This is a genomic window from Ewingella sp. AOP9-I1-14, assembly GCF_052375995.1.
In the GTDB taxonomy this organism is placed as follows: domain Bacteria; phylum Pseudomonadota; class Gammaproteobacteria; order Enterobacterales; family Enterobacteriaceae; genus Ewingella; species Ewingella allii.
This window is the reverse complement of record NZ_JBQSVA010000003.1, coordinates 518,736-576,406: the sequence shown is the minus strand read 5'-3', so window position 1 is coordinate 576,406 and position 57,671 is coordinate 518,736. Positions and strand designations below refer to the sequence as shown.

At 54.6% G+C, this 57,671-nt stretch carries 53 protein-coding genes and 3 tRNA genes (2 of these 56 cut by a window edge); 35 read left to right on the top strand and 21 right to left on the bottom strand.

Features of this window, described 5'->3' with window-relative positions:
• Positions 1–726 carry the 5' portion of an EF-P beta-lysylation protein EpmB gene (gene epmB / locus ACT3RT_RS12565; RefSeq protein ID WP_353500627.1) on the bottom strand. Its footprint begins 303 nt before the window's first position, so 726 of the gene's 1,029 nt are visible here — the first part of the coding sequence; its start codon is at positions 724–726; the stop codon falls past the left edge of the window.
• A gap of 38 nt (positions 727–764) precedes the next feature.
• On the opposite strand from epmB, the gene efp reads away from it, so the two are divergent.
• The 3 genes from efp (at position 765) to ACT3RT_RS12550 (ending at position 1,825) form a co-directional block, all read left to right on the top strand.
• Entirely contained in the window at positions 765–1,331 is a 567-nt protein-coding gene (efp, locus tag ACT3RT_RS12560; RefSeq protein WP_034795106.1) for an elongation factor P, read from the top strand.
• A 92-nt stretch (positions 1,332–1,423) separates the two neighbouring features.
• Positions 1,424–1,552, top strand: coding sequence for an entericidin A/B family lipoprotein (locus ACT3RT_RS12555; protein WP_034795109.1), 129 nt, complete (start codon positions 1,424–1,426; stop codon positions 1,550–1,552).
• 138 nt (positions 1,553–1,690) lie between these two features.
• Positions 1,691–1,825, top strand: a complete 135-nt coding sequence (locus ACT3RT_RS12550) for an entericidin A/B family lipoprotein (RefSeq protein WP_353500628.1) — start codon at positions 1,691–1,693, stop codon at positions 1,823–1,825.
• Between the two features lie 69 nt (positions 1,826–1,894).
• Here the strand turns inward: ACT3RT_RS12550 and blc are convergent, their stop codons facing one another.
• The 5 genes from blc to frdA form a co-directional block, all read right to left on the bottom strand.
• Entirely contained in the window at positions 1,895–2,419 is a 525-nt protein-coding gene (blc, locus tag ACT3RT_RS12545) for an outer membrane lipoprotein Blc (protein ID WP_353500629.1), read from the bottom strand.
• Between the two features lie 117 nt (positions 2,420–2,536).
• Positions 2,537–2,896, bottom strand: a complete 360-nt coding sequence (gene frdD, locus ACT3RT_RS12540; protein ID WP_396132800.1) for a fumarate reductase subunit FrdD — start codon at positions 2,894–2,896, stop codon at positions 2,537–2,539.
• Between the two features lie 12 nt (positions 2,897–2,908).
• Positions 2,909–3,313 carry a fumarate reductase subunit FrdC gene (frdC, locus tag ACT3RT_RS12535; RefSeq protein WP_353500631.1) on the bottom strand — a complete coding sequence of 135 codons (405 nt, stop codon included), beginning with the start codon at positions 3,311–3,313 and terminating at the stop codon, positions 2,909–2,911.
• A gap of 11 nt (positions 3,314–3,324) precedes the next feature.
• Positions 3,325–4,059, bottom strand: a complete 735-nt coding sequence (locus tag ACT3RT_RS12530) for a succinate dehydrogenase/fumarate reductase iron-sulfur subunit (RefSeq protein ID WP_496203045.1) — start codon at positions 4,057–4,059, stop codon at positions 3,325–3,327.
• Positions 4,052–5,851 (bottom strand): fumarate reductase (quinol) flavoprotein subunit, encoded by a 1,800-nt coding sequence (frdA, locus tag ACT3RT_RS12525; RefSeq protein ID WP_486034158.1) that lies wholly within the window; start codon positions 5,849–5,851, stop codon positions 4,052–4,054. Before frdA ends, ACT3RT_RS12530 begins: the two co-directional genes overlap by 8 nt.
• A gap of 292 nt (positions 5,852–6,143) precedes the next feature.
• Here frdA and epmA point away from each other — a divergent pair, with 292 nt between their 5' ends.
• Positions 6,144–7,121 (top strand): elongation factor P--(R)-beta-lysine ligase, encoded by a 978-nt coding sequence (gene epmA / locus ACT3RT_RS12520; RefSeq protein ID WP_353500634.1) that lies wholly within the window; start codon positions 6,144–6,146, stop codon positions 7,119–7,121.
• 79 nt (positions 7,122–7,200) lie between these two features.
• Here epmA and mscM read toward each other — a convergent pair whose 3' ends face one another.
• From mscM to rsgA, 3 genes are all read right to left on the bottom strand, one after another.
• Positions 7,201–10,563, bottom strand: a complete 3,363-nt coding sequence (gene mscM, locus ACT3RT_RS12515) for a miniconductance mechanosensitive channel MscM (protein WP_496203044.1) — start codon at positions 10,561–10,563, stop codon at positions 7,201–7,203.
• A 36-nt stretch (positions 10,564–10,599) separates the two neighbouring features.
• A complete protein-coding gene (gene asd / locus ACT3RT_RS12510) occupies positions 10,600–11,628 on the bottom strand; it encodes an archaetidylserine decarboxylase (RefSeq protein ID WP_485904147.1) in 1,029 nt (342 codons plus the stop codon).
• A gap of 264 nt (positions 11,629–11,892) precedes the next feature.
• Positions 11,893–12,930, bottom strand: coding sequence for a small ribosomal subunit biogenesis GTPase RsgA (gene rsgA / locus ACT3RT_RS12505; protein WP_485904143.1), 1,038 nt, complete (start codon positions 12,928–12,930; stop codon positions 11,893–11,895).
• A gap of 169 nt (positions 12,931–13,099) precedes the next feature.
• Between rsgA and orn the strand changes: the two genes are divergently transcribed.
• The 4 genes from orn to ACT3RT_RS12485 all read left to right on the top strand — a co-directional run bounded on the left by orn (position 13,100) and on the right by ACT3RT_RS12485 (position 14,223).
• The gene (gene orn / locus ACT3RT_RS12500) at positions 13,100–13,645 is read left to right on the top strand and encodes an oligoribonuclease (RefSeq protein WP_034795138.1); all 546 of its coding nucleotides are present in this window, start codon (positions 13,100–13,102) and stop codon (positions 13,643–13,645) included.
• A 227-nt stretch (positions 13,646–13,872) separates the two neighbouring features.
• Positions 13,873–13,948 (top strand) — tRNA-Gly (locus ACT3RT_RS12495).
• 45 nt (positions 13,949–13,993) lie between these two features.
• Positions 13,994–14,069 (top strand) — tRNA-Gly (locus ACT3RT_RS12490).
• Positions 14,070–14,147: 78 nt separating this feature from the next.
• Positions 14,148–14,223, top strand: a tRNA-Gly gene (locus tag ACT3RT_RS12485).
• Positions 14,224–14,524: 301 nt separating this feature from the next.
• On the opposite strand, the gene queG is transcribed toward ACT3RT_RS12485, so the two are convergent.
• Positions 14,525–15,712, bottom strand: coding sequence for a tRNA epoxyqueuosine(34) reductase QueG (gene queG, locus ACT3RT_RS12480; protein WP_485901957.1), 1,188 nt, complete (start codon positions 15,710–15,712; stop codon positions 14,525–14,527).
• On the opposite strand from queG, the gene nnr reads away from it, so the two are divergent.
• The 15 genes from nnr to ACT3RT_RS12405 all read left to right on the top strand — a co-directional run bounded on the left by nnr (position 15,711) and on the right by ACT3RT_RS12405 (position 34,111).
• Positions 15,711–17,225, top strand: coding sequence for a bifunctional ADP-dependent NAD(P)H-hydrate dehydratase/NAD(P)H-hydrate epimerase (gene nnr / locus ACT3RT_RS12475; protein ID WP_496203043.1), 1,515 nt, complete (start codon positions 15,711–15,713; stop codon positions 17,223–17,225). The two genes, queG and nnr, sit on opposite strands and share 2 nt — an antisense overlap.
• Before the next feature lie 10 nt (positions 17,226–17,235).
• Positions 17,236–17,703, top strand: coding sequence for a tRNA (adenosine(37)-N6)-threonylcarbamoyltransferase complex ATPase subunit type 1 TsaE (tsaE, locus tag ACT3RT_RS12470; protein WP_353500639.1), 468 nt, complete (start codon positions 17,236–17,238; stop codon positions 17,701–17,703).
• A 7-nt stretch (positions 17,704–17,710) separates the two neighbouring features.
• Positions 17,711–19,477 (top strand): N-acetylmuramoyl-L-alanine amidase AmiB, encoded by a 1,767-nt coding sequence (gene amiB, locus ACT3RT_RS12465; RefSeq protein ID WP_496203042.1) that lies wholly within the window; start codon positions 17,711–17,713, stop codon positions 19,475–19,477.
• Between the two features lie 45 nt (positions 19,478–19,522).
• Positions 19,523–21,436: a DNA mismatch repair endonuclease MutL gene (gene mutL, locus ACT3RT_RS12460; RefSeq protein ID WP_485901964.1), complete on the top strand. Its 1,914-nt coding sequence runs from the start codon at positions 19,523–19,525 to the stop codon at positions 21,434–21,436.
• Positions 21,429–22,370 carry a tRNA (adenosine(37)-N6)-dimethylallyltransferase MiaA gene (gene miaA / locus ACT3RT_RS12455; RefSeq protein WP_034795155.1) on the top strand — a complete coding sequence of 314 codons (942 nt, stop codon included), beginning with the start codon at positions 21,429–21,431 and terminating at the stop codon, positions 22,368–22,370. Before mutL ends, miaA begins: the two co-directional genes overlap by 8 nt.
• A 114-nt stretch (positions 22,371–22,484) precedes the next feature.
• The gene (hfq, locus tag ACT3RT_RS12450; protein ID WP_034795158.1) at positions 22,485–22,796 is read left to right on the top strand and encodes an RNA chaperone Hfq; all 312 of its coding nucleotides are present in this window, start codon (positions 22,485–22,487) and stop codon (positions 22,794–22,796) included.
• Between the two features lie 98 nt (positions 22,797–22,894).
• A complete protein-coding gene (gene hflX, locus ACT3RT_RS12445) occupies positions 22,895–24,199 on the top strand; it encodes a ribosome rescue GTPase HflX (protein ID WP_034795161.1) in 1,305 nt (434 codons plus the stop codon).
• A gap of 33 nt (positions 24,200–24,232) precedes the next feature.
• Entirely contained in the window at positions 24,233–25,513 is a 1,281-nt protein-coding gene (gene hflK / locus ACT3RT_RS12440) for an FtsH protease activity modulator HflK (RefSeq protein WP_353500642.1), read from the top strand.
• A 2-nt stretch (positions 25,514–25,515) separates the two neighbouring features.
• Positions 25,516–26,511, top strand: coding sequence for a protease modulator HflC (gene hflC / locus ACT3RT_RS12435; RefSeq protein WP_353500643.1), 996 nt, complete (start codon positions 25,516–25,518; stop codon positions 26,509–26,511).
• Between the two features lie 84 nt (positions 26,512–26,595).
• Complete coding sequence (locus ACT3RT_RS12430) at positions 26,596–26,796, top strand: DUF2065 domain-containing protein (protein WP_353500644.1); 201 nt, start codon at positions 26,596–26,598, stop codon at positions 26,794–26,796.
• Positions 26,797–26,939: 143 nt separating this feature from the next.
• On the top strand, positions 26,940–28,238 hold the full coding sequence (locus ACT3RT_RS12425) for an adenylosuccinate synthase (RefSeq protein ID WP_353500645.1): 1,299 nt from the start codon (positions 26,940–26,942) through the stop codon (positions 28,236–28,238).
• Between the two features lie 250 nt (positions 28,239–28,488).
• A complete protein-coding gene (gene nsrR, locus ACT3RT_RS12420; RefSeq protein WP_034795174.1) occupies positions 28,489–28,914 on the top strand; it encodes a nitric oxide-sensing transcriptional repressor NsrR in 426 nt (141 codons plus the stop codon).
• 41 nt (positions 28,915–28,955) lie between these two features.
• Positions 28,956–31,499 (top strand): ribonuclease R, encoded by a 2,544-nt coding sequence (gene rnr / locus ACT3RT_RS12415; protein ID WP_353500646.1) that lies wholly within the window; start codon positions 28,956–28,958, stop codon positions 31,497–31,499.
• 87 nt (positions 31,500–31,586) lie between these two features.
• The gene (rlmB, locus tag ACT3RT_RS12410; protein ID WP_034795179.1) at positions 31,587–32,327 is read left to right on the top strand and encodes a 23S rRNA (guanosine(2251)-2'-O)-methyltransferase RlmB; all 741 of its coding nucleotides are present in this window, start codon (positions 31,587–31,589) and stop codon (positions 32,325–32,327) included.
• 152 nt (positions 32,328–32,479) lie between these two features.
• Positions 32,480–34,111, top strand: coding sequence for an isovaleryl-CoA dehydrogenase (locus tag ACT3RT_RS12405; protein ID WP_496203041.1), 1,632 nt, complete (start codon positions 32,480–32,482; stop codon positions 34,109–34,111).
• 3 nt (positions 34,112–34,114) lie between these two features.
• Here ACT3RT_RS12405 and bsmA read toward each other — a convergent pair whose 3' ends face one another.
• On the bottom strand, positions 34,115–34,423 hold the full coding sequence (gene bsmA, locus ACT3RT_RS12400; RefSeq protein WP_485901973.1) for a biofilm peroxide resistance protein BsmA: 309 nt from the start codon (positions 34,421–34,423) through the stop codon (positions 34,115–34,117).
• Positions 34,424–34,519: 96 nt separating this feature from the next.
• Positions 34,520–36,466: a methyl-accepting chemotaxis protein gene (locus ACT3RT_RS12395; RefSeq protein ID WP_496203040.1), complete on the bottom strand. Its 1,947-nt coding sequence runs from the start codon at positions 36,464–36,466 to the stop codon at positions 34,520–34,522.
• Positions 36,467–36,717: 251 nt separating this feature from the next.
• Here ACT3RT_RS12395 and yjfP point away from each other — a divergent pair, with 251 nt between their 5' ends.
• From yjfP to rplI, 5 genes are all read left to right on the top strand, one after another.
• On the top strand, positions 36,718–37,467 hold the full coding sequence (gene yjfP / locus ACT3RT_RS12390) for an esterase (protein ID WP_496203039.1): 750 nt from the start codon (positions 36,718–36,720) through the stop codon (positions 37,465–37,467).
• 171 nt (positions 37,468–37,638) lie between these two features.
• A complete protein-coding gene (rpsF, locus tag ACT3RT_RS12385) occupies positions 37,639–38,031 on the top strand; it encodes a 30S ribosomal protein S6 (RefSeq protein ID WP_017492198.1) in 393 nt (130 codons plus the stop codon).
• A 5-nt stretch (positions 38,032–38,036) separates the two neighbouring features.
• Complete coding sequence (priB, locus tag ACT3RT_RS12380; RefSeq protein WP_353500651.1) at positions 38,037–38,354, top strand: primosomal replication protein N; 318 nt, start codon at positions 38,037–38,039, stop codon at positions 38,352–38,354.
• 4 nt (positions 38,355–38,358) lie between these two features.
• On the top strand, positions 38,359–38,586 hold the full coding sequence (gene rpsR / locus ACT3RT_RS12375) for a 30S ribosomal protein S18 (RefSeq protein ID WP_002210155.1): 228 nt from the start codon (positions 38,359–38,361) through the stop codon (positions 38,584–38,586).
• A 39-nt stretch (positions 38,587–38,625) separates the two neighbouring features.
• A complete protein-coding gene (gene rplI / locus ACT3RT_RS12370; RefSeq protein ID WP_100938242.1) occupies positions 38,626–39,078 on the top strand; it encodes a 50S ribosomal protein L9 in 453 nt (150 codons plus the stop codon).
• 81 nt (positions 39,079–39,159) lie between these two features.
• On the opposite strand, the gene ACT3RT_RS12365 is transcribed toward rplI, so the two are convergent.
• Entirely contained in the window at positions 39,160–39,891 is a 732-nt protein-coding gene (locus ACT3RT_RS12365) for an OapA family protein (RefSeq protein ID WP_396132281.1), read from the bottom strand.
• A gap of 298 nt (positions 39,892–40,189) precedes the next feature.
• On the opposite strand from ACT3RT_RS12365, the gene fklB reads away from it, so the two are divergent.
• Positions 40,190–40,810: a BamJ family beta-barrel-assembly machinery protein gene (fklB, locus tag ACT3RT_RS12360; protein ID WP_353500653.1), complete on the top strand. Its 621-nt coding sequence runs from the start codon at positions 40,190–40,192 to the stop codon at positions 40,808–40,810.
• Between the two features lie 68 nt (positions 40,811–40,878).
• Here the strand turns inward: fklB and ACT3RT_RS12355 are convergent, their stop codons facing one another.
• A complete protein-coding gene (locus ACT3RT_RS12355; protein ID WP_496203038.1) occupies positions 40,879–42,840 on the bottom strand; it encodes a bifunctional 2',3'-cyclic-nucleotide 2'-phosphodiesterase/3'-nucleotidase in 1,962 nt (653 codons plus the stop codon).
• A 220-nt stretch (positions 42,841–43,060) separates the two neighbouring features.
• Between ACT3RT_RS12355 and cysQ the strand changes: the two genes are divergently transcribed.
• On the top strand, positions 43,061–43,807 hold the full coding sequence (cysQ, locus tag ACT3RT_RS12350) for a 3'(2'),5'-bisphosphate nucleotidase CysQ (protein ID WP_496203037.1): 747 nt from the start codon (positions 43,061–43,063) through the stop codon (positions 43,805–43,807).
• Positions 43,808–43,878: 71 nt separating this feature from the next.
• Here cysQ and ACT3RT_RS12345 read toward each other — a convergent pair whose 3' ends face one another.
• On the bottom strand, positions 43,879–44,436 hold the full coding sequence (locus tag ACT3RT_RS12345) for a YtfJ family protein (RefSeq protein ID WP_496203036.1): 558 nt from the start codon (positions 44,434–44,436) through the stop codon (positions 43,879–43,881).
• Between the two features lie 318 nt (positions 44,437–44,754).
• On the opposite strand from ACT3RT_RS12345, the gene ACT3RT_RS12340 reads away from it, so the two are divergent.
• Complete coding sequence (locus ACT3RT_RS12340) at positions 44,755–44,961, top strand: DUF1107 domain-containing protein (protein ID WP_353500657.1); 207 nt, start codon at positions 44,755–44,757, stop codon at positions 44,959–44,961.
• 81 nt (positions 44,962–45,042) lie between these two features.
• Here ACT3RT_RS12340 and ACT3RT_RS12335 read toward each other — a convergent pair whose 3' ends face one another.
• From ACT3RT_RS12335 to msrA, 4 genes are all read right to left on the bottom strand, one after another.
• A complete protein-coding gene (locus ACT3RT_RS12335; protein ID WP_496203035.1) occupies positions 45,043–45,684 on the bottom strand; it encodes a DNA-3-methyladenine glycosylase I in 642 nt (213 codons plus the stop codon).
• A gap of 141 nt (positions 45,685–45,825) precedes the next feature.
• Positions 45,826–47,199, bottom strand: a complete 1,374-nt coding sequence (locus ACT3RT_RS12330; protein WP_353500659.1) for a polyamine export protein PaeA — start codon at positions 47,197–47,199, stop codon at positions 45,826–45,828.
• 11 nt (positions 47,200–47,210) lie between these two features.
• Positions 47,211–47,468, bottom strand: coding sequence for a hypothetical protein (locus tag ACT3RT_RS12325; protein ID WP_353500660.1), 258 nt, complete (start codon positions 47,466–47,468; stop codon positions 47,211–47,213).
• A complete protein-coding gene (gene msrA / locus ACT3RT_RS12320) occupies positions 47,447–48,103 on the bottom strand; it encodes a peptide-methionine (S)-S-oxide reductase MsrA (RefSeq protein ID WP_496200827.1) in 657 nt (218 codons plus the stop codon). Before msrA ends, ACT3RT_RS12325 begins: the two co-directional genes overlap by 22 nt.
• 299 nt (positions 48,104–48,402) lie before the next feature.
• Here msrA and tamA point away from each other — a divergent pair, with 299 nt between their 5' ends.
• From tamA to ACT3RT_RS12305, 3 genes are read left to right on the top strand one after another with little or no spacing between them, the layout of a single operon-like run.
• Positions 48,403–50,082 (top strand): autotransporter assembly complex protein TamA, encoded by a 1,680-nt coding sequence (tamA, locus tag ACT3RT_RS12315; protein ID WP_437342017.1) that lies wholly within the window; start codon positions 48,403–48,405, stop codon positions 50,080–50,082.
• Complete coding sequence (gene tamB, locus ACT3RT_RS12310; protein WP_496203034.1) at positions 50,079–53,897, top strand: autotransporter assembly complex protein TamB; 3,819 nt, start codon at positions 50,079–50,081, stop codon at positions 53,895–53,897. The genes tamA and tamB overlap by 4 nt, the downstream gene beginning before the upstream one ends.
• A 31-nt stretch (positions 53,898–53,928) precedes the next feature.
• Positions 53,929–54,279, top strand: coding sequence for a gamma-glutamylcyclotransferase family protein (locus ACT3RT_RS12305; RefSeq protein WP_034795217.1), 351 nt, complete (start codon positions 53,929–53,931; stop codon positions 54,277–54,279).
• Between the two features lie 145 nt (positions 54,280–54,424).
• On the opposite strand, the gene ppa is transcribed toward ACT3RT_RS12305, so the two are convergent.
• Entirely contained in the window at positions 54,425–54,955 is a 531-nt protein-coding gene (gene ppa / locus ACT3RT_RS12300) for an inorganic diphosphatase (protein WP_034795220.1), read from the bottom strand.
• A 303-nt stretch (positions 54,956–55,258) separates the two neighbouring features.
• Here ppa and ACT3RT_RS12295 point away from each other — a divergent pair, with 303 nt between their 5' ends.
• Positions 55,259–56,830 carry a methyl-accepting chemotaxis protein gene (locus ACT3RT_RS12295; RefSeq protein ID WP_496200825.1) on the top strand — a complete coding sequence of 524 codons (1,572 nt, stop codon included), beginning with the start codon at positions 55,259–55,261 and terminating at the stop codon, positions 56,828–56,830.
• A gap of 91 nt (positions 56,831–56,921) precedes the next feature.
• On the opposite strand, the gene fbp is transcribed toward ACT3RT_RS12295, so the two are convergent.
• Positions 56,922–57,671, bottom strand: the 3' portion of a protein-coding gene (fbp, locus tag ACT3RT_RS12290) for a class 1 fructose-bisphosphatase (protein WP_353500665.1). 267 nt of this gene lie beyond the right edge of the window; 750 of the gene's 1,017 nt are visible here — the last part of the coding sequence; the start codon falls outside the window, past its right edge; the stop codon is at positions 56,922–56,924.

The window sequence follows — 57,671 nt, the reverse complement described above, 5'->3', positions numbered from 1 at the left end:
CTCGGCAATGCCAGCGCGGAACTCGTCATCAATCTCATTAGCGTGATTGATGTGCGTCACCATCAGCACTTGCAGGCGCGATTCGCTCAGGCGCTGGCACAATCTTGGCGTGATGCGCGCAGGGATAACCACCGGCAAACGAGTGTGAATTCGCAGGCGTTTAATGTGGCCAATGGCTTCCAGTTCTGTGATCAACCAGTCAAGTTCGTGATCTTTTGCCATCAAAGGATCACCACCCGAGAAAATAATTTCATCGAGTTCAGGGTGTGAGCGGATATAATCCAGCGCCTGAACCCAGTTGGCTTTATTTCCCTGGTTTTCCTGATAAGGAAAATGGCGGCGGAAGCAGTAGCGGCAATTCACCGCGCAACCGCCTTTCACCAGCAATAGCGCGCGGTTACTGTACTTGTGCAATAGCCCTGGGACGACACTACGTTGTTCATCCAGAGGGTCCGTGGTGAAGCCCGGCGCGGCGATAAACTCTTCGCGCGCGGTCAGTACCTGCAGCAGTAAAGGATCGTGCGGATCGCCCGGTTGCATGCGTGCAACAAAGGCGCGCGGAACGCGTAGCGGGAACAAACGACGGGCTTCATGCCCTGTTTGCAGTTCAGCATTATTGTTAAGTGCCAGAAGAGTAAGCAGTTCATCCGGGTCTGTAATAACATCGCCGAGTTGATGCAACCAATCTTCTCTAAATGGCGCGTTTAGGGTTACAATGTTTGCCATTTTTTTGGCTAATACCAGTTTAAAATTAGAGGGCCATTATGGCGACTTATTCTAGCAACGATTTCCGTCCGGGTCTTAAAATCATGTTCGAAAGCGAACCATACGCGATCGAATCCAGTGAATTCGTAAAACCAGGCAAAGGCCAGGCTTTCGCACGCGTTAAAATGCGTCGCCTGCTGACCGGTTCTCGTGTTGAGAAAACCTTCAAATCTACCGACTCTTGCGAAGGTGCAGACGTTGTAGATACCAACATGACTTACCTGTACAACGACGGTGAGTTCTTCCACTTCATGCACCCTGAGACTTTCGAGCAGCACGGTGTTGAAGAGAAAACCGTTGCTGACGCGGCAAAATGGCTGCAAGACAACGCGGAATGTATCGTGACTCTGTGGGACGGTCGTCCTATCGCCGTTCAGCCACCGAACTTCATCGAAGCTGAAATCACTGATACTGACCCAGGTCTGAAAGGTGATACTGCGGGTACCGGCGGTAAGCCTGCGACCCTGAGCACTGGCGCCGTAGTTAAGGTTCCACTCTTCGTACAGATTGGCGAAGTTGTCCGCGTTGACACCCGCTCTGGCGAATACGTCTCCCGCGTTAAGTAAGCGATAGCGACATAACGTTGGCGAAAGCTGCGGCAGGCTAACCCCTGCCGTGACTTTCTTTGCATCAATTGCCTCATTGGATTACGGCTGCAATGTTGAAAAGAATATTGTTTATCGTGGTTTCGGTCATGGCGCTTGGCCTGTTGGCGGGCTGTAATACCGTGCATGGTTTTGGTGAAGATATTCAACATCTGGGTGGCGCTATCTCCCGACACACCTAAAGCTTGCGCGCAGGCTTGTGGCTTTTTAGCCTTAAGTTTCAATCTTTCCGAAAATTTCCCCGCATAATCCCGCATTGTTATTTTTTAACTACACTTAAGTGGTCGTACTTTACATTCTCTTATAGGAAGGAAATTTATATGCTGAAGAAAAGTATTCTCACCCTTTTGTCTGTTTTGGTTCTCTCCAGTGCTCTGACGGCCTGTAACACCACTCGTGGGGTAGGCGAAGATATCTCTGCTGGCGGCCAGGCTATCCAAAAAAGCACGCAGTAACCTCGCGTAGCGCTTCCTAATGCAGTTTGCAGATACTGCCTGCATCTCATGAGCAGGCAGTATTCTCTCTTAAGGCTGATTCACCCAAACAAGCTGGTGCGTGTCAAAGCCATATTCCTGCGCGGTATTGAGCAGTTTCTCCCTGACGCCATCACTCAGTTGCGGCGTGCGTGACAAGATCCACAGATAGCTCTTATTCGGGCCGCAGACCAGCGCGTACTGGTAATCTTTATCCAGCTCAATCACGTTGTAACCGCCATAGAACGGGCCGAAGAAGGAGACTTTAAGCGCCGCGCGTGAGGTTGGCCCGGTGAAATAGCCTTTGCCTTCACTCTGCTGCCACTTCTGCTTTTTAATGTTATAGCCGCGATTAATTACCTTCACGCCGCCATCGTCACGCAGGCTGTAATTCGCCGTGACCTGCTCCAAACCACTTTCAAAACTGTGGTCCAACCGGGCAATTTCGTACCAGGTCCCCAAATAACGCGTTAACTCGAAATTGTTGACCACTTTGACGTCGGCGGGCGGCGTCACGCTACAGGCAACCGACATGACTGCCGTTGCTAACACGCTCAATTTTGACCAGATTTTCATAAACCTACTTTCCTTAGATGCCTGTGCTAAGTGTAGGTAGAAATGCGAGAAAGGGATAATGCTTCGAGAGGATAAACGGCCCGAAAGGCGGGCCGTGAAGAGGAAAACCTAATAAGATCAGAGTCGAATCAGCACGATCAGCGTCACAATGCTCAGAATGGTCGCCAGACCGTAAAAAATCCATTTCCCGGCAGGGATGTGAATTTTTAGATCATGCATCGCGTGGTGGATCCGGTGCAAGCCGCACCACAGCGGCAGAACGATCATCAGCAGCAGGAACAGACGGCCGATCCAGCTTTGCGCGAAGGCGAGGACGCGCGGATAGCTCAGCGCGTCGCCGGGGAAAAAGCCTAAAGGCAGCAGGAAGCACACCAATAGGATCATCACCGGCGCAAAAATCGCGCTCCACATACCGCCCGCGCCGAACAGCCCCCAAAAGACCGGCTCGTCAGAACGTTTTGGCAGAGTTTTATTCATCATCTCCTCCCATTAATAAAGTAGCGCGAGGGTCAAAATCACCACTGTCGCGATGCCGGTGATAGCCCAAAAAGCCCCAATAATCGGCTCTGGTCCCATCTTCTGGTTTTTGACGATAATTATTGACGCCTTGGGCGCTAATTCGAACCAGGTTTTGGTGTGCAAAAGCGCCGCGAGCAGGGCAATCAGATTAATCAGCAGTACCACCGGATGTTGCAGGAAAGCCACATAGGTCGCCCAGCTCTCTGCGCCGTGCTTCAATGAGAAAACCCCCGCCAGCAGCAGCAGGCTAAACCAAACGGCAGGCACCGCCGTCCCTTCGCGCAGCATATAGAAACGGTAAAACCCTGACTTTTGCCACCAGTTGGCTTTCATCTCTGGCGTGTAAGGCTTTCTTTTACTTGGCGTATTCAGCATATTTTGTTCCCTCATTGCGGTCTGAGCCTCGCAATCATGAAGTCTTTCGAGCTTTCCACTTTGCCCTGTTGGATAGCCGCGGCGGGGTCGACATGTTTCGGGCAGACTTCCGAGCAATAGCCGACAAATGTACAGCTCCAGACGCCGTTTTGGCCGTTGAGCTGCAGCATTCGCTGCGCCTTGCCTTGGTCGCGATTGTCCAGATTGTAGCGATGCGCCAGCGTGATCGCCGCCGGGCCGATGAACTCAGGGTTGAGGCCAAACTGCGGGCAGGCGGCATAGCACAGGCCACAGTTGATGCAGCCGGAGAACTGGTGATATTTCTCCATCTGGGCCGGCGTTTGGTTGCCCGGACCTTGGCTGGCATCGCGCGAGTTGCCGATGATATAGGGCTTGATGGCTTCCAGACTTTCGATGAAATGGGTCATGTCGACCACCAAATCGCGCTCGATCGGGAAGTTGCCCAAGGCGGCAATTTGCATGCCTTCCGGGTATTCGCGCAGGAAGGTTTTACAGGCCAGCTTGGGCACCCGATTGACCATCATGCCGCACGAGCCGCAGATAGCCATGCGGCACGACCAGCGATAGGAGAGGTCGGCTGCAAGGTGATCTTTAATGTAGCCGAGGGCATCCAGCAGCGAGGTGGTTTCATCGAAAGGCACGTCATAAATCACCGGATGCGGCGCGCTGTCGGTTTCCGGGTTATAACGCATGATCTCAACCTTGCGGCTTTTCATTTCAGCCATGGGATTGCTCCTTATCTTTTTTATCCTGAGCGTCTGACTCACCGCCGTAAACGCGCTTGGCCGGTGGCAGCGTAGTGATTTTCACATCGCCGTACTCGAGACGCGGCGCGGCGTCCGGCTGATAAAAGGCCAGCGTGTGTTTGAGGAAGTTCTCGTCATCACGCTGCGTGCAGCCTTCGTCAAGGCGCTGGTGCGCCCCGCGCGACTCTTTGCGGTGGAAAGCCGAGTGCGCCATGCATTCCGCCACGTCCAAGCCGTAGCCCAGCTCCAGCGTGTAGAGCAGGTCAGTGTTGAACACGCTTGAGGTGTCTTTGATTTTTATCCGTTTGTAGCGCTGCTTTAACTCGGCCAGCTTATCGATGGTTTTCTGCATTAATTCCGGCGTGCGGTAGATGCCGCAGCCTTCTTCCATCGACATGCCCATTTCGTCGCGGATTGTCGCCCAGCTTTCATCGCCTTCCTGCGCCATCAGCGCCTGTAGGCGGTTTTCGATGTCAGCCACCTGTGCATCCAGCGCGGCGCTGTTGGCGATAGAAACGGACTCCGTGGCGCGCAGCGCGGCTTGTTCTCCCGCCATGCGGCCAAATACCACCAGTTCCGCCAGAGAGTTAGAGCCGAGGCGATTGGCGCCGTGCAGGCCGACCGACGAGCATTCGCCGACGGCAAACAGCCCTTTGATGCGGGTTTCGCACTGGGCGTTGGTTTCAATGCCGCCCATGGTGTAGTGCGCGGTCGGGCGAACCGGGATGGGTTCGTTGATCGGGTCGACGCCGACATAGGCTTTGGCTAATTCACAGATAAACGGCAGGCGTTCGCGCAGTTTTTTCTCACCCAGATGGCGCAGGTCGAGATAAACCACGTCACCGCGCGGCGTGGACTCAGTTCTTCCTGCTCGCCATTCATGCCAAAAGGCCTGAGACACCTTGTCGCGCGGGCCGAGTTCCATATATTTGTTCTTCGGCTCGCCGAGTGGCGTTTCCGGCCCCATGCCGTAGTCCTGCAAGTAGCGGTAGCCCTCTTTGTTGATAAGAATGCCGCCTTCGCCGCGACAGCCTTCGGTCATCAAAATGCCGGAGCCGGGCAGGCCGGTCGGGTGATACTGCACAAACTCCATGTCGCGCAGCGGGATGCCGTGGCGCAGCGCCATGCCCATGCCGTCGCCGGTCACAATGCCGCCGTTGGTGTTATAGCGGTATACGCGGCCCGCGCCGCCGGTGGCCATTACCACCGCGTTGGCGCGAATTTGCACCTTTTGGCCTTCCATCATATTGATAGCGACCACGCCGTGTACCCGGCCATCGTCGACCAAGATGTCGAGGACGAAATGTTCGTCGAAGCGTTTGATTTGTGGATATTTTAGGGAGGTTTGGAACAGAGTGTGGAGGATATGGAAACCGGTTTTATCAGCAGCGAACCAGGTGCGTTCTATTTTCATTCCGCCGAAGCGCCGCACGTTGATGGAGCCATCGTCTTTGCGACTCCACGGGCAGCCCCAAATTTCGAGCTGGGCCATCTCCTCTGGGCATTGGTGGACGAAATGGTCAACGACGTCTTGCTCACACAGCCAGTCACCCCCGGAAACGGTATCCTGAAAGTGATAGGCAAAGCTGTCATGATCCTGAGTTACGGCGGCGGAGCCCCCTTCGGCAGCCACTGTGTGGCTTCGCATTGGATAAACTTTCGATATCAGCGCAATGTTGAGGCTGGGATTGGCTTCTGCTGCAGCTATGGCTGCGCGTAAACCCGCGCCACCTGCACCTACTATTACAATGTCGGCGTTAAAGGTTTGCACTGCATTCCTCCACTATCATCATGTGTCAGGCGTCTTAGCCTGTTGAAAAGCCAACATTTATGATGGCCTTGTTGACTCTGATGGCATGCAGGCTCTGGCTCAGAGCTATATATTCTTATTATTTGTGTGGGTTTAATTATACCTAAAGAGGAGTAGCTGAAATTTGATGTGAACGCTGATTTTTGGCTTTCTATAACTTCTGTTGCTGTTTTATGACACAGAATGAGATATTTGTTTGCCTCTGTGTATACGGGTAGACTGCACCCCCTTTTGAACTTCGGAGTTAAGCACCATGAGCGAAACAGCAAGCTGGCAACCCAGTGCTCCTATCGCCAATTTGTTGAAGCGCGCGGCAATCATTGCCGAGATTCGACGTTTTTTCGCTGATCGTGGCGTATTAGAAGTAGAAACCCCGGCGATGAGCCAGGCGACGGTCACGGATATTCATCTGGTGCCTTTCGAGACGCGCTTTGTTGGCCCTGGCGCGGCCGATGGCATGACGCTCTATCTGATGACCAGCCCGGAATATCATATGAAGCGCCTGCTGGCGGCGGGCAGTGGCCCTATCTATCAGATGGGCAAGAGCTTCCGCAACGAGGAAGCCGGGCGTCATCATAACCCCGAGTTCACCATGCTGGAGTGGTATCGCCCGCGCTATGACATGTATCGCCTGATGAACGAGGTTGATGACCTGTTGCAGCAGGTGCTGGACTGCGAGTCGGCTGAGACACTCTCCTATCAGCAGGCTTTCACCCGCCATTTGGACGTCGACCCGCTGTCGGCCGACAAGGCCCAACTGCGTGAAGCGGCGGCGAAACTGGATTTATCCAACATTGCCGATACCGAAGAAGACCGCGACACCTTGCTACAGCTGCTGTTCACCATGGGCGTGGAGCCGCACATTGGCCGCGACAAGCCGACCTTTGTCTATCACTTCCCGGCGACGCAGGCCTCTCTGGCTGAGATCAGCACTGAAGATCACCGCGTAGCCGAGCGTTTTGAGGTCTATTACAAAGGCGTGGAGCTGGCGAACGGTTTCCGCGAGTTGACTGACGGACGCGAGCAGCAGCAGCGATTCGAGCAGGATAATCGCAAACGCGCGGCCCGTGGCCTGCCGGTGCAGCCTATCGACCATAATCTGTTGGGCGCGTTGCAGCACGGCATGCCTGAGTGCTCTGGCGTGGCCCTGGGCGTTGACCGTTTGATCATGATTGCACTTGGCGCGGATAGCCTGAGTGAAATTTTGGCCTTCCCGGTGATGAGAGCCTAAAACGTCGATCCTTCCCGATAGGCAATAAAAAAGGCCAGCAATGCAGATTGCTGGCCTTTTTCGTGGCATCAAGGCGGGCTTACAAATCGCCCGGCGAGCGTGAACTGTTGCTGGTCATCGAGTTGCCGCTCGAGGTGGTGAAAGTGGCATTACTGCCATTTTGCGCCCGACGCAGCGTCTCCATCCGCACTTGGAAAGGTGGGAATGGCAGAATGATGCCGTGCTCGTGGAAGCCAGCGAGAATCAGCTGGTGGATCTCATGGCGCAGCGGCATACGGTGGGCCATTTCAGCGGCGTGCATACGCAGCTCGAAAATTTGAATCCCCTGTTGCAAATCAACCAGATAGACTTCTGGCGCTGGGTTATCCAGTACCAGCTGGCAGCGATGCGCGGCGTTGAGCAAGATCTCAGTGACTTCCGCACTGTTGGCTTCCGCCGGTGCCGGAACGGTCAGCACCACGCGGGTAACGGAGTCAGACAGCGACCAGTTGATGAACTGCTCGGTGATAAAGGCTTTGTTAGGCACGATAATCTCTTTGCGGTCCCAGTCCGCGATGGTGGTCGCACGAGTGTTGATCTTGGTGACGCTGCCCGTCAGGTTGCGAATGGTGACGGTGTCGCCGATACGGATCGGCTTCTCAAACAAGATGATCAGGCCAGAGATGAAGTTGGCGAAGATCTCTTGTAGACCAAAGCCCAAACCCACACCCAGCGCGGCGATCAACCACTGGAGCTTGGCCCACTCGATCCCGAGTAGGGAGAAGGCGCTGACGCCACCGATGATCAGCAGCACGTACTTGGTGATGGTCAGGATGGCGTAGCCAGTGCCCGGCGTGAGATCCAAGTGTTGCAGCAGCGCCAACTCGAGCAGGGCCGGTAAGTTACGCACCAACTGGGTGGTAATGATCAGCACCAGAATGGCGATCAGCACTGCGCCGAGGGTGATCGGCTGCATGCTCTCAACCCCTTGCACCACCGAGGAGACTTGCCACAGGTGGATGTTTTCCAGGAAGGAGAACGCCGAGTGGATTTCCGACCAGAGGAAGATCACCAGCACAAAGGCAATCATGGTCAGGATCGAACGCACCAGACGCAGCGACTGGGCGCTGATCGCATCCAGATCCACCACCGGCTCCTCGATCTCAATTGCCCCTTCATTGCTCGACTGCTGCGACTCTTCTTCCCCACGGGCGCGCTGGCTTAGCATCTCAGCGCGGCGCTGCTTGGCGCGTTCAAAGGCGATGCGTCGGCGCTGGATAAGCATCCAGCGGCGGATAATATGGTAAATCACCAGCAGCACGAACCAGATAGCCACCGAGGTTTCAAGCCTTGCCAGCAGCGCCTGCGCCGTCGTCAGATAGCCCAGCAGCGAGAACAGGGCGGCAAGCAGCGGCGCGCCCAGCAGCATCCACCACAGGGCATTGTTCACGGCGTTTTCGCCATTGCCTTTCTTGTCCAGATAGAGCGGGATCCCGGCGCGTTTCAGGCTATGGGTCACCAGATAGAGGGCCAGACAGAGCAGGACGAAGCACAACCGCCCAAGGGTGTTGGAAAACTCGCGGTCGTTAAGATTGGTGAAGGTTATCTGCGCCATGATCAGCGGCACGATGAGCCAGATGGACATCATGTAATAACGCATGGCCCGCGAAACAGCGCGCTGAGACCAGCCAAAGTGAGTAATGAACAAGCCCTGCGGGTGTGCCAAGGCGGCACTGATCATAAAGGCCCACAGGATTGGCAGGGTGGCAGTGACGCCGTCGCCAATCGCCACCGCGATGGGGTAGGGCCAGGCGCTTTGCAGGCCAAAACCCAGCGCCGCCCACAGCACCGGCAGCGGCAGGGCGACCAGAATCGACCAGAAAACGGTGCGCAGCGTCAGCGAGAAGTGGTCTTGGGTCACCTTGCCCACGCGGCTGCTGGCGCGCTCAAGGAACGCGTAGTAGTGGCGGCGCGAGCTAATACTGACGATAACCAGAATCAGCGCGGCAAACAGGGGGATCAGCGTCTCGCGGCTGGTCACCATCATCATAAAGGCGCTGCTCAGCTGGGAGAGGGTATCCAGCGACAGCAGGCGGGTCAGGTCGTGCGCCAGTTGCAGCGGGTAAGCAAAGGTAATGGGGCTGACATCGGCGACCCAAAACAGATAGCGGTGCGCGGCTTCGTGGATATCATTCAGCGCTTCAACCAGCTGGCCGTTTGCCACTTTCAGCTTGGTCAGCTCAAGAATTTGTGAATCACAGCCTGACAGCAGGGAGTTGAGCAGGTCGCGCTGGGTGCGCAGCTGGGCATCCAGAATCTTCTGTTGAGCCGAGGTTAGCTTCGAACCGTCATCCTGTAGCGCCTGACTGAAGCTGGACTGCTTGTCTAACAGGTCTTCGTAGTGCAGACGCTGAACGCGCAGCTCGGCCATATCGCGGTCAAGTTGCTGAGGTTTTGGCATTTCAGGCAGCTTGGCGACCTGCGCCCGCAGCGTTTCCCCCAGCAAATTGGATTGCCCAAGCCACTGGGCCTGTTCGCGGATGGTGCTGAGTGCCTGACGCACCTGTAGCGTCTGCGTCGCCGCCTGACGCTGCTGGGATGAAATGAGGTCCATACGCTGAGCTTGCTGGTTGAGCGCCAGCGACAGCTCGCGGTTGGCCTGCAATTGCTTAGTGACGGAGGAAGGCAGCTCGCCGCTCTGCTCGGCCAGCTGTTCGGTTTTCTCCAGCGCCTGCTCGGCTTCGCGCTGGCGCTGGCTGTTGAGATTGTTGCGCAGGGTTTGCAGCTGCTGGTCGAGGCGGTCATGGCGCTTTTTGTATAAATCGGCGCGCATTCTCGACAGCTCTTGGCGGTTATTGGCCGAGAGCTGGGCCAGTTCTAACTCGTCCACTTTGGCTTTGCGCGCCGCTGATTCGGCTTGCAGGGCGCTAAGCTGTGCCTGAGCCAGCGACGAAGAGTTGCCGTCGCTGGTCGTGGATTGCAGACGCTGTTCAATGTCGGCCAGCGCATTGCGGGCTTCAGATTGCTGCTGGGGAATTTGGCTTAATGAGTCGCTGATGTCCCGCGAGCGATCCTGCTCCTGCCTTAGCTGGCGCGCTTCTTCCAAAAGCTGGCTGCTGACCTGCAAAATCTGCTGGTCGAGCTGTGCCGCCGTCATATCGCTGTCGACGGGCAGGGGAGAATCACCCTGAGCCTGCAAATCCTGGCGCAGGCTCTGAGTTAATTTAGGGAAATCATCGATCACTTTCTGGTATTGGTTGGCGCGACCCGTGGAGGCCCGCGCTTCGCTCAGCCAGTTAAGGGCATTCTGTAAGGCTTCAACAACCTGCGCCTGATTGGCCATTTCCTTATTGGATTCGGCCTGCTTCAGATCTTGTTTGAGCTGATCTTCCGTCGGCGCTGCGCTAGACATTAACGGCAGGGCCAGCAATAAACTCATCAGTAACGCAGGTATCAGGCGCACTCGATATTTCCTTTTAAAATGGGGCTGAGAACGGTGTTAGATCTCTTCCGGCGGCGTGGCTGGCTTGGTGACACCGGCCTGAGCCATACCCGCTGGTTGAGGTTCTTCACTTTCTGCAACCACTTCTTGGGTCACTTCTTTTTCGACTACGGCTTCAACCATCACGTCGGCGACCGGCTCTGGCTGAGCGGCCGCTGTCAGACGCACGCCTTCGGCAAATGCGCCGCCCATGCGGGTCACGGTGCCATTGCTGAGCTGTGGCACGAAGGTGATCTTGCCCGGCGCAAACAGGTTGATCACGGTTGAACCCAGCTTGAAACGGCCCATTTCTTGGCCTTTTTCCAGCGTGATCGCCCCTTCTTCGCCCGCCGCTGGGTAAGTCCAGCGCTTGATGATGCCTTCGCGCGGAGGCGTCACGCAGCCAGCCCACACGGTTTCAATGCTGCCGACAATGGTGGCGCCGACCAGAATCTGCACCATTGGGCCGAATTCAGTATCAAACAGGCAAATCACACGTTCGTTACGTGCAAACAAGTTTGGCACATTGGCGGCGGTGAGGGGGTTTACGGAGAACAAGTCGCCCGGCACGTAAATCATTTCACGCAGGGTACCGTCGCACGGCATATGCACGCGGTGATAGTCGCGCGGGGCCAGATAGATGGTGGCGAAGTGGCCATCTTTGAACTGCTCGGCCAACTGGTAATTGCCTGCTAGCAGAGCTTCCAGAGAGTAGAAATGGCCTTTGGCTTGGAACAGTTTGCCGTCGGTAATGGCGCCCAACTGGCTAACTGCGCCGTCGGCTGGCAGTGCCAGCATATCCAAACCACTGACGACCGGGCGCGCGCCGTCACGCAGCGGGCGAACAAAGAATTCGTTGAAAGTGGCATAGGATTTAAGGTCTGGGTTCTGGGCTTCTTTCATGTCTACTTTGTAGAAACGTGCGAAGCCCTTGATAACCCAATGAGTCAGGGTTGCAGCGCGTTTTTCTGCGCCCCAGCCAGCAAGACGGGTCAGCCCTTGTTTCGGAAGTAAGTATTGAAGTTTGATTTTGATACTGTCCAGCACGGGGAACCTCTTGGGTAATGTCATCGCGCCGATTCATTCGGCACGCAAAAAAATAGGCAGGTTGCTCAAGGTGAGCGGAGTCCGCCAGAGAGCCATAAGCCGCTAATCACGACGATGCGGCAAAGTGCCGCATCAGGTCATGGCGATAACATGTTGATGATGCGACATGTTGATGGCGCGGATTGTAACTAGGGTAAATCATGTCTTCAACACGGCAAGAAGCCGCCAGACACTCAATAGGTTGTTAATTCAACCCGTTACCCATCACAAGGCATCGAAGTTTTTACGCGTTTTTACGTCAGCCATACTTTCCAGAATACGGTGGTAGTTGTCGAAACGCTCTTCGGCAATTTCACCCTTGTCTACGGCGTCGCGAATCGCACAGCCCGGATCGCTGCCGTGTTTGCAGTCGCGGAACTTGCAGTGGCCGATATAAGGGCGGAATTCCACAAAGCCTTGGGTGATCTGCTCTGGGGCCAGATGCCACAGACCAAATTCACGCACGCCCGGGGAGTCGATAACGTCTCCGCCTTTCTGGAAGTGGTACAGGCGCGCCGCGGTAGTGGTGTGCTGACCAAGGCCTGAGTTATCAGACACTTCGTTAACCAGAATCTGTTTTTCTTCTGGCGGAAGCAGCGCGTTGAGCAGGCTGGATTTACCTACGCCCGACTGACCGGCAAAGATGCTGATTCGGTCGGTCAGCGCCGTTTCGAAGGCTGGCATGCCTTCACCCGTTTGGCTGGACACTTCAAGCACGCGGTAGTTAATCCGACGATAGATATCCATCATGCTCTGAACAAATTTACGACCTTCATCATCAAGCAGGTCAATTTTATTCAGCACAATCAATGGTTCAACTTCCACCGTTTCACAGGCGACCAGATAACGGTCGATAATGTTTAACGACAGCTCCGGCAGAATGGCGGAGACGATCACAATCTGATCGATGTTGGCAGCAATAGGTTTTACGCCGTCGTAGAAATCAGGACGGGTTAGCACCGAGGTGCGTTCATGCACGGCTTCGACGATGCCTTTAACACTGGTATTCTCGCCAGCGCGCCATACGACGCGGTCGCCAGTTACCAGAGAACGAATGGTACGGCGGATATTGCAGCGATGTTGGCTGCCGTCGGCCGCTTCAACGTCCGCATGCATCCCGAAACGGCTGATCACCACGCCGTCTTGCGGTTCGCCATGCAGGGAGTCGTCCAGCTCTTTCCGTTTGTCGGTCTGATTCAGACGACGCTGGTGGTTAGTCTGTACGCGACGTTGTTGCCCTTTAGACAGTTTTGACTTAGTCACTGCGCCTCACTTGACTGGCTTTAATCGCTCGTTGCGACCAAAACGTCTATGATACCAGCTATTTTGTATTTATTAACCGTTGCTGGCCGGCGGTTACTCGAGGCGTCTCTCATAAACTTCTGATTGTTGGTGTAACAGCACCCGCGTCAGGCAGGTAACAGGAAATAACATGGCAGGAAATGACAGCAACTTAATCTGGATCGATCTGGAAATGACCGGACTTGACCCTGAACGCGATCGCATCATTGAGATAGCAACGCTGGTCACTGACGCGAACCTGAACATTTTGGCCGAAGGTCCCGTCATGGCGGTTCACCAGTCAGATGCCCAACTGGCGCTGATGGACGAGTGGAATGTGCGCACCCACACCGGCAGTGGCCTAGTTGAACGCGTGAAAGCCAGTACCTTTGATGACAACGCCGCGCAGTTGAAGACCATTGAATTCTTGCGCCAGTGGGTGCCAGAGGGTAAATCGCCAATTTGCGGCAACAGCGTGGCGCAGGACAGACGCTTCCTGTTCAAGTACATGCCTGAGCTGGAGTCCTACTTCCACTATCGCTATCTGGATGTCAGCACGCTGAAAGAGCTGGCTCGTCGCTGGAAGCCGGAGATTCTGAGCGGATTTAAAAAGCAAAATACCCATCAGGCGCTGGATGACATCCGTGAGTCGGTGGCTGAGTTAGCCTATTACCGCGAGCACTTCATCCAGAATTAAGATTGTCTGGCTCAGCGGCGCAAATTATTTTTACTTTCGGATTAACAGAGCATTGCGAGAGTATGGAGAGAATATTGCGCCGTTTTGCCGATTAAATCGCCGGTTTGTTGTTTTAATCGGCACTTAAACAAAAAACGCGATTTTTTGCTTTCAGGGGCTTGCGAGGGAAAGGATTTCTCGTATAATGCGCACCCCGTACCGATGAAGAATTTCGTTGAGTGCGCAGAGCGGGAATAGCTCAGTTGGTAGAGCACGACCTTGCCAAGGTCGGGGTCGCGAGTTCGAGTCTCGTTTCCCGCTCCAAATTTTAAGTTTCAGATTTACTTAGTAAAAGCATCACCATGCGACGCGGGAATAGCTCAGTTGGTAGAGCACGACCTTGCCAAGGTCGGGGTCGCGAGTTCGAGTCTCGTTTCCCGCTCCAAAAAGTTTCATCTCTCAGAAGTAACGCTGTGGTTTTCCAACAAACCAGTTAACAGCGCGATACGTCAAGTATCTCAATGCGGGAATAGCTCAGTTGGTAGAGCACGACCTTGCCAAGGTCGGGGTCGCGAGTTCGAGTCTCGTTTCCCGCTCCAAATTATCCACTTCATATCTAAGCCAGACACCACGCCACTTACAGGCGCGTTACGTCATCACTTTACATCCTTTGTAGTAACTTCTTTAACAGACTTATCCACAGATTTCGTTTGGTTTTCACACAGTGCGTTTTTGCACCGCTATTTCTTGTTAAAAAATAACTCTCTGATTTACAACAGAATAAATATATGAAGAAACGTTATGACGATCACTTGCTCTTTTTTTTGCACTTGATTGGCAAAGCATTTTTATTTTTATGCACAGCTAAAAACTTCACAATATTACAATTCAAATCCCGCCTTATGCGTCGCGCGGTAAGCCTTTTTCCACCGCCCGAATCAGACGTTTCTTCTGCGAAGATTGCACCTCGACTTGGTTTTCACTCCGTTTTTGCAGCTGCTGCGCGATAGCCCACTCAATGTGCTCATCAAGCAGGCTATTTTCCCCTTGGCGAGATTGCAGGGCCAAAAGCACATTTTCTGCATAAGGCGCATTGCCCAGTGCCACTGAAATGTTGCGTAGCCAACGCAGATGGCCAATGCGCCGGATCGGCGAACCTTCGGTGATGCGCAGAAACTTCTCTTCATTCCAGCCGAACAGGGCGATCAGCTCCGGCGCGTGCAGCGCGGCGCGCGGGCTAAAGTCATCTTCATCAGTCAGTTGCGAGTAGCGATTCCATGGGCAAATCAGCTGGCAGTCATCACAGCCGTAGATGCGATTACCCATCAGGGGGCGAAATTCCTCCGGAATGGCACCTTCTAGCTCGATGGTGAGGTAGGAAATGCAGCGGCGGGCGTCCACGGTGTAGGGCGCGACAATCGCCTGCGTCGGGCAAATCGTCATGCAGGCCACGCAGCGCCCACACTGCTCCTCCTGCGGCTTATCCACCGGCAGCGGCAAATCAATCAGCAGTTCGCCCAAGAAGAACCACGACCCGGCTTCACGATTCAATATCAGTGAGTGCTTACCAACCCAACCAAGCCCGGCTTTCTCCGCCAGCGGACGCTCCATGATGGGAGCAGAATCCACAAAAGGCCGAAACGAAATTTGTGTGCCATGCTGATCCGAGCCATCAACTGCCGCTGAATCAGCATGTTCCGTGCAATAGTCTTGGATTTTTTCGCCTAACTTCTTCAGACGTTGGCGCAAAACCTTGTGATAGTCGCGGCCAAGGGCATAGCGGCTGACATAGCCCAGCTCGGGGTTATTTAAGGTTTTGGCGAAGGCGGCTTTGGCGGGCAAATAGTTCATGCGCACGCTGATCACCCTCAAGGTGCCGGGCAAAAGCTCGTGCGGGCGGGCGCGCAGCATGCCGTGGCGAGCCATCCAATCCATTTCACCGTGGTATTGTTTATCCAGCCACGCTTGTAATTTCGGTTCTTCAGCCGATAAATCGGTATCGCAAATACCGACCTGCTGGAAGCCTAGAGATTGGCCCCACTGCTTGATAAGTTGGGACAGCTGAATGAGATCGAGAGGGAGTGTCATGACTAACCAAAGTGAAAAACGTAACGCGGCGAGTTTACCACATTCTGTCTTTTCCGCAGACTGGCTGCGGCAGGCCGAGTCTCAGGCTGCGCGGGAAACCGGTATCTCTTTGTTTACACTGATGCAACGCGCGGCGTCGGCGGCTTTTTCTCTGGCTCGCGCTGAGTTTCCTGCTGCCAGACACTGGCTGGTGCTGTGTGGGCATGGCAACAACGGCGGGGATGGCTATGAGATGGCCCGGCTTGCCAAGGCGGCGGGTTTACAGGTGACGCTGCTGGCGGTGGACGGCAAAAAGCCGCTGCCTGAAGAAGCTCAGATGGCGCAACAAGGTTGGCAGAAGGCGGGCGGGGACACGCTGAGTGCTGAAGCCAGTTGGCCGGAAGATATTGATTTGATTATTGATGGCCTGCTCGGGACCGGGCTGTCGTCTGCCCCGCGCGCGCCCTATGACGGATTAATCGCCGCTATTAATCAGCACCCTGCGCCTGTGCTGGCGCTGGATATTCCCTCTGGCCTGAACGCCGCCACCGGCGCGGCAGAAGGGGAGACGGTGAATGCCGAGGTGACGATTAGCTTTATCGCCCTGAAGCCGGGCTTATTGACTGGCAAGGCGCGGGACCACGTTGGCAAGCTGCACTGTGACGCCCTCGGGCTGGAAAGCTGGCTGGGCGGCCATCCGCCGGTATTGCAGCGGCTCGACGCAAGCCAGCTTGCTGACTGGTTGCACCCTCGACGCCCTTGTTCGCACAAAGGCGATCACGGCCATTTGCTGGTGGTCGGCGGCGATATTGGCTTTGCCGGGGCCATAAGAATGGCTGCCGAAGCCGCGCTGCGCGCAGGCGCTGGCATGGTGCGAGTACTCACTCACAAACAGCATCTTGGCCCCTTGCTTACCGCCCGACCAGAGCTGATGGTGCAGGAGCTGAATGAAAAATCGCTGGCCGAAGGTCTGGAGTGGGCCGACGTGGTGGTGCTCGGGCCGGGGTTGGGGCAGAACAGCTGGGGCAAAAATGCCTTCAAACAAGTGACGGAAAGCCAAAAAACCGCCTTGTTCGATGCTGATGCGCTTAACTTACTGGCAATCACACCGCAGAAACGGCAAAATCGCGTGTTGACGCCTCATCCCGGCGAAGCCAGCCGTTTGCTCGGATGTTCAGTGAAAGAGATTGAAAGTGACCGCTTACTTGCTGCGCGTAAATTGTCAGAACGCTATGGCGGCGTTGTGGTCTTAAAAGGCGCGGGCAGTTTGATTTCCCAAGACGGCGGGCCATTGGCCTTGGCCGATGTCGGTAACGCGGGTATGGCGACCGGCGGGATGGGTGACGTGCTCTCCGGCATCATTGGCGGCCTGCTGGCACAAAAACTTTCTCTGTATACGGCAACCTGCGCGGGCACGGTGGTTCACGGTGCCGCCGCCGACAGACTGGCCCTTTCGCAAGGAACGCGCGGTATGCTGGCGACAGATCTTTTAACGGTAATTGCCCCGTTAGTTAATCCTGACTTAAAAAAATAGATATTACCTAATGAATCAATTATTTATCTCTCTGCCGGACGAAGCGGCGACGCTGAAATTAGGTGCTACCCTTGCCAATGCGTGCAAGGGTTCCACGGTTATTCACCTGTTTGGTGATTTAGGTGCCGGGAAAACCACCTTTAGCCGGGGGTTCCTGCAAGCCCTTGGTCATCATGGAAATGTTAAAAGCCCAACCTATACTTTGGTGGAGCCTTATCAGCTTGAGCCGATTGCGGTCTACCATTTTGACTTGTATCGTCTGGCTGACCCGGAAGAACTCGAGTTTATGGGGATCCGCGATTACTTCGCGCAAGACGCAATTTGTTTGGTCGAGTGGCCGCAGCAGGGCGCTGGCGTTTTACCTGCCCCAGACATTGAATTAACCCTTGAATATCAGGGTGATCAGCGCAAAGCAACGATTAACGCAGTATCTGATTTAGGTCTGAGTTTATTGCATCTGGTACAACAGCAAGGATGAGCACGCGATGACTCAGAGCCTCAAAACATGCTTCCTCAGGACAACGCTTTTTTTAGCGTCGTTAGCGCTTTTTGCTACCGTTTCCCTTTCGCCAGCCTTGGCCGCTGGCATGAAAAACATCAATGTGTCCAATGGGTCAACCCAATCGACCATTACCATCACCTTTGACGGTAAGCCTGATTACGCTTTTTTCCCACTACATAATCCAGAACGCGTGGTGATAGACGTTAAGCAAAGCGGCGTCATGAGAGGTCTGCCGCTGAATTTTAATGGGCAGAATCTGGTGAAGCGCGTGCGTTCGAGCAATGCACAGGACGCCCAGAGCCAGCGTTTAGTGTTTGAATTAACGCAAAAAGTTCGCACTAACGCCGTTACCCAGCAGAATCAGGTGGTGTTCACCATGACGGCGGCGGGAACGCCAACCAAGCGCGCGGCGCCTATTGATACTGTGACCTCGACGCCTTCGCCAAACAGAGCGCCAGCTCCGGCTCCGGCGAACAATAATGGCTCTAATCCGTTCGACGGCAACAAGCTGACGGCAGTCACCAGCGGCCCGGCTTCTGATAACGCGCCGACCCCGCGTACGCGCGGCACCACCAGTGATAATCAGGTGATTGTGGCGATTGACGCCGGACACGGCGGCCAAGATCCCGGCGCCATCGGCAGCAATGGCCTGAAAGAAAAAAACGTCACTATTGCCATTGCGCGCAAGCTTGAAGCCAAGCTCAATGCCGACCCGATGTTCAAACCGGCAATGACCCGCGATGGCGACTACTTCATTTCTGTCATGGGCCGTTCGGACGTGGCGCGTAAAAAAGGCGCTAACGTGCTGGTTTCTATTCACGCGGACGCCGCGCCGAACCGCAGCGCGACAGGGGCATCCGTCTGGGTGCTGTCTAACCGCCGCGCAAATAGCGAAATGGGTAACTGGCTGGAACAGCATGAGAAGCAGTCCGAGCTGTTAGGCGGCGCGGGTGACATGCTGGCAAATACGGCGGCTGACCCTTACTTAAGCCAAGCAGTGCTGGATTTACAGTTCGGCCATTCGCAACGCGTGGGTTATGACGTCGCCTCTAAAGTCTTGCTTCAGCTGCGCCACGTCGGCAAGTTGCACAAAGCCAAGCCAGAGCACGCCAGCCTTGGCGTATTGCGCTCGCCGGATATTCCTTCCCTGCTGGTAGAAACCGGCTTTATCAGTAATGCGAATGAGGAGCGGCTGCTTGGAAGCAGCGCGTATCAGGATAAAATTGCTCAGGCCATCTATTCCGGCCTGCGTAATTACTTCCTGTCGCATCCGTTGCAATCCGGCCCAAAGGTCGAAAACCGACCGTTGCTGGCCTCAGCAACGGCGGTTGATTCAGGCAACAGGGCTGCTAACAGCTCGATGAGCCAGCCTGGCCCGGTTGAAGCCACGGCGGCATCGGCCGGGGCAACGCAGATTCACCAGGTTAAGCGCGGCGAAACCTTAACGGGCATCGCCAATCGCTACGGCACCACGCCGAAAGCCTTGAGTGATATGAACAAATTGAAGAAAGACGGTGTTTGGGTCGGGCAGCGGCTGAAAGTGCCTGCCGGCACCAGGGCGGTTTCGCCAAACAGTACCAAAACCGCTGCCGTTAAGAAAAAAGCGGCAAAGCATAAAGTGACTCGCGGCGATACGCTATCCGCTATAGCATCCAAGTACGGTGTCAGCATGAATGACATCAAAACGGCGAATCACATGAAGTCCGGCGAAGTTCAGCTTGGCCAAACATTAACTATTCCGCAGTCATAACCCGGCCATGCGTCACGGGTTGTAACGTCGCTTACAGGAGCTGCCATGCCGATTCAGGTTCTGCCGCCGCAGTTAGCTAACCAGATTGCGGCTGGTGAGGTTGTCGAAAGACCGGCTTCGGTAGTGAAAGAGCTTGTCGAGAACAGTCTGGACGCGGGCGCTACCCGCATCGATATTGATATCGATCGCGGCGGTGCCAAGCTCATCCGCATTCGCGACAACGGCTGCGGCATTGGTAAAGATGAGTTGGCGCTGGCGTTGGCGCGCCACGCCACCAGTAAAATTAGCTGTCTGGATGACCTCGAAGCCATCATTAGTTTAGGTTTTCGCGGCGAAGCATTGGCCAGTATTAGCTCGGTATCGCGCCTGATGCTCACCTCGCGTACGGCGGCGCAGCCAGAAGCCTGGCAGGCCTATGCCGAAGGGCGCGATATGGCGGTGACGGTAAAACCTGCCGCGCACCCTCAAGGCTCGACGGTCGAAGTGCTCGACCTGTTTTACAACACGCCCGCCCGACGCAAGTTCATGCGCACCGAAAAAACCGAATTCACCCATATTGATGAAGTGGTGCGCCGCATCGCGCTGGCGCGTTTCGACGTCGCCATAAACCTGAGCCACAACGGCAAGCTGATTCGTCAATATCGCGCCGTGACAGACCCGGCGCAATCTTCACGCCGTCTGGCAAGCATCTGCTCGCAGACCTTTGTCCAACACGCGCTGGAAGTGAAATGGGAACACGGCGATTTAGGCATTCGCGGCTGGGTTGCCGATCCGGCGGGCTCTCGCAGCCTGACTGACATGCAATATTGTTATGTGAATAACCGCATGATGAAGGATCGCCTGATAAATCACGCGATCCGTCAGGCGTATCAGGATCAGTTGAAAGACGATCAGCAGCCCGCTTACGTGCTCTATCTGGATGTCGATCCTCATCACGTGGACGTCAACGTTCACCCCGCCAAGCATGAAGTACGTTTCCACCAGTCGCGTCTGGTACATGACTTTATCTATCAGGCTGTGATGACGGTATTGCAGCAGGCGGCCAAGCCAGAATTAGTCGCCCAGCCGAACGTAGACGAAGACGGCGTGGAAGATGAACTGCCGCGCTGGCAGCCGGAGAACCGGCAGGCGGCGGGGGGCAATCACTTCTCACAGCCAGCCGCCAAGCGTGATGCTGCGCCAAAAGCGCCTCGAGAGAATGTCTTCCCGGCCACGTCGCGAGTCAGCCAGCCGCGCGAGCAGCTATTTAAAGAAGACAAACCGACTTACAGTCCGCCACAGGGCGAGGTGTACCAGCGTTTGTTGCAAACCACCGCCGAAGCCTTACACGCCAACGAACCTGCGCCAGCGGCTCAGCCTAAAGTGTCGCATAATCAGCCCGCCGAGCCTGCACTGGAGTCCCATAGCCAAAGCTTTGGGCGCGTGCTGACCGTCTGCGCGCCGGAATACGCCCTGCTCGAACGGGGCAAGCAGTTGGCATTGTTATCACTGCCGGTTGCTGAACGCTGGTTGAAAAGGGCACAGCTGACGCCGACGGAAGAGGGCTTACGCCCACAACCACTGCTTATCCCCTTGAAGCTGCAAATAAATAAAGAAGAGAGCGCCACCCTTGCTCGCTATCAGGCCCTGCTGCAGAAATTCGGCATAGAGATGGGGGTTGATCACCAGCGTGTGACCTTGCGCGCGGTACCTTTACCTTTACGCCAACAAAATTTACAAAAGTTGATACCTGACCTGTTAGGCTACCTTGCTGTTCAGCAGGAGGCGACTTCTGATGCGGTAGCCATGTGGTTTGCCCGCCATATTGGTAGCGATCATGAAGTCTGGACCATTGCTCAGGCCATACAATTACTCACGGATGTCGAGCGACTTTGCCCCCAATTGGTGAAATCACCTCCGTCCGGTCTCCTGCAACCTGTTGATTTACAGCCCGCCCTGGCGGCTTTTAAGCATGACTGACTTGAATATACATTCTGCACCCCCAGCTATCTTTATTATGGGGCCAACGGCTTCCGGCAAAACAGCGCTCGCGATGTCTTTACTCGAGCATCTTCCCGTCGAACTTATCAGCGTGGATTCAGCACTGATTTACCGGGGAATGGATGTCGGCACCGCGAAACCGACGGCGGAAGAACTGAGTCACGCGCCGCATCGATTAATCGATATTCTCGACCCGAGCGAAGCCTATTCTGCTGCTGACTTCCGCGCAGACGCTTTGCGCGAAATGGCCGAGATCACCGCGCGTAACAAAATTCCGCTGTTAGTGGGCGGGACCATGATGTATTTCAAAGCATTATTAGAGGGCTTATCGCCATTACCTCCGGCTGATGCTGACGTTCGCCAGCGCATTGAAGCGCAGGCGGCGGAGTCAGGTTGGGAGTCTTTGCATGCGCAGTTACGCGAGATAGATCCGGTTGCCGCTTTGCGAATTCATCCGAATGATCCACAGAGACTGTCCAGAGCACTGGAAGTTTTTTTTATTTCGGGTAAAACTTTAACCGAACTGACTAAAATTTCGGGTGAAACGCTGCCTTATCACGTGCATCAATTTGCGATTGCCCCAACGCGTCGTGAATTGTTACATGAACGTATTGAACAGCGCTTTAGTCAGATGCTATTGAATGGTTTTGAAGACGAAGTCAGAACGCTGAAAGCTCGTGGCGATTTGCATACGGATTTGCCTTCCATTCGTTGTGTGGGGTATCGCCAGATGTGGTCATATCTTTCTGGTGAAACCGACTACGATGAAATGGTTTATCGTGGTGTTTGCGCGACACGACAGCTAGCCAAACGTCAGATGACTTGGTTGCGTGGCTGGGAGGGGGTTGAATGGCTGGACACAGAAAAGCCAGACGAAGCCTTAAGCCGTGTAATTCAGGTTGTTAGTGCATAGGTTGGGTGATTGTGTACAATTGATTAGTACTCAGCGCGCAAATTTTTGATGTGTTTTATTTTCGAGCCAATAGGCTCAAAGTTACGAACAACAAACTAATAAGGAAAAGATAGAATGGCTAAGGGGCAATCTTTGCAAGATCCGTTCCTGAACGCATTGCGTCGTGAACGTGTTCCGGTTTCTATTTATTTGGTGAATGGTATTAAGCTGCAAGGCCAGATTGAGTCTTTTGATCAGTTTGTCATTCTGTTAAAGAACACGGTAAGCCAGATGGTGTATAAACACGCTATCTCCACCGTGGTGCCTTCCCGCCCGGTTTCTCACCATAGTAATAATCCAAGCAGTGGTGGCGGCAGTAATTATCACCAAGGTAGTACTTCTTCTGCGCCGCAACAGCCGCAGCAGGACAGCGATGACGCTGAATAAGGCGCATAGCTGGTTGACCACGATGGGGCTCATAAGTCTTCCGATTACGCTTATGTGCCCCTGGCTGGCGGTTTTTCCCCAAATGAGAGGTCACAAGCTTGTTTGACCGTTATGAAGCCGGTGAGCAGGCCGTACTGGTTCATATCTATTTCTCGCGAGACAAAGACACGGAAGACCTGAGCGAATTCGAATCGCTGGTATCTTCTGCAGGTGTTGAGGCGTTACAAGTCGTCACAGGTAGCCGTAAGGCTCCACACCCTAAATACTTTGTCGGTGAAGGAAAGGCCCAAGAAATTGCAGACGCAGTTAAAGCAACTGGCGCGTCTGTTATCCTGTTTGATCATGCACTTACACCTGGCCAGGAGAGAAACCTGGAAGCACTGTGCGAATGTCGCGTGGTCGATCGTACCGGACTAATTTTAGATATTTTTGCCCAGCGTGCTCGAACCCATGAAGGTAAATTACAAGTAGAATTGGCGCAATTACGCCACATTGCTACCCGATTGGTTCGCGGCTGGACACACCTTGAGCGTCAAGGTGGCGGTATTGGTGCTCGTGGGCCGGGTGAAACCCAGCTCGAAACCGACCGTCGTTTATTACGCGACAGGATAACGCTTATCCTCAGCCGACTTGAGAAAGTCGCCAAGCAGCGTGAACAAGGCCGTCGGGCGCGTATTCGTGCCGATATCCCCACTGTTTCGCTCGTCGGTTATACCAACGCCGGCAAATCAACGCTGTTTAACCGTATTACTGAGGCCGACGTGTTTGTGGCCGATCAGTTGTTCGCCACGCTAGACCCGACAGTTCGACGCATTTCGGTCGCAGATGTCGGCGAAACAGTGCTGGCGGATACCGTAGGGTTTATTCGTCACCTGCCCCATGATTTAGTCGCCGCTTTTAAAGCGACATTGCAGGAAACCCGACAGGCAACTCTGCTAATGCATGTGATAGACGCAGCGGATATTCGCGTTGAGGAAAATATCGACGCGGTGAATACGGTGCTAGCAGAGATTGAAGCAGATGATATCCCTGTGCTGTTAGTGATGAATAAAATAGATATGTTGGATGACTTTGTCCCGCGTATCGACCGCAACGATGAGAATTTGCCGATCAGGGTCTGGCTTTCAGCCGTGACCGGTGAAGGTATCCCGTTGTTATTTCAGGCATTGACGGAGCGTCTTTCTGGTGAAATAGCGCAGCATGAATTGCGTTTACCACCGGAGGCAGGCCGCCTTCGTAGCCGTTTTTACCAGCTTCAGGCTATTGAAAAAGAATGGATTGAAGAGGATGGAAGTATTGGTCTTATGGTGCGAATGCCCATTGTTGACTGGAATCGCCTCTGCAAACAAGAACAGGCACTGAGTGGTTATGTCCGCAACCAGAACCTGTCTGATTTGGCCTGAAGAACACCAATCATAGAATAATGGAGCTATAACATGGCGTGGAATCAGCCCGGTAATAACGGACAGGACCGCGACCCCTGGGGCAGCAGCAACAATAGCGGCAACTCTGGTGGAAATAATTCTGGTGGTAATAACAACAAAGGTGGCCGCGAACAGGGCCCGCCTGACCTCGATGATATCTTCCGTAAACTCAGCAAAAAGCTGGGTGGTTTCGGTGGAAAAGGCTCGGGCAATGGCAATGGAACCGGCAATGGTTCTAGTCCGCAAAACAGCCTAAGCGGTCGTATTATCGGTATCGCCGTTGTGGCCGTGGTCGTTATCTGGGCCGCCAGCGGTTTCTACACGATTAAAGAAGCGGAGCGCGGCGTAGTGACGCGTTTCGGTAAGTTTAGCCATCTGGTCCAGCCTGGTCTGAACTGGAAACCAACCTTCATCGATCAGGTTCGTGCTGTTAACGTCGAATCTGTGCGTGAATTGGCGGCCTCTGGCGTCATGCTGACCTCCGACGAAAACGTCGTGCGCGTCGAGATGAACGTTCAGTATCGCGTTACCGATCCGGAAGCTTACCTGTTCAGCGTGGCGAATGCTGACGACAGCCTGAGTCAGGCAACTGACAGTGCACTGCGTGGCGTTATCGGTAAGTACACGATGGATAAAATCCTGACTGAAGGCCGTACCACGGTGCGTAGCGACACCCAACGCGTATTGGAAGAAACCATTCGTCCATACAAAATGGGTATCACGGTTCAGGACGTCAACTTCCAGACCGCGCGTCCACCGGAAGAAGTGAAAGCGGCTTTCGATAACGCCATCGCCGCCCGTGAGAAAGAGCAGCAGTCTATTCGTGAAGCAGAAGCCTACGCTAACCAGATCCAGCCTCAGGCAAACGGTGAAGCACAGCGTAAGCTGGAAGATGCTAAAGCCTATAAAGACCGTACGGTTCTGGAAGCACAGGGTGAAGTGGCTCGTTTCGCCAAGCTGCTGCCTGAATATAAAGCTGCGCCGGAAATTACCCGCGAGCGTCTTTATATCGAAACCATGCAGAACGTCCTTAGCCATACTCGTAAAATCTTGGTTAACGACAAGAGCAACAATCTGATGATGTTGCCTCTGGACCAAATTATGCGCGGCGGCAACGCAGCTGCATCAAAAGGAAGTGATCAGGGTGGGCTTCTGCCTCCTAGATCTTCAAGTTCACTGAACAGTGTGAACAGCAGTGCCAATAACAGCGGTTCCCGTTCGTCTGGCAGTGTCATGGACCAACGCCGTGCTGATGCACAGCGTGACGATACACTTCGCGTAGGGAGAGAATAACAATGCGTAAGTCATTTTTACTTATCGTCGTTGTGGTGCTGGTGGCGCTTTATGCTTCACTGTTTGTGGTTCAGGAAGGCGAGCGCGGTATCGTGCTGCGTTTCGGCAAGGTTCTTCGTGATAGCGAAAATAAACCTTTGGTTTATGAGCCAGGCCTGCACTTTAAAGTACCTTTTGTTGAGTCGGTGAAAACCCTCGACGCGCGTATCCAGACCATGGATAACCAGGCTGACCGTTTCGTGACCAGCGAGAAGAAAGACCTGATCGTTGACTCATACCTGAAATGGCGTATCAGCGATTTCAGCCGTTACTATCTGGCAACGGGCGGCGGCGACGTCTCTCAGGCAGAAGTGCTGCTGAAACGTAAACTGAGTGACCGTCTGCGTTCTGAAATCGGTCGTTTAGATGTGAAAGACATCGTGACTGACTCACGTGGCCGTCTGACGCTGGACGTTCGCGACGCGCTGAACAACGGTTCTGCTGAAGAAGTTGAAGCGACCACCGAAGCTGATGATGCGATTGCCTCGGTAGCTAAACGCGTTGAGCGTGAAACCAGCGGCGAACAGCCTGCGGTGAATCCAAACAGTATGGCTGCGTTGGGTATTCAAGTTATCGACGTGCGTCTGAAGCAGATCAACCTGCCACAGGAAGTGTCGAGCGCCATTTACGACCGTATGCGTGCTGAACGTAACGCGGTTGCATTGCGCCACATCTCCCAAGGTCTGGAAGAAGCTGAAAAACTGCGCGCAACGGCTGACTACGAGAGAACCCGTACTGTTGCCGAAGCTGAGCGTACTGCGCGTATCACTCGCGGTGAGGGTGATGCAGAAGCCGCTAAGCTGTTTGCTGATGCCTTCAGTCAGGATCCAGACTTCTACGCCTTCATTCGTAGCCTGCGTGCTTACGAAGAGAGCTTCAGCAGCGGTAACGATGTCATGGTGATGAGCCCGGACAACGATTTCTTCCGCTTCATGAAGTCTCCAGATAAAACCAAATAATCAGGTTTTGCTGATAATCAAAAGGCCCTTAACGGGGCCTTTTGTGTTATATGAGCCAGTAAATTCACTGAGAAAAGAGCAAAAATGAATTCGAGCATTTGGTTAGCGCTGGGGTTAGTTCTGGTTCTGGAAGGGTTAGGACCGATGCTTTACCCAAAAGGATGGCGAAAAATGATTCAATCTATGACCCAGTTGCCCGATAGCGTTTTACGGCGTTTTGGCGGCGCTCTTGTGGTTGCCGGCTTCGTTATTTACTACATGTTGCGGAATCAGGCCGGTGGCTAAAGATTTGTGACTAACCTGCGTCACTTTTGCATTTGGCGCGTAGCAGGAAATGGAAAAATTTCACGCAATCGTATACTAAAAGTGCTGGAAACCGCGGATTGAGATGTTAGAATCCTTTTTTAAGCAACCTGGTGATTCTTGAGATGGGTAAGAACGTCGTCGTACTCGGCACTCAATGGGGTGACGAAGGGAAGGGCAAGGTCGTCGACCTGCTGACCGAACGGGCTAAATATGTTGTGCGCTATCAGGGCGGTCACAACGCTGGTCATACTCTGGTTATTAACGGTGAAAAAACCGTTCTTCATTTAATTCCTTCTGGCATTTTGCGTGAAAACGTCACCAGCATCATCGGCAACGGTGTTGTACTGGCGCCTGACGCCTTAATGAAAGAAATGGGCCAGCTTGAAGCTCGTGGCATCCCTGTACGCGAACGTCTGTTACTGTCTGAAGCCTGCCCGCTGATCCTGCCTTACCATGTCGCTCTGGACATGGCGCGCGAAAAAGCGCGTGGCGATAAAGCTATCGGCACCACCGGTCGTGGTATCGGCCCTGCTTATGAAGATAAAGTTGCTCGTCGCGGTCTGCGCGTAGGTGATCTCTTCAACAAAGAAACTTTCGCGATCAAGCTGAAAGAAATCATCGATTATCACAACTTCCAGTTAGTGAACTACTACAAAGTAGAAGCCGTTGATTACCAGAAGACTCTGGACGACGTGATGGCTATCGCTGACATCCTGACCGGAATGGTTGTTGACGTGTCTGAACTGCTGGATGGCGCGCGTAAGCGTGGCGACCTGATCATGTTCGAAGGCGCACAAGGCACCTTGCTGGACATCGACCACGGTACTTATCCATACGTGACCTCTTCTAACACCACGGCTGGCGGCGTTGCTACCGGTTCTGGTATTGGTCCACGTTACGTTGATTACGTTCTGGGTATCGTTAAAGCCTACTCCACTCGCGTGGGTGCAGGTCCGTTCCCTACTGAACTGTTCGATGAAACTGGCGAATACCTGCGTAAGCAAGGTAACGAGTTTGGTGCAACCACTGGCCGTAGCCGTCGTTGTGGCTGGTTGGACATCGTTGCTGTTCGCCGTGCTGTGCAGATCAACTCCCTCTCTGGCTTCTGCTTGACCAAGCTGGACGTGCTGGATGGCCTGAAAGAAGTCAAACTGTGCATCGGTTACCGTATGCCAGATGGCCGCGAAATGACCACCACCCCGCTGGCAGCAGAAGGCTGGGAAGGCATTGAGCCAATCTACGAAACCATGCCTGGCTGGACAGAAACCACCTTCGGCGTGAAGCAAGTAGACAAGCTGCCACAGGCGGCGCTGGACTACATCAAACGCATCGAAGAGTTGACTGAAGTGCCAATCGACATCATTTCGACTGGTCCGGATCGTAGCGAAACCATGATCCTGCGCGACCCGTTTGACGCATAACAGCCCGGCTGTTTGCTGCTAACGCCGCAATGAAATCCAAACCGGGCCTTGTGCCCGGTTTTGTTGTATAGAGTAAAGTTTTTCTGCCCGCCTATGCTTGTGTACTTCTCATAAACCATCCACTATCTAAATGATTAGCCGCGAACTTCATCGCTGGTTTATCATCAACACGCTAATTTAAATAATCTTCTTAACCCTGTTGTCATCGTCGAAAGAGAAAGAACGGGTAAACTACTACCCAGAGGTATGTGTGCAGTTAACGAGTTTTACTGATTATGGTTTGCGGGCACTGATTTACATGGCGGCACTGCCAGATGATCAGATGACCAATATTTCACAGGTCACCGAGGTTTATGGTGTATCGCGTAACCATATGGTGAAAATCATCAATCAGTTAAGCCGGGCTGGATTGGTCACAGCCGTGCGGGGTAAGAACGGTGGGATTAAGCTGGGTAAGCCAGCAGAAACTATCCTTATTGGCGACGTAGTGCGTGAGCTTGAACCTTTGACGCTGGTGAACTGCGCCCAAGATTTCTGCCACATCACGCCAGCGTGCCGACTTAAGCAGGTATTACACACTGCTGTAGAACATTTTCTTGATGAGCTGAATCAATATACTTTGGCTGACATGGTCAAAGACAATTCATCGCTCTACAAATTATTGCTTGTTGAATGAAAGAGTTTCAACAAACTGCTGATGACAACGGAGGAACCGCTATGTCACAAGATCCATTCCTGGAACGAGAAGCAGAGAAGTACGAATCACCTATTCCAAGTCGTGAATTTATTCTTGAACATCTCGCTAAACGTGAAACCCCTGCCAGCCGCGAAGAGCTTGGCAATGAACTGAATTTATCCGGCGAAGAAGCGCTGGAAGCACTGCGCCGCCGTCTGCGCGCCATGGAGCGTGATGGCCAGCTAGTCTTTACTCGCCGCCAGTGTTACGCACTGCCAGAGCGCCTGGACCTGCTGAAAGGCACGGTCATTGGCCACCGCGATGGTTACGGCTTCTTGCGCCTCGAAGGCGTGAAAAAGGACGACGTTTACCTCTCTGCCGAACAGATGAAAATGTGCATCCACGGCGACGTGGTGCTGGCGCAGCCTATCGGCACTGACCGTAAAGGTCGTCGCGAAGCCCGTATCGTGCGCGTGGTGGTACCGAAAACTAGCCAAATCGTTGGCCGCTACTTCACCGACGCCGGTGCAGGCTTTGTGGTGCCGGACGACAGCCGTTTAAGCTTCGACATCCTGATCCCAGCCGACGCCATTAACGGCGCGCGCATGGGCTATATGGTGGTGGTCGAGCTGACCCAGCGCCCAACGCGCCGCACCAAAGCCGTGGGGAAAATTGTTGAAGTGCTGGGCGACAAAATGGGCACCAGCATGGCGGTGGATATCGCGCTGCGTACTCATGAAATCCCTCACGTCTGGCCGCCGCAGGTGCTCAAGCAGGTTGAAGGCCTGAGCGAGCAGGTGCCGGAAGAGGCTAAAAAAGGCCGCGTCGATTTACGCAAATTGCCGCTGGTCACCATTGATGGGGAAGACGCCCGCGACTTCGATGACGCCGTATACTGCGAGAAAAAACGCGGTGGCGGTTGGCGTCTCTGGGTGGCTATCGCCGATGTCAGCTATTACGTGCGTCACGGCACCGCGCTGGACGACGAAGCGCGCAGCCGCGCGACCTCTGTCTACTTCCCGTCGCAGGTTGTGCCAATGTTGCCGGAAGTGCTGTCCAACGGCCTGTGCTCGCTCAACCCGCAGGTTGACCGTCTGTGTATGGTCTGCGAGATGACCATCTCCGCGCAGGGCAAGCTGACCGGCTCGAAATTCTATGAAGCGGTGATGAGCTCCCATGCTCGCCTGACCTACAACAAAGTCTGGCGCATCATCGACGGCGACGAAGAGCTGCGCGAGCAGTACAGCCCGCTGGTGAAACACCTGCAAGAGCTGCACACCATGTATAAAGTGCTGGATCAGGCGCGTGCAGAGCGTGGCGGTATTGCCTTCGAAACGGAAGAAGCCAAGTTTATCTTCAACGCTGAGCGCCGTATCGAGCGCGTCGAGCCGACCGTGCGTAACGATGCCCACAAATTGATCGAAGAGTGCATGATTTTGGCGAACATCGCCGCCGCGCGCTTTGTTGAGAAGCACAACGAGCCGGCGCTGTTCCGCGTCCACGACCGTCCAAGCGACGACCACATCTCCGCGCTGAAAAGCGTGCTGGGCGAGTTAGGCCTGGTGATGGGCGGCGGCATGAAGCCTGAGCCGAAAGATTACGCGCAAATCATGGATGAGCTGGCGGATCGCCCTGACCGCGAAATGCTGCAAACCATGCTGCTGCGTTCAATGAAGCAGGCGATTTATGATCCGGAAAACCGCGGTCACTTCGGTCTGGCGCTGCAATCTTATGGTCATTTCACGTCGCCAATTCGTCGCTATCCTGACCTGGCGCTGCACCGTGCGATTAAGTACCTGCTGGCGAAAGAGCACGGCACGCTGAAAGAGCGCTGGACGCCAACCGGCGGCTGGCACAGTGATTACGAAGACATGCTGCAACTGGGCGAGCACTGCTCGATGGCCGAGCGCCGCGCTGATGAAGCAACGCGTAACGTGGCCGATTGGCTGAAGTGTGACTTCATGCAAGACCACGTGGGCGAAGTGTTTAACGGCATTATCGCCAGCGTCACCGGCTTCGGCTTCTTCGTGCGCCTCAACGACCTGTTCATCGATGGGCTGGTGCACGTCTCCACGCTGGATAATGACTATTACCGTTACGACAACATCGGTCAGCGTTTGATTGGTGAGTCCTCCGGCATGGTTTATCGCTTGGGCGATACCGTCGAAATCCGCGTTGAAGCTGTGCACATGGACGAGCGCAAAATCGACTTTGCTCTGGTGTCCAGCACGCGCAAACCGCGTGGCGAAGGTAAAACTGCCCGCGACCGTGCGAAGAAACCGGGTGAACGCGCCATGCGCCCAACCGGCCCGGCCAACGGCGGTCGCCGCCGCACGGGCAAGAAAGGGGTGAATTTCGAGCCGGACAGCGCTTTCCGCAAGGAAGACGGTAAGCCAGCCAAACCCGCGCGTTCGAAAAAAGCCGCGAAAGATGCCGCTGTAGCCCCTGTAGATAAAGGGGCTGTTAAAGGGGCGACGGGCAAAGACGGTAAGCCGAAGAAGGCCAAAAAGCCTTCTGACAAAACGCAGAAAATTGCCGCCGCCACTAAAGCCAAGCGTGCAAAGAAAAAGCAGTCTGACAGCTAGCCGGACGGGTGATAGAATCGCCCGCAACCTTGTTTAATGTTTAATTGCGGACAGCATGCTGTCCGCAAGTCTATTTTAAAGAGCATCATGAGCGAAATTATCTACGGTATTCACTCCGTTAAAGCCTTACTCGACAACGATCCGCAGCGCTTTCTGGAAGTTTTCATCCTGAAAGGCCGTGACGACAAACGCCTGAAACCCTTGATCGATGAGCTGGAAGCCAGCGGCATTGTGATTCAGGTGGCAAACCGTCAATGGCTGGATGAGAAGTCCGAAGGTGCGGTGCATCAGGGCATTATCGCCCGCGTGCGCGAAGGGCGTCAGTATCAGGAGAATGATCTTCCTGCGCTGCTTGAAAGCCTCGACAGCCCATTCCTGCTGGTGCTGGACGGCGTGACTGACCCGCACAACCTGGGTGCTTGCCTGCGTACCGCTGACGCGGCGGGCGTTCACGCGGTGATTGTTCCTCGTGACCGTTCTGCCAAGCTAAACGCCACGGCGAAGAAAGTCGCCAGCGGCGCGGCAGAGAACGTGCCATTGATCAACGTGACCAACCTGGCACGCACCCTGCGTGTGTTGCAGGAGCACAATGTCTGGATCGTCGGCACCGCCGGTGAAGCCGACCACAACCTGTATCAGAGCAAAATGACCGGCCCAATGGCGCTGGTGATGGGTGCTGAAGGCGAAGGTATGCGCCGCCTGACTCGCGAACACTGCGACGAGCTGATCAGCATCCCAATGGCCGGTTCTGTCTCTTCTCTGAACGTGTCAGTGGCGACTGGCGTCTGCTTGTTCGAAGCTGTGCGCCAGCGCGCGCTTAAAGCCTAATCTCTCGGATTAAGTCTTTGATAATTAAACGGGAGCCAACAGGCTCCCGTTTTGCATTCCTGCCTTTGTGATCTACCCGCCGGTTAATTCCCCGATTTTTACCATACTTGATCCCATCACGACGTGGCCCTTTTACAGTCATGGAGAACATTATGGACTGGCAAACCCATCGAGTTTTTAATCAGCCGAAGCCGCTCAGCAACAGCAATTTATTCCTTTCTGACTCCCCTCTGCGCGAAGCGGTAAGCCGACACCATGCCGGCTGGGACGCCGACGTGCTGGCCTCCCTTGGTCAACAGCTGGGTTCGGCCGAGTCGCTGGAGCTTGGGCGACTGGCCAATGTTAACCCGCCCGAGCTTTTGCGCTATGACCCGACCGGCGAGCGGCTGGACGAGGTGCGCTTTCACCCCGCGTGGCACCTGCTGATGCAGGGATTGATTGCCAATCGCGTGCATAACCTACCGTGGGAGGATGAGGCGCGGATTGGCTCCTCGGTGGCGCGCGCGGCGCGTTTTCTGCTTCACGCGCAGGTGGAGGCGGGCACGCTCTGCCCGATAACCATGACCTTTGGCGCGATCCCGCTGCTCAAGAAAACCCTGCCCGCCGAGTTCAAGCAGTGGCTCACGCCGCTGCTTTCTGACCGCTATGACCCTCATTTGCTGCCCGGCGACCAGAAGAAGGGCGTGCTGATTGGCATGGGGATGACCGAAAAGCAGGGCGGCTCGGACGTGCTGAGCAACACCACTAAGGCGACGCCGCTGGCCTCGCGCGGCCCCGGCGAGGCGTATCGGCTGGTCGGGCATAAGTGGTTTTTCTCCGTGCCGCAGAGTGATGCTCACTTGGTGCTGGCCCAAGCCGACGGCGGGCTGTCGTGCTTCTTCCTGCCTCGCGTATTGCCTGACGGGCAGCGCAACGCCGTGCGCATCGAGCGCCTGAAAGACAAGCTGGGCAATCGCTCCAACGCCAGCAGCGAGGTGGAGTTCCAAAACGCCACCGGCTGGCTGTTGGGGGAGGAGGGCGACGGCGTGCGGCATATTCTCAAGATGGGCGGCCAGACGCGTTTCGACTGCGCATTGGGCAGCCACGGCATGATGCGCCGGGCGCTGTCGGTTTCGCTTTACCACGTCTTCCAGCGTCAGGCGTTTGGTAAGTCGCTGGTGGATCAGCCGATGATGCGCCAAGTGGTGAGCCGCATGGCGCTACGCCTTGAAGGGCAAACCCAAATTTTGCTGCGGCTGGCGGCCGCCAGCGGCGCGGCGGAGAGTGTTAGCGAGCAGGTGCTGTATCGCCTGCTGACGCCTGCGGCCAAGTTTGAAGTATGCCGACAGGGTATGCCTTTTGTGGCCGAAGCCATGGAGACGCTGGGTGGAGTGGGGTATTGCGAAGAGAACGAGCTGCCGCGCCTGTATCGCGAGATGCCGGTCAACAGCATTTGGGAAGGCTCGGGCAATATCATGTGCCTTGACGTACTGAGAACCCTGAAGAAAGTGCCCGACAGCGGCGAGCTGGTGCAGCAGTTTTTACATCAGTCTCGCGGGCAGAATCGCTGGTTTGACCGCGCCGCACGACAGTTGCTTCAAAGGCTGCGTTCTCCCGATGAAGCGCAGGCGCGCTGGCTGACTTCGCAGCTATTTAATCTGTTTACTGCCGCGCAGATGTTGGAGTTTTCCCCGCCGCCGATTGCCGATACCTGGTGCCAAATGACCTTAGACGAGCGCGGCGAAAGCCTGCTTTCAGAGCGCCTGTGCCAGCAGTTGCTTAACCGCGCCATAGGGGCGGAGTAGCGTTTAGCGGTACAGAATAGCCTGTGAATACCAGCGGCCCGGCACGATGGTTTCGCTGTTAAACATGATCACATAGTAACGCGCGCCTTGGGCATCCGCCTTGCGCTGCACGGCGGCTTCGGCGTCCATCGGGCTGCCGATCACTTCCACCGTAATGCTGCCCATTTTGGTCAGGGTGGACGTTTGCGCGCGGGTGATTTCCTGCGCCTTGGCCGTGGGGGCCGGTGGCGGAACCGGCGTGGTTTGCGTCAGGCTGCTACAGCCGCCGAGGGCGACAACAAAAAACAGGGCAATCAGGGGAGGCGTTTTCATGGGAGTGTCCAAAATATCGGCGATAGCCTCAGTGTAGCCCTTCGCCGAGGAGTCTGGCGAGAGGCGCTACGTCACCCCTCGCCAGAGATCGCACTTTTAGGAACTTATTTTGAATAGGCTGACAACTCGCGACAAGTGCTCACCCTGCTCGCTGAGCGACTCGGTGGTCTGGTGAGAATGCTCAACCAGCATGGCGTTTTCCTGCGTGGCTTTGCCAATCTGCATAATCGCTACATTGACTTGGGAAATGCCCGCCGACTGCTCGTGAGAAGCCACGTCAATGTCATGCATCAGGGCGCTCACTTGACGAATGCCCCGCAAGATATCGCTCATGGTGGCCTGCGTTTTACGCGCGCTGTGCTGGCCGTCGTCGACCTTCTGCAAAGAGTCGTTGACCAGCGTCTCAATCTCTTTCACCGCATTGGAGCTGCGCTGCGCCAGAGCGCGGACTTCGGCGGCGACCACGGCAAACCCGCGACCCTGTTCGCCCGCGCGGGCGGCTTCTACGGCGGCGTTCAGCGCCAGAATATTGGTCTGGAAGGCAATGCTCTCGATGACCGTAGTGATATCCGCAATGCGCTTCGACGAGTGCTCGATGGCCGCCATGCTCTCTGCGGACTGCCTGACGGCACCTTCGCCCGCCGTGGCGGCCTCTGCCGTCTGCTGCACCAGTCGTGCCGCCTGAGAGGCGTTGTCGGCGTTGTGCTGCACATTGCCGGTGATCTGCTCCATGCTGGCCGAGGTTTCTTCCAGACTGCTGGCCTGCGTGCCAATCTGCTGAGTTATCTTGCCGCCGTTGGAAGCCAGACTTTGGGTGCTTTCGCTGACTTCCACCGAAACTTGGCGAACCTCCGCGACGATTTTCTCCAGCCCGTTGCCAATGCCGTCGATAGCATTCATCAGCGCGCCAATTTCATCAATCCGCTGAGTCTGCGCTCTGGCCAGCAAGTTACCACTGGCGTACTGCTCGGCGATTTTCACCACCTGATTCAACGGCTGGCTGACCATTCTTTTGGTTAGCCAGACAAACAGCACGGCAAAGGCGGCGAGGGCCAGCAGGCTGATGACAATGAACTGGTTGCGAGTCTGATCGACCTTTTCGACCAGACTGTCTCTGTCGGTGGTGCCCGCCACAATCCAATGCCATTCGGGGATGCTGGTGTACACCATAAATTGTGAACGATGGGTTTCGGTGTCGATATACTCCTGCTCGCCGTGCTGCTGGCTTATCACTTTCTGCAGTATGCCTTCCGGCCACGCTGGGCGCTGGCCTTCGCGATGTGCATCAATGAGATAGTTACCCAGATTTTTCCCTTCGGCGCTGTTCAGCGCGAAGAATTCTCCTTTGGCGCCAATGCGTTTAGCCAAAATCTTACTGCGCATATCGGCAAATTGTTTGGTGATATCCACCCCGACAAACAGAATGCCGATCACGCCACCCTGAGCATCGCGCACCGGCTGATACTTGGTGATGTATTGCTTACCGAACAGCGTTGCCAGCCCGCTAAAGGACTGGCCCGCCATGATTTGCCGATATGCCGGGGCGGTCGGGTCAAGCAGCGTGCCCATGGCGCGACTGCCGTCCTGCTTTTTAAGCGAGGTGGTGATGCGAATGAAGTCATTGCCGCGCCGGGCGAAAATGGTGGAAATCGCGCCAGTGCGTTCGAGGAAATCGTCAGGTAACTGCGTATTCAGGTTGAGCGCCTGACCGCCAGCCTTTAGCGTGGGTGCCAGCTGGTCGCCCACTTTCAGAGGGTTTTGGCTATCAAGTTCAAAGTCGGAGGGCAGGAATCGGCTGAAAAGGCGGGTATAACTGTCGACCTGCGCATTCAAACTATTGTTATAGATTTCAATCATATCGACCACGCCAGTGACCTGTTCATTGATCGCCTGTATCGCCAGCGTGTTGATCTGCTTACCTGCCGATTGGGCCAGAGAAAGGGTGATAATGATAAATAGGATCCCTACCAGTGCCGAAGCGCAGCTGGCGAGCTTTGCGCCAATACTCCAACTGCGAAAAAAGAAAGGCTTAGCCGTTTTCATAGTCATTTCCGTTTATTTTTTGAATAGCGCAGTAACGGCTAAAGCTGGGAAATGATTAGTTCCATAATGTAAGGATTTGTTTCACTAAAATTTGATCTAAATCATGGAAATTTATATTTAACTTAGTTCGCGATTTTATTCTTGGTTATAAATCATGCCAAAAAGCCAGTGGTAGCTTTTGTTGAGGCGGCTAAAATAGAGGCCTTGCGAGGGTTTTCGCCTTATCGCCATTATTTAAGGGAGTGAATCAGATGGTTGAGATGTATCAAGAGGAGGTGGAAGGCATTCAGCTGATCCACGCCGTTCCTTCCGGCCAGTACCATGCGCAGCTGCCCACCATTTTCTTCTATCACGGTTTCCTCTCTTCAAAAGAAATTTACTCCTACTTTGGCTACACGCTGGCGAAAGCGGGGTATCGCGTGATTTTGCCGGATGCTCTGCTGCACGGCGCGCGCGTCGATGGCGATGAGCCGAAGCGTCTCGCCAGTTTCTGGCGCATTCTGCAAAATAATGTTGATGAGCTTGAGACGCTGAAGGATTCGTTTGTCGCCCGCGGCCTGGCGGATGCCGAGCGTTTGGCGGTAGGCGGCGTGTCGATGGGCGGCATGACCACGCTGGCCTCGCTGGTGCGCTTCCCGTGGGTGAAAGTGGCGGCATGCCTGATGGGCTCTGGCTACTTCTCGACGTTATCTGCCACGCTCTATCCCAATTATCAGCAGGAAGATGCCGAGCAGCTTGAGGCTTTCCGCCAGCATCATGCGCCGCTCCTGAGTTGGGACGTCAGTGACAAAGTGGCACAGATAGCGGATAGACCTCTGTTTATCTGGCACGGCGAGCAAGATGACGTGGTGCCCTTTGCCGACAGCCTGCGCCTGCGCCAAGACATTATTGCCTGCGGACACGCATCGAACCTGACCTTTGTTGCCGAGCCTGCCGCCACGCATAAAGTCAGCGTTTATGCCCTCAATGAGACGGTTGCCTTCTTCGAGCGCCAGCTTTAATGCCCGTATTTTCAAAGGCTGAGAATTAATCAGCCTTATTCCTTGAGTTTCCCGCTGGCTGTACATATAATTGCGCGTCATTTTTTCGACCGCACAACAAACACGTTCCTTGCTTCCATGGGCCGCGGTTGACCCTGACAGGAGGCTGAATAATCCGTAAGGAGCAATTCGATGCGTCATTACGAAATCGTTTTTATGGTTCACCCTGACCAAAGCGAACAGGTTCCGGGCATGATCGAGCGTTACAGTGCAGTAATCACTAACGCTGCTGGTCAGATTCACCGTCTGGAAGACTGGGGCCGCCGTCAACTGGCTTACCCGATCAACAAACTGCACAAAGCTCACTACGTTCTGCTGAACGTTGAAGCTCCGCAGGAAGCGATCGATGAGCTGGAAACTAACTTCCGCTTCAACGACGCCGTTATCCGTAGCATGGTTATGCGTACAAAACACGCGGTAACTGAAGCTTCACCAATGGTTAAAGCGAAAGACGAGCGCCGTGAGCGTCGTGAAGATTTCGCCGAAGCTAATGATGATTCTGAAGCTGGGGATTCTGAAGAGTAATTGCCGTGACGGCGAATCGTCTGGTGTTGTCCGGCACAGTGTGCAAGGCACCCATTCGTAAAGTGAGTCCTTCCGGGATACCCCACTGCCAGTTTGTGCTAGAGCACCGCTCGCAGCAGGAGGAAGCCGGATTTAACCGACAAGCATGGTGCAGAATGCCCATCGTTGTCAGTGGACAAGCGTCACAAGCATTAACTCACAGTATAACGGTCGGCACGCAACTCACTGTTTCCGGATTCATTAGTTGCCATCAAGGGCGCAATGGACTGAACAAAGTGGTGTTACATGCCGAGCAGATTGATTTGATAGATTCTGGAGACTAGCCTAATGGCACGTTATTTCCGTCGTCGCAAGTTCTGCCGTTTCACCGCGGAAGGCGTTGTAGAGATTGATTACAAAGACATCGCTACGCTGAAAAACTACATTACCGAAAGCGGTAAAATTGTCCCGAGCCGTATTACCGGTACTCGTGCAAAATACCAGCGTCAGCTCGCTCGTTGCATCAAGCGCGCTCGCTACCTTTCTCTGTTGCCATACACTGATCGTCATCAGTAATCGGCAACTGTCCATTAACGACTTTGAGAGGATAAGGTAATGCAAGTTATTCTGCTTGATAAAGTAGCAAACCTGGGTAGCCTGGGTGATCAAGTTAACGTTAAAGCGGGCTATGCTCGTAACTTCCTGGTACCACAGGGCAAAGCTGTTCCTGCTACCAAGAAAAACGTTGAGTTCTTCGAAGCACGTCGTGCAGATCTGGAAGCCAAACTGGCTGACGTTCTGAGCGCTGCTGAAGCTCGCGCAACTAAAATCAACGAACTGGGTTCAGTCACCATCGCGTCTAAAGCAGGCGACGAAGGTAAACTGTTCGGCTCTATCGGTACTCGCGATATCGCTGATGCCGTTACTGCTGCTGGCGTTGAAGTTGCTAAAAGCGAAGTTCGTTTGCCGAATGGCGTTCTGCGTACCACTGGTGAACACGAAGTTGAGTTCCAGGTACACAGCGACGTATTCGCTAAACTGAACGTAGTTGTGGTTGCTGAAGCGTAATAACGCTGAGGTTAACCTGTGAGACGCCGGCCTTGTGCCGGCGTTTTGCTTTTTAAAGAAAGCAAAATTGAAAAGCGCGAGTTAACGGCTGCGCTGATATGTCCCATCCGCCTGACGGGTAAAGAGCACCGTCGTGTTCTGCTCGGTGGTGATTTGTAGCGACGTCACCGCGCCCTGCGCATTGCGCTGAATCTTCACTTCCTGTCCCGCCTTCAAATTACTCAGCGGCTTTTGGCTGCCTTCCACCTGCGCCATCGCGAACACATCGTTGACCGCCAGATTGTTGTCGCGGAACAGCTGCGCCATGGTTTGACCCGGCTTCACGCTGTAGCTCTGCCAGTTGTCCTGAGCGACAGGCTGAGGCGGCTCAGTGGCCGCCTGCTGTTGAGGTTGAATCTCTTGCTGCTGCGGCTGAGCCCGCTGCGTGGTGCGCCCCTGGTCATTTCGCAGGTCAGCTTGCATCGGAATAGATGTCGACTGCTGCGGCTGAGAAGGGGCATAGGTGTTCGGCGGTGAATAAGGCCATAACAGCGCCAGCACCACGATCAGCGCGCTAATAAGGATCCAGCGGCGATGCGCGTAAGGCAGTGGCGACATCCAGTGAAAATTATCACTCATATGCCAAACTTTGTGCGCCAGCGCCTTGGCTTTGCTCACCAGTGATGGCTTCTGCGGCGGCAGCTCTTGCTGTTCATCGCTTTCAGACTGCGGCGTAGCGTTACGCATCGGTCTTTTCATAATGGCAATCCAGGATCTCAACATGGGTTGATACATACGGATGGCTTTCCTTCTCCTGGGCGGGATTCGGCCCATGACAACCTCTCTTTCTTACGCTTGAAACGCACGACTTCTGGATTTAACAGAACAAAAATCATACCCGATTATTCTGTCGGATTTTCCCGCTAAGTATAGCTGGTTAACTGCTTGATGCGGAAAGGAACAACGCACAAATAGCACGCAAACGATGCCTTTGCAGAGAATTAGCGGAATAAACCATGTCCTATCTAGGAAAATGCCGGGCCGATGTCATGCCACTTCATAGAGAATTTTACCCAAAAGCCGCACACTGTTATGCTGCGTTTTCGACTTTTTAAGAATTTAAGGAAACTTCATGACAACCCCTTCATTTGAAAGCGTTGAAGCGCAGGCAAGCTACGGTATCGGCTTGCAAGTTGGTCAACAATTGCAAGAATCAGGTTTACAAGGTTTAGAGCCTGACGCATTGCTGGCAGGCTTACGCGATGCGCTGGAAGGGAATACGCCAGCAGTTCCTGTTGACGTCGTTCACCGTGCTCTGCGTGAAGTTCACGAGCGCGCTGACGCCGTGCGTCGTCAACGTCAAGAAGCTCTGGCGGTTGAAGGACAAGAGTTCCTGACTGCCAACGCTCAGCGTGAAGGCGTAACCAGCACCGAGTCTGGTCTGCAATTCTCTGTGATCAAACAAGGCGATGGCCCAATCCCAGGCCGTCAGGATCGCGTACGCGTTCACTACACTGGTAAGCTTATCGACGGCACCGTGTTCGATAGCTCCGTTCAGCGCGGCGAGCCAGCTGAATTCCCGGTTAACGGCGTTATCGCTGGCTGGATTGAAGCTCTGACCCTGATGCCAGTCGGTTCTAAGTGGGAGCTGTATATCCCTCATGAGCTGGCTTACGGCGAACGCGGTGCTGGCGCGTCCATCCCGCCATTCAGCGCGCTGACTTTCGAAGTTGAGCTGCTGGAAATCCTGTAATCGCGACAGATTACAGAGATAAGAAAGGGCGCCTCGGCGCCCTTTTTTGCGTTCACAAAACGATTTGATTATTTTTTCAGCGGAGTTTGCAGGTCAACCTGATAGACCTCGAAACCGACGTCATCCGCGCCCTTGGCAGTCATCGGGTACTGCGCGTGGGTTTTGATGAATTCGGCCGCTTTTTCGCTTGGAGACGTTTCGAAGCGAATGTCCAGAGGCTGGCTGGCGACAATCGGCGCCAAACGCCAGTTGTTGTCCGCGGTTGGCGTGACCGCCCCTGATTTCTGGGTTTCAGCGCCGATATAGGCCGCTACCACGGAGCGGTTTTCATCCGGCGAGGCGAAGGCGATGTGCTTATCGCCCGTTCCGGCGAACTTACCGCCATAGGCGCGGTAGTTGTTGGTGGCGACCAAGAAGGTGGCCTTCAGGTCGATAGGCTTGCCGTTGAACGTCAGGTTCTTGATACGCTCTGCATCTTTATTGACAAGCGTACACTCGCCGTCATATCGCGCGGGCTGGGTGACGTCTATCTGGTAATTCACCCCGTCAATCACGTCGAAGTTATAGGTGCGGAAGCCGTCCCAGTTAATTAGCGACTGCGGTTTGCTGCTGTGGACGTCGATTTGGTTGAACTGCCCGGCGGAGCACTCCAGCCAGTCTTTCACTTCCTGCCCGCTGACCTTCATCACCACCAGGGTGTTCGGGTAAAGGTACAGGTCTGAGGCATTGCGGAAGGTCAGATTGCCTTTCTCGACTTCGACGAAGCTCGCCGGGTCATTCTTGCGGCCACCGGCTTTGAACGGCGCGGCGGCGGAGAGCACCGGCAGGTTCGCTAGGTCCGGATCGCCCTGAATAAAGTGCTCGGTATAGGCTTTCTGCGCGTTGTTGACGATTTGCACCGTTGGGTCATCCTGAATCAGCGACAAGAAGCTGTACATGTTGTCGTTAGATTTCCCCACCGGCTTGCTGACAAACTCACGGGTGGCCTTGTGGTCGTCGGCCAGCACTTTCACTAACTCCGGGTCTTCCGCCGCTAACGACTTCTTGCTGGCTTTGTCGAAAATTGGCCGGGCTTCGGCGCGAGCCGTTTCCACGCTCCACTTGCCGTCTTTATTGTTCAGCACCATGTCAACCACGCCGAGGTGGTCGCCCCACATGCCCGGCATCACGGCCGGTACGCCATTTAAGGTGCCTTGTTTGATGTCCGCACCTTTGATATTGGCGAAATCTTCACTTGGGAACACGGCGTGCGCGTGGCCGAACATGATAGCGTCGATGCCCTTAACCTGGCTTAAGTAGTAGACCGAGTTCTCTGCCATGGTTTTGTAGGGGTCGCCGGACAGGCCTGAATGTGGGATGGCCACGATAATATCGGCGCCTTGCTTGCGCATCTCTGGCACCCATTTTTTGGCGGTTTCGGTGATGTCGGCGACGGTCACTTTGCCTTGCAGGTTGGCCTTATCCCACACCATGATTTGCGGCGGCACAAAGCCGATATAGCCAATGCGCAGGTTGTGCGTTTTGCCATCGCGGTCTTTGACAGTGTTGTCGGTGATGAGGAAAGGTGTGAACAGCGGCTTGCCGGTTTTGCTGTCGATGACGTTGGCATTCACATAAGGGAATTTCGCCCCGGCAATGGCTTTTTGCAGGTACTCCAGCCCGTAGTTGAACTCGTGGTTGCCCAAGTTGCCGACCACGTAGTCCAGCGTATTCATGGCTTTATAGACGGGATGTATGTCGCCCTTGTTCAAGCCCTTCGCCGCCATATAGTCGCCCAGCGGGCTGCCCTGAATCACGTCGCCATTGTCGACCAGCAAGGAGTTAGTGACTTCGCCGCGCGCCGCGTGGATCAGGCTGGCGGTGCGCACCAGCCCGAATTTGTCCGTCGGCTTATCTTTGTAGTAGTCGAAGTCCATCATGTTGCTGTGTAAGTCGGTGGTTTCCATGATGCGAAGATCAACCTGTGACGCGTGGGCCGAGACGGCAACCAGCGAAGCCAGCAGGGATAACGTCAGATGACGCTTAAGCATTGAAGTGCCTCCAGAAAAGAAGAACAGTGAACAAAAAGTCGGATATATATCTCAAAATTCGCTGAGAATGTAATCAGGTGTCATAAATAATTGTGAGATGTAACAGGTATTGCCCAGCGGAATTGTTAACACGGGCAGATTACGGGATAGCTATTCCGGCTAAAAAAAACTAGGCTTCTTACATGACTTAGCGTTTTGAAAAGAACAACTGAGGTGGACAATGTTAGAGCAAATTTGCCAACTGGCGCGCGAGGCGGGTGACGCTATCATGGCGGTGTATGACGGTGAGCAGCCGTTAGACGCCCGCCAGAAAAAGGATGACTCTCCGGTCACGGCGGCGGATATCGCGGCTCACAACGTGATTAAGCAAGGTCTGGCGGCGCTTGATCCGCAGACGCCGATGCTGTCCGAAGAAGACCCGCAGAGCTGGAGCGAGCGCCAGAGCTGGACTCGCTATTGGCTGGTCGATCCACTGGACGGCACCAAAGAGTTCCTCAAGCGCAATGGCGAGTTCACCGTGAATATCGCGCTGATCGAAGACGGCAAGCCGGTGCTGGGCGTGGTGTATGTGCCGGTGACCGGCGTGATGTACAGCGCGGCAGAGGGTAAGGCGTGGAAAGAAGAGAAGGGCGAGCGCAACCAGATCCGCGTACAGGAAGCCCATCCGCCGCTGGTGGTGGTAAGCCGTTCGCACTATGACAACGATCAGGAGTTGCAGGATTACCTGACTCAGCTCGGCGAGCACCAAACCGTGGCTGTAGGCTCTTCGCTGAAATTCTGTCTGGTGGCGGAAGGCGCAGCGCAGCTCTACCCGCGCTTTGGGCCAACCAATATTTGGGACACCGGCGCAGGCCATGCCGTGGCGATTGCCGCAGGCGCGGTGGTCAAAGACTGGACCGGGCAAACCCTGCTCTATACGCCGAAAGAGTCATTCCTTAATCCGGGCTTCCGCGTTTCATTATTCTAGTGAAGTAAAAGATGCCATAAAAAGAAAAGCGCCGACGGGCGCTTTTCTGTTCGAGTCTTCCTTGCCGGCAATTACTCCTTCACCAGCTTATGCAGCAGATCAATCACCTGTTTGACCTCGGTCTGGGTCAGCGCGCCATCTTTGGCAAATTTAATCATCCCATTCTTATCTAGCACCACGATGGCCGAGCTTTTCGGCTCCAGCTGCCATGCTTTTTTCACCACGCCGTTGCTGTCGACAATCACCTGTGACCATGGGAACTCCTTCTTGCCGCCCTCGATGCTTTTTCGCACAAACATGCCGGTGCCGATAATGGCGTCATCAGTATTCACGATTGTCGTCGTTTGGTAACGATCGTGAGGTAGATTGGCTGCCCTGATGGCATCGACCAGCGGCGCATTCAGCTCTTTAGCGCTGCTGCGCCCGGCCATGTGCTGCACCACGCGGACCTTGCCCGGCAGCTTGGCACTGTTCCAGCGGGCGTAGCTGAACTCATCGTTGACGTAATTGAGTTCGCCTTTTTCGTCCACGCCGACCGCTGGAAGGCGATTATCGATGACCAAATTGTGGGCTGAGGCGAAGAATGGAAAAATAACTAAGGATATAATTAGCAAGCTTCTTAAAGTCATAGTGGCTCCAGAGAAAAGGCGACAAAACGTACCGACCCGACAATCATAGAAGTTGTTAAGTGGTCTGTCCTGTTGAGATGTTAACAGTGTGTTATAGCTTACAGAAATGACATAGATTGAAGGGTTATACTGTTGGCATAAGGACTATTCTGAAAGCGTACTGTCAAGGTAGGTAAAAGCAGTTAAATATACTGGCAGAACCTGAACTCCCTGCTATGTTATATGTCTACTCACTGCGAATATGATTCGATTCAGGCTTTCATCGCAGCTTTAACCTGAGCCTGAGCACGCAGTGATTTATCGGAGGAAAGTAGAAAAATGAGAATCTTCCAGCGCTACAATCCGTTGAAAGTAGCCAAGTATGTTAAGACGTTGTTCCGCGGTCGTTTGTATATTAAAGATGTCGGCGCATTTGAGTTCGACCATGGCAAAATTTTATTGCCGAAAGTACGTGATAAGCGCCATTTTAGTGTGATGTCTGAAGTTAACCGTCAGGTTATGCATCTTCAGGCCGAAATGGGCTAAGGCCCTCAGGCGCGCACAACAGCGAGTTTTCTGTTGTACGCGCCATTATGTTTCTCTTCAATCCTTGACTCCCCCTTCGCTTCAAACCGGCCGTTTCAGCTTTGCTCGCAGCGCCTCCACTTCCTTACGACAAATACAACCTTCGAGATGATCGTTCACCAGCCCCAGTGCCTGCATTAATGAATAGGTGGTGATTGGCCCGACAAAGGTCCAGCCGCGCTTTTTCAGGGCTTTGGACATGGCGAGAGAGGCGGCGCTGGTGGTGTTTTCATGCCAGTAAGCCAGATTGACGGTTTCCGGCCGCTCCTGCGGCGACGGCTCAAACTGCCATATCCACGCCGCCAGGGAGCCAGCTTCTTGCACCAGTTCAATCGCGCGTTTGGCATTGTTAATGGTGGAGAGGATTTTCGCCCGGTTACGCACAATGCTGGCGTCTTGCATCAGGCGCTCAACGTCCTGCTGGTCGAATTGCGCGACAAGATGGAAGTCGAAGTCGTTGAAAGCCCGGCGGAAATGCTCGCGCTTGTTATAAATCAGCTTCCACGACATGCCCGAATGAAAGCCTTCGAGACAGATTTTTTCAAACAGCCGCTGGTCATCCACCACCGGATGGCCCCATTCGTTATCGTGATAGTCCGGCATGCTTGGTTGCCAGAAGCAGCGAGGCGTCCCGTCTTCAGCCACGATCAGCCCTGATTCTGTATTGCTCGATGCTTTGCTCAAACCGCGCGCTCCATAGCTGGGGGATAAACTTACCCTAGTGGGCTTTGTGGCGCCGATCAATCCGCATAAAAAAATCCGAAAACGCGATGAACGTTTCCGGATTCCGTTTTCGAGATGGATTTAGCGCGCGGCTAACGACGGTTAGTGGTCGCCGTTTTTCTCAGCCAGCTTGTTCGCGGCTTTCTCATCTTTGATCTCTTGCGGCGTTTTTGGCAGCAGAGGCGCGACCGGTTTGTCAGTGATGCGAGTCACCAGCAGCTGGTCAATCTTGTAGCTGTCGATGTCTACCACTTCAAACTTGTAGCCCGAGAACTTGACGAAATCGGTGCGTTTCGGGATTTTACGCAGCATGAACATCATGAAGCCGCCGATGGTTTCATAGTTGCCAGACTGCGGGAACTCTTCGATATGCAGCACGCGCATCACGTCTTCGATTGGCGTACCGCCTTCGATAAGCCATGAATTCTCGTCACGGGCGACAATCTGCTCTTCCATGCCCTGACCGACCAAATCGCCCATCAGGGTGGTCATCACGTCATTCAGGGTGATGATGCCCACGACCAGCGCGTATTCGTTGAGGATAACCGCGAAGTCTTCCCCGGCGGCCTTGAAGCTTTCCAGCGCCTCGGAGAGGGTCAGGGTGTCCGGCACAATCAGCGCCGAGCGAATCTGCACGCCGCTGCTCAACATTAGGCTCTGATTGCCCAATACGCGGTTCAGCAGGTCTTTGGAATCGACATAGCCCACGACCTGATCGATATGACCGTCACACACCAGAAACTTCGAGTGCGGATGGGTGGCAATCTTCTGTTTGATGCTGTCTTCGCTCTCGCGCAGGTCAAAGTAGATCACGCTTTCGCGGGAGGTCATGGAAGAAGGCACGGTACGAGATTCAAGCTCAAACACGTTTTCAATCAGCTCGTGCTCCTGCTTGCGCAGCACGCCCGCCAACGCACCGGCTTCAAACACGGCGTAAATGTCGTCGGAGGTAATGTCGTCGTTGCGCACCATTGGCAGTTTGAACAGGCGGAAAATCATATTTGCCATGCCGTTGAAGAACCAGACCATAGGGCGGCAAATCATGAGGCAGAAACGCATCGGGTTGACTATACGGACGGCAACCGTCTCAGGTGAAATCATACCGATGCGCTTCGGCGTGAGGTCAGCAAACAGAATAAACAGGCTAGTGACCAGGACGAAGGAACAGATGAAGCTGACTTGATCCGCCAATTCCGGCGACATGAAGCGAATAAAGAAAGTCTGGAAAGCAGGGGAGAAAGCCGCATCACCGACAATACCACCCAAGATGGCGACGGCGTTCAGGCCGATTTGTACCACGGTAAAGAACAGGCCAGGGGTTTCCTGCAATTTCATCACGCGGGAGGCATTGACGTTTCCTTCGTCTGCCAACTGTTTAAGTTTAATTTTTCGAGAAGCGGCCAGCGATATCTCCGACAGGGAGAAAAAGGCACTGATCGCGATGAGTAAAAGAATCAGTAAGATACTGTTTAACATAATCTATCCGTTTAACACCGACCTAAAACCGGCAGGGAAGGGTACTCGTTGGGTTGCTGTATAAAAGAAAAATCATCAAGGGCGAAAAAATCAAAGATAACAGCTAGAAATACTCTGATTGGGCCACATTCGCGGCCCGCATAGTATAGCGGAGCCGCGATATTGCCGCCAGCGCTTAAAAATTCTCCTGCATCGCCCGTGCTGCGGGGCTTTTCGCCATCCGCGCCACGGGCAAATTGGCAAATCATCAGCGCGTCGGTGGCAGACAAACGCCAATGCCGCCTAACCCGCAATAACCCTCTGGGTTCTTGAACAGGTATTGCTGGTGGTCATCTTCGGCATAGTAGAAAGGCAGCGCTTCGCTGATTTCCGTGGTGATGTGGCGCTTGTCGTTGGCGGCGTCCATAGCATCCTGGAAACGCTGGAGGCTCGCCAGGGCAGCGTCCTGCTGCGCTTCGCTAAGCACGTAAATCGCCGAGCGGTACTGAGTGCCGATATCGCCACCCTGACGCATGCCCTGCGCCGGATCGTGATTTTCCCAGAAAATTTGCAGCAGCTTTTCATAGCTGATGATGGCCGGATCGAACACCACGCGCACCGCTTCGGCATGGTCGGTCTGGCCGGTGCACACTTCGCGGTAGGTCGGGTTGGGGGTGAAGCCGCCGGTGTAACCTGCCGCCGTGCTGTAAACCCCTTCTTGCTGCCAGAACAGGCGCTCAACGCCCCAGAAACAGCCCATGGCGAAGATTGCCACGTTCATTTCATCTGGAACGTGAGTCATGGAGTGGCTGGTCACGGCGTGAGTGGTCGCAACGGGCATTGGCGTGGTGCGGCCGGTTAAGGCGTCTTCTTGCTTCACCCGTTGAGTTTTGTCAGAGCTATTTTTATCAGATTGTTGAACCAAAACGGACTCCAGTTGTTTCTTTAATAACCTGTTACGGTCAATAGTTTGCTGTTAGTTGTATCTGATTGCGACTTTGCACACAATACGGGAGACGTTGCTCTGTCGTTGACGATTTTTAGGGAATTAGCACTAAACTACGTGAATTAGATTTTAAAGAGGCGAATCTGCCGACTTTCGGCATTAATTCCCCGGCAGGCATCTGATATTTTAACAGGATAGTAAAATCAGCAGGAGCGCTTGTGCCACGTTACCACCGTAAACTCTTTGTGTTAGGTCTGTTGCTGGCCCCCTCGCTCTCTATGGCGGCGAAAGTGCGCTTGCAGTTGGAAGGTCTGGAAGGCGACCTGCAAAAGAACGTCCGTGTCCGACTCTCCTCAATTCAGAGTGACGAAGTGGGGGCGGACGGGCGTTTCCGCGCGCGCGTCAGTGCGGCTATCCAGCAAGGCCTAAGGCCGCTGGGGTATTACCAACCGACTATCGATTTCGACTATCGAGCGACCCCGCCGCCGGGCCGTCCGGTGCTGATTGCCAAAGTCACGCCCGGCATTCCGGTTAAAATCGCCGGGACCAGCGTGGTGATTGAAGGCCAGGCGAGCAAGGACGATGAGTTTGAAGCGCTAAAGAAGTCGCGCGTCCCAGCCGTGGGCACCATCCTCAATCACGGAACCTATGACAATTTCAAAAGCGCGCTGACCGGCGCTGCCGTGCGTAAGGGCTACTTTGACGCGGACATGCGCAAGAGCCAGCTCGGCGTGATAGAAGATGAACACAAGGCGTTCTGGGATATCCAATTCGACAGCGGCGATCGCTATCACTTTGGGCAAGTGAATTTCCAAGGCTCGCAAATCCGCGAAGAGTATCTGCAAAATCTGGTGCCGTTCCATCAGGGCGACTACTACAGCTCCTCAGATCTGGCGGAGTTGAACCGCCGTCTGTCCGCGACGGGCTGGTTTAACTCGGTGGTGGTCGCGCCTGATTTTAGCGACGCCAAAGCCACCAAAACGCTGCCGCTGAATGCCGTGGTGACGCCACGAACCCGCAACACCTTAGAAACCGGTGTCGGTTACTCCACCGACGTCGGCCCGCGCATTAAAGCCAACTGGAAGAAGCCTTGGGTCAACGATCGCGGCCAGAGCATTGAAAGCACCATCAATCTCTCCGGCCCGGAGCAGTCGCTGGACCTGAGCTATAAAATCCCCCTGCTGAAAGCGCCTCTCGAGCAATATTATCTGGTGCAGGGCGGCTTCAAGCGTGAAGACCTCAACGACACCAAATCGGACTCCAGCACCGTCAATCTGGCGCGTTACTGGGATCTGAGCAGCGGCTGGCAGCGCGCGGTTAACCTGCGCTGGAGCCTCGACCACTTTACCCAAGGTAATGTCACCAACACCACCATGCTGATTTATCCGGGCGTGAGTGCCAACCGCACCCGCCAGCGCGGCGGTTTGATGCCGACCTGGGGCGACTCCCAGCGCTATTCGCTCGACGTGTCTGATACCACCTGGGGATCGGACGTCGACTTCGCGGTGGTGCAGGCGCAAAACGTCTGGATCCGCACCTTGGCGGAGAAAAATCGCTTCGTGGTGCGCGGGAATTTGGGCTGGATTGAAACCAACGACTTCGAGCGCGTGCCGCCATCCCTGCGCTTCTTCGCCGGTGGTGACCGCAGTATTCGCGGCTATAAATACAAATCTCTGTCGCCAAGAGACAGTGACGGCAAGCTGACCGGTGCGTCAAAACTGGCGACCGGCTCGCTCGAATACCAATACAACGTGACCGGAAAGTGGTGGGGCGCGGTGTTTGTTGACTCCGGCGAAGCCGTAAATGATATCGCCAAAAGCAATGTGAAAACCGGCGCGGGTGTGGGCGTTCGCTGGGCTTCCCCCATTGGGCCAGTCAAGTTCGACATTGCCGCGCCCGTGGCGGACAAAGATGAGCATGGATTGCAGTTTTACATCGGTTTGGGTCCAGAATTATGAGTTTGTTTAAAAAGATCTGTATTGGTTTCCTCATCGTTCTGCTGTTGCTGCTGGGCACGGTGGCGTTTCTTATCGGCACGCAGACGGGCCTGCATCTGGTTATCAACAGCGCCCAGCGCTTTGTCCCCGGCCTGAAGATCGACAGCGTTGAGGGCGGCTGGCGCAACCTCCAGTTGAAAGGCCTGCATTACCAAATGCCGGGCGTGGATGTGAAAGCGGGCGAGTTCCACCTGTCGCTCGACCTCTCGTGCTTTAAAAACAGCGCGCTGTGCGTCAACGCCATCGGCCTGAGCGACGTGGACGTGGCGGTGAAAACCAATGAAATGACGCCGTCCCAGCCCGCCGCCGAGCCTGAAAACAGCGAGCCGCTGACCAACCTCAGCACGCCTTACCCAATTACGCTGCGCGCGCTGACGCTCAATAATGTCAATGTGACCCTCGACGACCGCGCCATTTCGCTGGGTGAATTCAGCACTGGCGCGCAGTGGACGGATCGCTCGCTGCATCTGACCCCGACTCATATCGGCGGCCTGCTGATTGCCCTGCCGAAGACCCCGGCTAACCCTCTGCCAGAGGTGGTTCAAGCCGCGCAAGATAAAGCCGTGGAGAAAGCCACCGGCAAACCGGCCGAAAAACCTGTTGAAGCCCCGCCAGAGAAGCCGCTGGGTGAAACGCTGCAAGAGCTGTTTGCCAAGCCATTGCTGCCAGAACTGCCTGACTTCCGCCTGCCGCTGGACCTGAATATCGAGCAACTAACGGCGGACAATTTACGCCTGACGGGGGATACCGACGTGTTGATCACCCGCTTCGCGCTCAAGGCCAGCTCGCAAAATCAGATTGTGAAGCTCGAGCAGCTGCAAGTTCGTTCCCCGCAAGGCTCGTTAGACGGCGTTGGCCAAGCGACGCTGGAAAACAACTGGCCGGTGGACATGACGCTGAACACCGCGCTGAACGTCGATCCAATCAAAGGTGAGAAGATTAAGCTGAAGGTGGGCGGAGGTCTGCGCGATAAGCTGGATCTCGGCATTAACCTCTCAGGCCCGGTGCGCGCCCAGCTGGCGCTGCAAACCCAGCTCGCCGAGGCGGGCCTGCCGCTTAATCTGACCCTGAACAGTGACGCGCTGCAATGGCCGCTGACCGGCACGCCGCAGTATCAGGTCAAAGGCTTCAAACTGAAGTTTTCGGGGAAAGCGACGGATTACGCGCTCTCTCTGCACTCTGACTTCAGCGGCGACCAAATCCCTCCTGCCACCTTGACCGTGGATGGCAAAGGTAACGTCGAGCAGTTCAAACTGACCCTGCTACGCCTGGCCGCTCTGCAGGGTAATACTGACCTGACGGGCATTGTGGACTGGAGCAAGGCGATTAGCTGGAATGCCTTACTGACCCTGAATGGCATCAACACCGCCAAGCAGTATCCTGACTGGCCAGCCAAATTGCAGGGCAAAATCGCTACGCGCGGCAGCCTGTATGGCGGAAGCTGGCAGATGCAGATCCCGACGCTGGAGCTGGATGGCAACGTTAAGCAGAACCTGGTGAAAGCGCGCGGGAATCTGCGTGGCAACAACTACGGCCAGTGGGATATTCCTCAGCTGCACCTTGAGTTGGGCCGTAACAACATTGATGTGAAAGGCTCACTCAGCGATAAATGGGCGCTGGACGCCAACATTGACGCCCAGCATCTGGACGGCGCGCTGCCGGGACTGGGCGGCGTCGCTAAAGGCATGATTCAGGTGCGCGGCGACTTGAAAGCGCCGAAGCTGCTGGCTGACCTGACCGCCAGCCGCCTCAAGTGGCAGGCGCTGACCATTAACCGGGTGGACATCAAAGGTGATGTCAGCTCGGCGGAGCAGATTGAGGGCAACCTCGCGGTTCGTGTCCAGCAGCTTAAGCAAGATGCTTTGGAAATCAGCAACCTGACGCTAGATGCCAAAGGTAATGAGAAGCAGCATCAGCTTAAACTGAATGTCGAAGGCAAACCGGTTTCTGGCCAACTGGCCCTGACCGGCAGTTTCGACCGCGCCACAGAGCAGTGGAAAGGCAACATCAATAACACGCTGTTTGATACGCCAGTGGGCGCGTGGCGCTTGAATCGCTCGATTGCGCTGGAGTACTTCAACAAAGAGCAGCGCGTTACCGTCGGCCCGCACTGCTGGCAGAACCCTAATGCCGACCTTTGCGTGCCGAAAACCATCGAGGCGGGAGCCAGCGGGCAGGCGAGTTTGCAGCTCAATCGCTTTGATTTGGCGATGCTCAAGCCTTTCCTCGGCGACGATACCAAGCTGAGTGGCGTGTTTACCGGCAAAGCCAACGTGGCGTGGAAAGCTGACGGCGGCTTGCCGCAGGGCAGCGTGTCGCTGGTGGGTAACGGCGTGAAGGTACAGCAACTGGTGAGTGGCAACCCCCTGCCTATCGCCTTCGACACCCTGAACCTAAATGCCGGCATGAACAACGGCCGCGCGACGCTGGACTGGTTAATCAAGCTGACCAACAACGGCCAGTTCGATGGCAACGTGCAAATCGCCGACCCGCAGAACCGCCGCAATCTCAGCGGGACGGTGAATATCAATCGCATCTCGATGGCGCTGATCCAGCCGATTCTGGCCGATGGCGAGAAGGCCTCGGGCCTGCTCAACGCCAACCTGCGTCTGGGCGGCAACGCGCAGAAGCCGCAAGTGTTTGGCCGATTGGCGCTGTCAGATATCGACTTTGACGCCGAATTCATGCCGTTTGATGTCACCAGCGGCAATCTCAATATCAACTTCAACGGCATGTCGTCGCTGATGGATGGGGTGATCCGCACCGCCCACGGCCAGCTGGCATTAAACGGCAACGCCGACTGGAGCGTGCTGAACGCGTGGCGCGCCAGAATTGCCGCCAAGGGCGACCGGGTGAGGGTTTCCGTGCCGCCGATGGTGCGACTGGACGTCTCGCCGGACGTGGTGTTTGAAGCCACGCCGCAGCTGTTCTCGCTCAACGGTCGGGTGGATATCCCGTGGGCGCGCATTACCGTGCAGGAGCTGCCGGAAAGCGCGGTGGGCGTCTCGTCCGATGAAGTGATGCTCAATGACCAGCGCCAGCCGATTGCGGCGCCGTCGACCTCGATCCCCATCAACAGCAATCTGATGGTGAATATCGGCGATGACGTGCGTCTCGACGCCTTCGGCCTGAAAGCCCGTCTGAAAGGGGCGCTCAAGGTCGCGCAGGATAAACACGGTCTGGGGTTAAACGGCCAGATTGATATTCCTTCCGGTCGTTTCCACGCTTACGGGCAGGACCTGATTGTGCGTAAAGGCCAGCTGCTTTTCTCCGGCCCGGCCGACCAGCCGCTGCTGAATCTGGAAGCGATTCGTAACCCAGACTCGACCGAAAATAACGTTATTGCCGGTTTACGTGTCACGGGCGAGGCGGATTCGCCTAAACTTGAAATATTCTCAGATCCGGTGATGTCGCAGGAACAAGCCTTGTCCTACCTGCTTCGCGGCCAAGGTTTGGACAGTTCTGGTGCCGATAGTGGCGCGATGACCTCAATGCTTATCGGTATGGGGGTTGCGCAAAGTGGTAAACTTGTGGGTAAAATCGGCGAAGCATTCGGTGTCAGCAATCTGGCGCTGGATACGCAGGGCGTGGGGGATAACTCTCAGGTGGTGGTCAGTGGCTATGTTTTACCGGGTCTTCAGGTGAAATACGGTGTCGGTATCTTCGACTCGCTGGCTACGCTGACTCTGCGTTATCGTTTGATGCCTAAACTTTACCTCGAAGCCGTTTCGGGTATCGATCAGGCATTGGATTTGCTTTATCAGTTTGAGTTTTAACTCATGTGACTTTTACTATACGAAACCAAACATGCGAATAATTGTTTATGGCAGTTTACGACGCAAGCAAGGCAACAGTCATTGGATGACGAACGCTCAGTGGTTGGGTGACCACGAGCTGGAAGGCTACGCGCTCTATAATCTGGGGCACTATCCGGCAGCCGTTCCAGGGGATGGAAAAGTCTATTGTGAAGTTTACCGCATCACGTCATCCATTATGGCTGAACTGGATGAACTGAAAAGTAATACAAAAGATTATAAACGTGAGCTGATTTCCACTCCGTACGGCAGTGCCTGGATCTACCTCTATATACGTTCGCTCGAAGGCGTACCGCGTATTGAAGGTGGTGATTGGCTCAAGCGTGCGGAAGATGTGAAGTAAGAACGCTGAGCAAGGTCGTCGTTCCGTTGATACCAAACACATCTCTTCTAAAACCAGGGAGAGAGACATAAAAAAAACACCGTCCAATGGGCGGTGTTTTTCTTTTTATACGGCCTGCCGTTCGGCGACCGTAAAGCTCAAACAATTACTTGTTTTTAGCGCGTTCGAAAGAGGTCACGATCTCTTCCTTCGCGGCAGCAGCGTCAGCCCAGCCGTCAACTTTAACCCATTTGCCTTTTTCCAGCGCTTTGTACTGCTCGAAGAAGTGGGTGATCTGGCCGCGCAGCAGCTCTGGCAGGTCGTTCACATCTTTAATGTGATCGTACTCTTTGCTCAGTTTGGTGTGTGGTACTGCAACAACTTTGGCATCTTCGCCAGATTCGTCGGTCATTTTCAGCACGCCAACTGGACGGCAGCGAATGACTGAGCCTGGTTGCAGTGGGTACGGCGTTGGGACCAACACGTCTACCGGGTCACCATCAAGGGACAGGGTGTGGTTGATGTAGCCGTAGTTGCATGGGTAGAACATCGCAGTCGACATGAAGCGATCCACGAACAGTGCACCGGTATCTTTATCTACTTCGTATTTGATGGGATCAGCATTAGCTGGGATTTCGATAACTACGTAGATATCTTCTGGCAAGTCTTTGCCTGCCGGCACATTGATTAAGCTCATTTTGGTTTCCTTCATTGAACCAGGAATTGGAGTGGCGGACATTATAGCCAAGTCCGTCACGATTTCCTGTCCTTTTCGTAGTAGGGATTTCTGGTGTTTCTCTCTTTTTCCCTGCTGTTAATCCCTATTGTTTGGCATGAAAGTTTTCTGAGTCCTCGCTTTACCGCCTAACTGCCTGTTTTACGGTTTCTTCTCAAGATTTTCACAAAATAGTCGATAACAAATGACATAAAAAAGTCTGCGGCATCGACAGATTACCTCTCTTCATTTTCCTCCATTTCCTAAACCACCGGATAACACAGCATGTTGAATAAGTTGAGCGTAAAGGCAGGATTGATCGCCTTGTTAGGGGTAATGACCCTGATTTTATTGTTGGTCAGCGTCTTAGGAGCCAACGCCATTCGTCAGAGCGCCTCCTCGTTACAGCAAATTAACCAGTTGCAGGGTGAAGAGTTGGGTTCGCTGGCGGAAAGTTACAGCTTCTCGCTGCGCGCTCGCGTGGCAAGCAGCGTGGCCGTGCGTCAGTTGGAAATTGGCATGATGGATGACTCGAAGGCCACGGCGGGGCGAGTGGCAGGCTATTTGAAACAAGCCGATGAGAAAGTGGCTCTGTTTGTGGGGATTGATGATGGCAACGAGCAGGGGCGTGCGCTGACCAAGGCCTTGAAAGACGCCTATGATGCTTATAAAGCCAACGGTTTGCTCCCCGCGCTGGCGGCGATTCAGTCACAAAGCAGCGACGCCTATTACGACGTGTTAGAAAACAAAATAACGCCGTACAGCAACGCCTACGATAAGGCACTGAGCGATTTCCGCATTTACGCTCAGGAGAGCACTCAGCAGCGCATTGAGCATGCTCGCGCCCAGTCGCGCATCCAGCTGACCATTATTATTGTTGCCTGCATCGCTGCGATCTCTATCGCACTGCTGTCGTGGTTCGCGTTGCAGAAAATCATCATGCATCCGCTGAGCACCTCGATTGCCCAACTGGAGTTCATCGCGGCGGGCGATTTGACCCATGACATTGATGATTCGCGTAGCAACGAAATGGGCCGTCTGCTGCGTGCCATGAAGAAGATGCAAGACTCGCTGGCGGCCTCCGTTGGCCGAGTGCGCGATGCGGGCAATCAGATTGACGTCGGCACCCGCGAACTGGCTGCCGGAAACGTGAATTTGGCGCAGCGCACCGAAGAGTCGGCGGCTTCGCTGGAAGAGACGGCGGCCAGCATGGAGCAGTTGACCTCTACGGTGCGTATGAACGCCACCAACTCCGAGCAGGCGAATCAGCTGGCGCAGAGTGTCTCGAGCATTGCCGATAAAGGCAGTCAGGTGGTGAATCACGTGATGGATAAAATGCGGGCCATCACTGACAGCTCGAAACGTATTACCGACATCATCACGGTGATTGACGGTATTGCCTTCCAGACCAATATTCTGGCACTGAACGCCGCCGTTGAAGCTGCTCGCGCCGGTGAGCAGGGGCGCGGTTTTGCCGTGGTGGCGGGCGAAGTTCGCAGTCTCGCGCAGCGCAGCGCGCAGTCGGCAAAAGAGATCAAAGAGCTGATTGTGGACTCTGAAAGCCGCATCTCGGAAGGGGAAACCATGGTCAAATCGGCGGCCGGCACCATGACTGAGATTGCCAACGAAGTGCGCCGTGTTACCAGCTTAATGCGTGAGATTTCTATCGCCACCACCGAGCAGACGCACGGTATCGAGCAGGTGAATATCGCCATTACCCAAATGGATCAGGTGGCGCAGCAAAACGCCGCGCTGGTGGAAGAGGCGACAGCGGCAACGCGCTCGCTGGAAGAGCAGGCGCAGTTACTGGCGCAAAGCGTGTCGGTGTTTAAGCTCAGCCAGCAAGATTTGGTATAAATCGAATCCAAACTAATGGCTTGGGCAAATAAAAAGGTTCGGCACATGCCGAACCTTTTTTATGTAAGTGATGTACAGAGATAACGCGTTCTTATTGTGGGTAAGCGTCGTCTGGGAACTCAGCGATGAAGCGTTCTGCATCTTCAACCATTGAACGGTTGCCGACGAAGAAAGGTGCGCGCTCGTGCAGCTTTTGCGGAATGATGTCCAGAATACGGTTTTTACCATCGCTGGCTTTACCACCGGCTTGCTCGGCAAGGAACGCCATCGGGTTGCACTCATACAGCAGGCGCAGTTTACCGGTAGGGTGACTTGCGGTGCTTGGATAGATATAAATGCCGCCTTTCAGCAGGTTACGGTGGAAATCCGCTACCAGAGAGCCGATATAGCGCGAGGTGTAAGGGCGATTTGTGGCTTCGTCCTGCTCCTGACAGTACTTAATGTACTTCTTCACGCCGAGCGGGAATCTGATGTAGTTGCCTTCGTTAATAGAGTACATGTTGCCCTTCGCTGGGAAACGGACTTTTTCATGAGACAAGCAGAAGACGCCGAGTGAAGGGTCATAGGTGAAGGCATGAACGCCCGCGCCCGTGGTGTAAACCAGCATGGTGGAGGAGCCGTAAACCACATAACCTGCCGCGACCTGACGGTTGCCCGGTTGCAGGAAGTCAGCTTCGGTGACCGGCTGGCCCAGTGGAGTGGTACGACGGTAAATAGAGAAGATGGTGCCGACAGAGACGTTAACATCAATGTTGGAGGAGCCATCAAGGGGGTCCATCAGGATCACGTATTTTGCATTTTCAGCACGTTCCCCTTCAAAGACGACGATCTCATCTTCTTC

Coding starts and splice junctions, on each gene's coding strand:
- efp (WP_034795106.1), top strand. CDS start 765: ATGGCGACTTATTCTAGCAACGATTTCCGTCCGGGTCTTAAAATCATG.
- ACT3RT_RS12555 (WP_034795109.1), top strand. CDS start 1,424: ATGTTGAAAAGAATATTGTTTATCGTGGTTTCGGTCATGGCGCTTGGC.
- ACT3RT_RS12550 (WP_353500628.1), top strand. CDS start 1,691: ATGCTGAAGAAAAGTATTCTCACCCTTTTGTCTGTTTTGGTTCTCTCC.
- blc (WP_353500629.1), bottom strand. CDS start 2,419: ATGAAAATCTGGTCAAAATTGAGCGTGTTAGCAACGGCAGTCATGTCG.
- frdD (WP_396132800.1), bottom strand. CDS start 2,896: ATGAATAAAACTCTGCCAAAACGTTCTGACGAGCCGGTCTTTTGGGGG.
- frdC (WP_353500631.1), bottom strand. CDS start 3,313: ATGCTGAATACGCCAAGTAAAAGAAAGCCTTACACGCCAGAGATGAAA.
- ACT3RT_RS12530 (WP_496203045.1), bottom strand. CDS start 4,059: ATGGCTGAAATGAAAAGCCGCAAGGTTGAGATCATGCGTTATAACCCG.
- epmA (WP_353500634.1), top strand. CDS start 6,144: ATGAGCGAAACAGCAAGCTGGCAACCCAGTGCTCCTATCGCCAATTTG.
- orn (WP_034795138.1), top strand. CDS start 13,100: ATGGCAGGAAATGACAGCAACTTAATCTGGATCGATCTGGAAATGACC.
- nnr (WP_496203043.1), top strand. CDS start 15,711: ATGACTAACCAAAGTGAAAAACGTAACGCGGCGAGTTTACCACATTCT.
- queG (WP_485901957.1), bottom strand. CDS start 15,712: ATGACACTCCCTCTCGATCTCATTCAGCTGTCCCAACTTATCAAGCAG.
- tsaE (WP_353500639.1), top strand. CDS start 17,236: ATGAATCAATTATTTATCTCTCTGCCGGACGAAGCGGCGACGCTGAAA.
- amiB (WP_496203042.1), top strand. CDS start 17,711: ATGACTCAGAGCCTCAAAACATGCTTCCTCAGGACAACGCTTTTTTTA.
- mutL (WP_485901964.1), top strand. CDS start 19,523: ATGCCGATTCAGGTTCTGCCGCCGCAGTTAGCTAACCAGATTGCGGCT.
- miaA (WP_034795155.1), top strand. CDS start 21,429: ATGACTGACTTGAATATACATTCTGCACCCCCAGCTATCTTTATTATG.
- hfq (WP_034795158.1), top strand. CDS start 22,485: ATGGCTAAGGGGCAATCTTTGCAAGATCCGTTCCTGAACGCATTGCGT.
- hflK (WP_353500642.1), top strand. CDS start 24,233: ATGGCGTGGAATCAGCCCGGTAATAACGGACAGGACCGCGACCCCTGG.
- hflC (WP_353500643.1), top strand. CDS start 25,516: ATGCGTAAGTCATTTTTACTTATCGTCGTTGTGGTGCTGGTGGCGCTT.
- ACT3RT_RS12430 (WP_353500644.1), top strand. CDS start 26,596: ATGAATTCGAGCATTTGGTTAGCGCTGGGGTTAGTTCTGGTTCTGGAA.
- ACT3RT_RS12425 (WP_353500645.1), top strand. CDS start 26,940: ATGGGTAAGAACGTCGTCGTACTCGGCACTCAATGGGGTGACGAAGGG.
- rnr (WP_353500646.1), top strand. CDS start 28,956: ATGTCACAAGATCCATTCCTGGAACGAGAAGCAGAGAAGTACGAATCA.
- rlmB (WP_034795179.1), top strand. CDS start 31,587: ATGAGCGAAATTATCTACGGTATTCACTCCGTTAAAGCCTTACTCGAC.
- ACT3RT_RS12405 (WP_496203041.1), top strand. CDS start 32,480: ATGGACTGGCAAACCCATCGAGTTTTTAATCAGCCGAAGCCGCTCAGC.
- bsmA (WP_485901973.1), bottom strand. CDS start 34,423: ATGAAAACGCCTCCCCTGATTGCCCTGTTTTTTGTTGTCGCCCTCGGC.
- ACT3RT_RS12395 (WP_496203040.1), bottom strand. CDS start 36,466: ATGAAAACGGCTAAGCCTTTCTTTTTTCGCAGTTGGAGTATTGGCGCA.
- yjfP (WP_496203039.1), top strand. CDS start 36,718: ATGGTTGAGATGTATCAAGAGGAGGTGGAAGGCATTCAGCTGATCCAC.
- rpsF (WP_017492198.1), top strand. CDS start 37,639: ATGCGTCATTACGAAATCGTTTTTATGGTTCACCCTGACCAAAGCGAA.
- rpsR (WP_002210155.1), top strand. CDS start 38,359: ATGGCACGTTATTTCCGTCGTCGCAAGTTCTGCCGTTTCACCGCGGAA.
- rplI (WP_100938242.1), top strand. CDS start 38,626: ATGCAAGTTATTCTGCTTGATAAAGTAGCAAACCTGGGTAGCCTGGGT.
- ACT3RT_RS12365 (WP_396132281.1), bottom strand. CDS start 39,891: ATGGGCCGAATCCCGCCCAGGAGAAGGAAAGCCATCCGTATGTATCAA.
- fklB (WP_353500653.1), top strand. CDS start 40,190: ATGACAACCCCTTCATTTGAAAGCGTTGAAGCGCAGGCAAGCTACGGT.
- ACT3RT_RS12355 (WP_496203038.1), bottom strand. CDS start 42,840: ATGCTTAAGCGTCATCTGACGTTATCCCTGCTGGCTTCGCTGGTTGCC.
- cysQ (WP_496203037.1), top strand. CDS start 43,061: ATGTTAGAGCAAATTTGCCAACTGGCGCGCGAGGCGGGTGACGCTATC.
- ACT3RT_RS12345 (WP_496203036.1), bottom strand. CDS start 44,436: ATGACTTTAAGAAGCTTGCTAATTATATCCTTAGTTATTTTTCCATTC.
- ACT3RT_RS12340 (WP_353500657.1), top strand. CDS start 44,755: ATGAGAATCTTCCAGCGCTACAATCCGTTGAAAGTAGCCAAGTATGTT.
- ACT3RT_RS12330 (WP_353500659.1), bottom strand. CDS start 47,199: ATGTTAAACAGTATCTTACTGATTCTTTTACTCATCGCGATCAGTGCC.
- tamA (WP_437342017.1), top strand. CDS start 48,403: ATGGCGGCGAAAGTGCGCTTGCAGTTGGAAGGTCTGGAAGGCGACCTG.
- tamB (WP_496203034.1), top strand. CDS start 50,079: ATGAGTTTGTTTAAAAAGATCTGTATTGGTTTCCTCATCGTTCTGCTG.
- ACT3RT_RS12305 (WP_034795217.1), top strand. CDS start 53,929: ATGCGAATAATTGTTTATGGCAGTTTACGACGCAAGCAAGGCAACAGT.
- ppa (WP_034795220.1), bottom strand. CDS start 54,955: ATGAGCTTAATCAATGTGCCGGCAGGCAAAGACTTGCCAGAAGATATC.
- ACT3RT_RS12295 (WP_496200825.1), top strand. CDS start 55,259: ATGTTGAATAAGTTGAGCGTAAAGGCAGGATTGATCGCCTTGTTAGGG.